Annotated in this window: 49 protein-coding genes (2 of these 49 running past the window's edge); 23 read left to right on the top strand and 26 right to left on the bottom strand. The window is 70.9% G+C overall.

All coding sequences use genetic code 11. The features are described 5' to 3' along the window. From ACIQTP_RS15190 to ACIQTP_RS15155, 8 genes are all read right to left on the bottom strand, one after another. Positions 1-1,273: the 5' portion of a sensor histidine kinase gene (locus ACIQTP_RS15190; RefSeq protein ID WP_403400007.1), read on the bottom strand. The gene continues 146 nt to the left of window position 1, outside the view; the window shows 1,273 of its 1,419 coding nt (coding positions 1-1,273); it begins with the start codon at positions 1,271-1,273; its stop codon lies off the left edge, out of view. After that, entirely contained in the window at positions 1,273-2,163 is an 891-nt protein-coding gene (locus tag ACIQTP_RS15185) for a DUF5936 domain-containing protein (protein ID WP_403400005.1), read from the bottom strand. Before ACIQTP_RS15185 ends, ACIQTP_RS15190 begins: the two co-directional genes overlap by 1 nt. A gap of 16 nt (positions 2,164-2,179) precedes the next feature. Continuing rightward, positions 2,180-3,121: a type II secretion system F family protein gene (locus ACIQTP_RS15180; RefSeq protein WP_403400003.1), complete on the bottom strand. Its 942-nt coding sequence runs from the start codon at positions 3,119-3,121 to the stop codon at positions 2,180-2,182. A gap of 28 nt (positions 3,122-3,149) precedes the next feature. Further along, positions 3,150-4,490, bottom strand: a complete 1,341-nt coding sequence (locus ACIQTP_RS15175) for a CpaF family protein (RefSeq protein ID WP_403400001.1) — start codon at positions 4,488-4,490, stop codon at positions 3,150-3,152. A 44-nt stretch (positions 4,491-4,534) separates the two neighbouring features. Next, positions 4,535-4,903, bottom strand: coding sequence for a TadE/TadG family type IV pilus assembly protein (locus tag ACIQTP_RS15170; RefSeq protein ID WP_403399999.1), 369 nt, complete (start codon positions 4,901-4,903; stop codon positions 4,535-4,537). After that, entirely contained in the window at positions 4,900-6,522 is a 1,623-nt protein-coding gene (locus ACIQTP_RS15165; protein ID WP_403400455.1) for a CpaE family protein, read from the bottom strand. The genes ACIQTP_RS15170 and ACIQTP_RS15165 overlap by 4 nt, the downstream gene beginning before the upstream one ends. 153 nt (positions 6,523-6,675) lie before the next feature. Further along, positions 6,676-7,389 (bottom strand): Flp pilus assembly protein CpaB, encoded by a 714-nt coding sequence (gene cpaB, locus ACIQTP_RS15160; RefSeq protein WP_403399996.1) that lies wholly within the window; start codon positions 7,387-7,389, stop codon positions 6,676-6,678. Between the two features lie 82 nt (positions 7,390-7,471). Further along, positions 7,472-8,347, bottom strand: coding sequence for a hypothetical protein (locus tag ACIQTP_RS15155; RefSeq protein WP_403399994.1), 876 nt, complete (start codon positions 8,345-8,347; stop codon positions 7,472-7,474). 377 nt (positions 8,348-8,724) lie between these two features. On the opposite strand from ACIQTP_RS15155, the gene ACIQTP_RS15150 reads away from it, so the two are divergent. Both ACIQTP_RS15150 and ACIQTP_RS15145 read left to right on the top strand, forming a co-directional pair. Beyond that, positions 8,725-10,425: a chitinase gene (locus tag ACIQTP_RS15150; RefSeq protein WP_403399992.1), complete on the top strand. Its 1,701-nt coding sequence runs from the start codon at positions 8,725-8,727 to the stop codon at positions 10,423-10,425. A gap of 422 nt (positions 10,426-10,847) precedes the next feature. Further along, on the top strand, positions 10,848-11,300 hold the full coding sequence (locus tag ACIQTP_RS15145; RefSeq protein WP_403399989.1) for a hypothetical protein: 453 nt from the start codon (positions 10,848-10,850) through the stop codon (positions 11,298-11,300). A 161-nt stretch (positions 11,301-11,461) separates the two neighbouring features. Here ACIQTP_RS15145 and ACIQTP_RS15140 read toward each other — a convergent pair whose 3' ends face one another. Next, positions 11,462-11,965, bottom strand: a complete 504-nt coding sequence (locus ACIQTP_RS15140) for an ATP-binding protein (RefSeq protein WP_403399987.1) — start codon at positions 11,963-11,965, stop codon at positions 11,462-11,464. Positions 11,966-12,169: 204 nt separating this feature from the next. Here ACIQTP_RS15140 and ACIQTP_RS15135 point away from each other — a divergent pair, with 204 nt between their 5' ends. Both ACIQTP_RS15135 and ACIQTP_RS15130 read left to right on the top strand, forming a co-directional pair. Continuing rightward, positions 12,170-13,021: a helix-turn-helix domain-containing protein gene (locus ACIQTP_RS15135; RefSeq protein ID WP_403399985.1), complete on the top strand. Its 852-nt coding sequence runs from the start codon at positions 12,170-12,172 to the stop codon at positions 13,019-13,021. An 11-nt stretch (positions 13,022-13,032) separates the two neighbouring features. Next, complete coding sequence (locus ACIQTP_RS15130) at positions 13,033-13,224, top strand: hypothetical protein (protein WP_403399983.1); 192 nt, start codon at positions 13,033-13,035, stop codon at positions 13,222-13,224. A gap of 12 nt (positions 13,225-13,236) precedes the next feature. On the opposite strand, the gene ACIQTP_RS15125 is transcribed toward ACIQTP_RS15130, so the two are convergent. Beyond that, complete coding sequence (locus tag ACIQTP_RS15125; protein ID WP_403399980.1) at positions 13,237-13,605, bottom strand: hypothetical protein; 369 nt, start codon at positions 13,603-13,605, stop codon at positions 13,237-13,239. Between the two features lie 149 nt (positions 13,606-13,754). On the opposite strand from ACIQTP_RS15125, the gene ACIQTP_RS15120 reads away from it, so the two are divergent. From ACIQTP_RS15120 to ACIQTP_RS15110, 3 genes are all read left to right on the top strand, one after another. Continuing rightward, entirely contained in the window at positions 13,755-14,270 is a 516-nt protein-coding gene (locus ACIQTP_RS15120; RefSeq protein WP_403399977.1) for a SigE family RNA polymerase sigma factor, read from the top strand. A gap of 102 nt (positions 14,271-14,372) precedes the next feature. Then, positions 14,373-15,662 (top strand): hypothetical protein, encoded by a 1,290-nt coding sequence (locus ACIQTP_RS15115; RefSeq protein ID WP_403399975.1) that lies wholly within the window; start codon positions 14,373-14,375, stop codon positions 15,660-15,662. Positions 15,663-15,859: 197 nt separating this feature from the next. Further along, positions 15,860-17,197, top strand: a complete 1,338-nt coding sequence (locus tag ACIQTP_RS15110; protein WP_403399973.1) for a M14 family metallopeptidase — start codon at positions 15,860-15,862, stop codon at positions 17,195-17,197. A gap of 66 nt (positions 17,198-17,263) precedes the next feature. Here ACIQTP_RS15110 and ACIQTP_RS15105 read toward each other — a convergent pair whose 3' ends face one another. The 5 genes from ACIQTP_RS15105 to ACIQTP_RS15085 form a co-directional block, all read right to left on the bottom strand. Beyond that, positions 17,264-17,836: a hypothetical protein gene (locus ACIQTP_RS15105; protein ID WP_403399971.1), complete on the bottom strand. Its 573-nt coding sequence runs from the start codon at positions 17,834-17,836 to the stop codon at positions 17,264-17,266. Positions 17,837-17,922: 86 nt separating this feature from the next. Further along, a complete protein-coding gene (locus tag ACIQTP_RS15100) occupies positions 17,923-19,410 on the bottom strand; it encodes a GntP family permease (protein WP_403400454.1) in 1,488 nt (495 codons plus the stop codon). A gap of 144 nt (positions 19,411-19,554) precedes the next feature. Further along, positions 19,555-19,965, bottom strand: a complete 411-nt coding sequence (locus ACIQTP_RS15095; protein ID WP_351694726.1) for a RidA family protein — start codon at positions 19,963-19,965, stop codon at positions 19,555-19,557. Next, on the bottom strand, positions 19,962-20,735 hold the full coding sequence (locus ACIQTP_RS15090) for an IclR family transcriptional regulator (RefSeq protein WP_351516552.1): 774 nt from the start codon (positions 20,733-20,735) through the stop codon (positions 19,962-19,964). Before ACIQTP_RS15090 ends, ACIQTP_RS15095 begins: the two co-directional genes overlap by 4 nt. After that, a complete protein-coding gene (locus ACIQTP_RS15085; RefSeq protein ID WP_403399970.1) occupies positions 20,732-21,799 on the bottom strand; it encodes a sugar kinase in 1,068 nt (355 codons plus the stop codon). The genes ACIQTP_RS15090 and ACIQTP_RS15085 overlap by 4 nt, the downstream gene beginning before the upstream one ends. Positions 21,800-21,952: 153 nt before the next feature. On the opposite strand from ACIQTP_RS15085, the gene ACIQTP_RS15080 reads away from it, so the two are divergent. Both ACIQTP_RS15080 and ACIQTP_RS15075 read left to right on the top strand, forming a co-directional pair. Continuing rightward, positions 21,953-23,221, top strand: a complete 1,269-nt coding sequence (locus tag ACIQTP_RS15080) for an amino acid deaminase (RefSeq protein WP_403399968.1) — start codon at positions 21,953-21,955, stop codon at positions 23,219-23,221. A 63-nt stretch (positions 23,222-23,284) separates the two neighbouring features. Then, positions 23,285-24,907, top strand: a complete 1,623-nt coding sequence (locus ACIQTP_RS15075) for an amidohydrolase family protein (RefSeq protein ID WP_403399966.1) — start codon at positions 23,285-23,287, stop codon at positions 24,905-24,907. 21 nt (positions 24,908-24,928) lie between these two features. Here the strand turns inward: ACIQTP_RS15075 and ACIQTP_RS15070 are convergent, their stop codons facing one another. Together ACIQTP_RS15070 and ACIQTP_RS15065 are read right to left on the bottom strand one after the other, a co-directional pair. Further along, positions 24,929-25,822 carry a serine protease gene (locus ACIQTP_RS15070; RefSeq protein WP_403399964.1) on the bottom strand — a complete coding sequence of 298 codons (894 nt, stop codon included), beginning with the start codon at positions 25,820-25,822 and terminating at the stop codon, positions 24,929-24,931. 224 nt (positions 25,823-26,046) lie between these two features. Further along, a complete protein-coding gene (locus ACIQTP_RS15065; RefSeq protein ID WP_403399962.1) occupies positions 26,047-26,769 on the bottom strand; it encodes a hypothetical protein in 723 nt (240 codons plus the stop codon). 127 nt (positions 26,770-26,896) lie between these two features. On the opposite strand from ACIQTP_RS15065, the gene ACIQTP_RS15060 reads away from it, so the two are divergent. Together ACIQTP_RS15060 and ACIQTP_RS15055 are read left to right on the top strand one after the other, a co-directional pair. Beyond that, complete coding sequence (locus tag ACIQTP_RS15060) at positions 26,897-28,108, top strand: pyridoxal phosphate-dependent aminotransferase (protein ID WP_402035245.1); 1,212 nt, start codon at positions 26,897-26,899, stop codon at positions 28,106-28,108. 104 nt (positions 28,109-28,212) lie between these two features. Further along, positions 28,213-28,632, top strand: coding sequence for a hypothetical protein (locus tag ACIQTP_RS15055; RefSeq protein WP_403399960.1), 420 nt, complete (start codon positions 28,213-28,215; stop codon positions 28,630-28,632). Between the two features lie 93 nt (positions 28,633-28,725). Here ACIQTP_RS15055 and ACIQTP_RS15050 read toward each other — a convergent pair whose 3' ends face one another. Continuing rightward, positions 28,726-29,547, bottom strand: a complete 822-nt coding sequence (locus ACIQTP_RS15050; protein WP_403400452.1) for a helix-turn-helix transcriptional regulator — start codon at positions 29,545-29,547, stop codon at positions 28,726-28,728. Positions 29,548-29,790: 243 nt separating this feature from the next. On the opposite strand from ACIQTP_RS15050, the gene ACIQTP_RS15045 reads away from it, so the two are divergent. Genes ACIQTP_RS15045 through ACIQTP_RS15030 form a run of 4 tightly spaced genes read left to right on the top strand, consistent with a single transcriptional unit; the run spans position 29,791 to position 34,199 of the window. Continuing rightward, positions 29,791-30,879: a hypothetical protein gene (locus ACIQTP_RS15045; protein WP_403399958.1), complete on the top strand. Its 1,089-nt coding sequence runs from the start codon at positions 29,791-29,793 to the stop codon at positions 30,877-30,879. Continuing rightward, positions 30,876-32,048 (top strand): toxic anion resistance protein, encoded by a 1,173-nt coding sequence (locus tag ACIQTP_RS15040; protein ID WP_403399956.1) that lies wholly within the window; start codon positions 30,876-30,878, stop codon positions 32,046-32,048. Before ACIQTP_RS15045 ends, ACIQTP_RS15040 begins: the two co-directional genes overlap by 4 nt. Continuing rightward, positions 32,045-33,601, top strand: coding sequence for a substrate-binding domain-containing protein (locus ACIQTP_RS15035; protein ID WP_403399954.1), 1,557 nt, complete (start codon positions 32,045-32,047; stop codon positions 33,599-33,601). Before ACIQTP_RS15040 ends, ACIQTP_RS15035 begins: the two co-directional genes overlap by 4 nt. Before the next feature lie 7 nt (positions 33,602-33,608). Beyond that, positions 33,609-34,199: a hypothetical protein gene (locus ACIQTP_RS15030; protein ID WP_403400450.1), complete on the top strand. Its 591-nt coding sequence runs from the start codon at positions 33,609-33,611 to the stop codon at positions 34,197-34,199. Positions 34,200-34,359: 160 nt separating this feature from the next. Here ACIQTP_RS15030 and ACIQTP_RS15025 read toward each other — a convergent pair whose 3' ends face one another. Then, positions 34,360-36,183, bottom strand: a complete 1,824-nt coding sequence (locus ACIQTP_RS15025) for a phosphoenolpyruvate carboxykinase (GTP) (RefSeq protein WP_403399952.1) — start codon at positions 36,181-36,183, stop codon at positions 34,360-34,362. 333 nt (positions 36,184-36,516) lie between these two features. On the opposite strand from ACIQTP_RS15025, the gene ACIQTP_RS15020 reads away from it, so the two are divergent. The 4 genes from ACIQTP_RS15020 (at position 36,517) to ACIQTP_RS15005 (ending at position 40,306) form a co-directional block, all read left to right on the top strand. Beyond that, on the top strand, positions 36,517-37,230 hold the full coding sequence (locus tag ACIQTP_RS15020; RefSeq protein WP_403399950.1) for a hemolysin III family protein: 714 nt from the start codon (positions 36,517-36,519) through the stop codon (positions 37,228-37,230). Positions 37,231-37,343: 113 nt separating this feature from the next. Next, positions 37,344-38,909, top strand: coding sequence for an MFS transporter (locus tag ACIQTP_RS15015; RefSeq protein WP_403399948.1), 1,566 nt, complete (start codon positions 37,344-37,346; stop codon positions 38,907-38,909). Further along, entirely contained in the window at positions 38,906-39,547 is a 642-nt protein-coding gene (locus ACIQTP_RS15010; RefSeq protein ID WP_403399946.1) for a TetR/AcrR family transcriptional regulator, read from the top strand. Before ACIQTP_RS15015 ends, ACIQTP_RS15010 begins: the two co-directional genes overlap by 4 nt. A gap of 33 nt (positions 39,548-39,580) precedes the next feature. Beyond that, positions 39,581-40,306: a Mut7-C RNAse domain-containing protein gene (locus ACIQTP_RS15005; protein WP_403399944.1), complete on the top strand. Its 726-nt coding sequence runs from the start codon at positions 39,581-39,583 to the stop codon at positions 40,304-40,306. Between the two features lie 38 nt (positions 40,307-40,344). Here the strand turns inward: ACIQTP_RS15005 and ACIQTP_RS15000 are convergent, their stop codons facing one another. The 5 genes from ACIQTP_RS15000 to ACIQTP_RS14980 form a co-directional block, all read right to left on the bottom strand. Then, complete coding sequence (locus tag ACIQTP_RS15000) at positions 40,345-42,747, bottom strand: galactose oxidase-like domain-containing protein (RefSeq protein WP_403400448.1); 2,403 nt, start codon at positions 42,745-42,747, stop codon at positions 40,345-40,347. 5 nt (positions 42,748-42,752) lie between these two features. Further along, positions 42,753-43,958 (bottom strand): glycosyltransferase, encoded by a 1,206-nt coding sequence (locus ACIQTP_RS14995; protein ID WP_403399942.1) that lies wholly within the window; start codon positions 43,956-43,958, stop codon positions 42,753-42,755. Continuing rightward, positions 43,955-45,625 (bottom strand): ArnT family glycosyltransferase, encoded by a 1,671-nt coding sequence (locus tag ACIQTP_RS14990; RefSeq protein WP_403399939.1) that lies wholly within the window; start codon positions 45,623-45,625, stop codon positions 43,955-43,957. Before ACIQTP_RS14990 ends, ACIQTP_RS14995 begins: the two co-directional genes overlap by 4 nt. Positions 45,626-45,779: 154 nt before the next feature. Beyond that, positions 45,780-47,033 carry a glycosyltransferase gene (locus ACIQTP_RS14985; RefSeq protein ID WP_403399938.1) on the bottom strand — a complete coding sequence of 418 codons (1,254 nt, stop codon included), beginning with the start codon at positions 47,031-47,033 and terminating at the stop codon, positions 45,780-45,782. A gap of 202 nt (positions 47,034-47,235) precedes the next feature. Next, on the bottom strand, positions 47,236-49,266 hold the full coding sequence (locus tag ACIQTP_RS14980) for a thioredoxin domain-containing protein (protein WP_403399935.1): 2,031 nt from the start codon (positions 49,264-49,266) through the stop codon (positions 47,236-47,238). A 386-nt stretch (positions 49,267-49,652) separates the two neighbouring features. Here ACIQTP_RS14980 and ACIQTP_RS14975 point away from each other — a divergent pair, with 386 nt between their 5' ends. The 3 genes from ACIQTP_RS14975 to ACIQTP_RS14965 all read left to right on the top strand — a co-directional run bounded on the left by ACIQTP_RS14975 (position 49,653) and on the right by ACIQTP_RS14965 (position 55,512). Then, on the top strand, positions 49,653-52,604 hold the full coding sequence (locus ACIQTP_RS14975) for an AAA family ATPase (RefSeq protein WP_403399932.1): 2,952 nt from the start codon (positions 49,653-49,655) through the stop codon (positions 52,602-52,604). Positions 52,605-52,696: 92 nt separating this feature from the next. Continuing rightward, positions 52,697-54,199, top strand: coding sequence for a tetratricopeptide repeat protein (locus tag ACIQTP_RS14970; RefSeq protein WP_403399930.1), 1,503 nt, complete (start codon positions 52,697-52,699; stop codon positions 54,197-54,199). Between the two features lie 5 nt (positions 54,200-54,204). Continuing rightward, a complete protein-coding gene (locus tag ACIQTP_RS14965; protein WP_403399928.1) occupies positions 54,205-55,512 on the top strand; it encodes a hypothetical protein in 1,308 nt (435 codons plus the stop codon). A 162-nt stretch (positions 55,513-55,674) separates the two neighbouring features. Here the strand turns inward: ACIQTP_RS14965 and ACIQTP_RS14960 are convergent, their stop codons facing one another. Together ACIQTP_RS14960 and mca are read right to left on the bottom strand one after the other, a co-directional pair. Beyond that, on the bottom strand, positions 55,675-55,944 hold the full coding sequence (locus ACIQTP_RS14960; RefSeq protein ID WP_402035210.1) for a hypothetical protein: 270 nt from the start codon (positions 55,942-55,944) through the stop codon (positions 55,675-55,677). Beyond that, entirely contained in the window at positions 55,937-56,797 is an 861-nt protein-coding gene (gene mca / locus ACIQTP_RS14955; protein ID WP_402036036.1) for a mycothiol conjugate amidase Mca, read from the bottom strand. Before mca ends, ACIQTP_RS14960 begins: the two co-directional genes overlap by 8 nt. Before the next feature lie 159 nt (positions 56,798-56,956). Here mca and ACIQTP_RS14950 point away from each other — a divergent pair, with 159 nt between their 5' ends. Next, positions 56,957-57,119: the start of a DUF4307 domain-containing protein gene (locus tag ACIQTP_RS14950; protein ID WP_403399926.1), read on the top strand. It continues 239 nt past the right edge of the window; only the first 163 of its 402 coding nucleotides appear in the window; its start codon is at positions 56,957-56,959; the stop codon falls past the right edge of the window.

The raw sequence follows: 57,119 nt of genomic DNA, 5'->3' as shown, positions 1-57,119 counted from the left end.
TGCCGAGCAGACCGAAGTGGCCGGATCTGGTCAGGTCGTCGAGGGCGACGGGAGGGGGCGGACCGACTCCGTCGTCCCGTACCCGTACGGCGCACTCGGCTTCCGACACGTCGAGTTCCACCGTCACCCGCGTCGCGTCCGCGTGGCGGTGCGCGTTCTCCAGCGCCTCGGACACGATCGCCAGGACGTGGTGGGCGGTGGCGTACGGGAGGATCGGCGGCTCGCCCCGGTGGTGGAGGGAAGTGCGGAGGTGGGTGCGGGACTCGAAGGCCCGCACCCGGGCGTCGAGTTCGGACAGGACGTCCGTGTTCGCACTCGCGAGGTCCGTGTGGCGGCGCAGGTCGGAGAGGAGGTCGCGGGACTCCGCGGCCGCCCGGCGGGCCGCGCCCGCGACGATCGTCGCCTGCCGCCCCAGCGTGCGCGGGTCCGCGTCCGCGGCGGCGGCCGAGCTGGCGAGGGCCTCGGCCGCCAGGGCCAGGCCGTGCAGCGTCTTCGCGACCGAGTCGTGCATCTCGCGGGCCAGGCGGGCCCGTTCGGACTCCACCGCCTCGGCGACGGCCAGCCGGGAGTTCGCCTCCGACAGCGCCTGACTCGCCGTACCGAAGCGGAACATGAGGTTTCGCAGGGTGACACCGATGATGCCGGCGCAGACGCAGAAGCCCGCGACAAGGAGGGTGCTGGCGCCGGACCCCGGGTGGTGCTGCCAGGCCCTGTACACCGTCACCAGCACGATCAGCTGGAGGCCGGTGAAGATGCCCGAGCCGCGCCAGCCGTACAGCAGGCCCGCCAGGAGTGGGGTGCAGACGGTCGCGTACGCGAGCGGGGACGCGGGGGACGCCGTCAGGAGCAGGACCGCGCCGAAGGTCAGGTCCACGGCCATGAGGCCGGGGTGCGCGAGGAGGCGGGGGCCGAACCGGTCCCAGTCCCTGAGCATGGCGTACGAGCCCATGACACCGAGGACGGCGGCGGCCAGGACCGTGTAGCGGGGCGGGCCGTCCACGGCGTTGGTCATCGCGAAGGGGGCGCCGATCGCGATCGCGGCGAGGCGGACGCCGAAGGCCTGGCGGCACAGCGCCTGGAGGGCGTTGAGCTGGAGGCGGATGCTTCCGGGGGCCGGGGCGTCGTCGGCCAGGTAGCCGTCCTCCGTGCTCGCGAGGTGCCGTCGCGCCCACAGCCGGGTCAGCCACGGCGGGGGCCGCGTCAGCCACAGCGGGAGAGTGGACAGCGTCGAGAGCGGCGACGGGCGCGGCATGGGTGTACGGCGGCTGGTCATCAGCGGCCCAGGATCGAACCGAAGTTCGTGCCCGACCCCAGGAACATGCCCGTGGCGATCAGGATCATCGTCGCCGGGAGCATGAAGACGAGGGTCACCATCGTCGCCTTGGGGATGGTCTTGGCGGCGCGGCGCCGGGCGTTCTGGGCGTCCGTGCGGCGCATGTCCGTGGCGAGCTGGATGAGGGTCTCGGCGATGGGGGAACCCAGCTCCTCGCCCTGCTGGAGCGCCGAGACGAACTGGGCGACCTGCTCGGAGGAGTTGCGCTTGCGCAGTTCGTCGAAGGCCTGGCGGCGGCTCACGCCCATGTCCATCTGGCGCAGCGTGATGCGCAGTTCGTCCGCCCAGGGGCCTTCGTACTTCTCCGCGACCCGGTCCAGCGCCTGGCGGAAACCGAGGCCCGCCGAGACCACGACGGCCAACACGTCCAGAAAATCCGGGAGGGTGCGGTCGATGACCTCCTTGCGTTCGCGGACGGCCTGCCAGATCAGGGCGTCGGCGGCGACGAGCCCGAAGGCCAGGGTGAGGACGGCGAAGAGAAGCTGGCCGTTGGAGAGGAAGACGAGGCCGAGTACGACGCCGAAGATGCCGTACACCGCGCGGCGGGCGGCGTAGCGGTTGAGGGTCAGGCCGCCGGGGTTGCCCGCCATGTCGATGCGGCGGCGTTTGGCCTCGACGCGGCGGGGGCCCATCAGGCGCAGGACCGTGGGCGCGAAGCGCATACCGAGGCGGTCGACGGCGGACTCGGCCGTGGAGACGCGGGTTCCGCCGATCTCCAGGGCGAGCGCGAGGTCGCTCGGGAGTTTGGCGTCGGCACGGATCATGCGGATGCCCAGCAGGGCGCCCGCGACGGCCCCGGCCGTCAGGAGGGCGAGCAGCAGCGCGAGCAACGTGACCCCTCCTCTCTCAGACTTCGATCTTGCCGAGGCGGCGGATGACGAAGAAGCCGACGGTGTAGAGGCCGAGCGAGATCAGGACGAGGGTCTGGCCGAGGCCGGAGCCGGTGACGCGGGCGAGGGCGCCCTCGTTCGAGGAGTTGATCAGGAGCAGCGAGCCCAGACCGAGCATCGGGACCGTGAAGGCGGTGGCGTTGACCTCGGAGAGCATGGTGCGCACCTCGCGGCGGGTCTCCTTGCGGTCCTCCAGGGTGTGGGTGAGGTTGCGCAGGGAGCTGACGACCGAGCCGCCCGCCTTGTTGGCGAGGACCAGGGTCGTGACGAGGACGATCAGCTCGCGGGACGGGAGGCGCTCGGAGAGTTCGCCGAGTGCGTCGTCGATGGTGCGGCCCAGCATCAACTGGTCGGCCACATGGGCGAGTTCCTCGCCAGCGGGCGCTTCGAGCTCCTCCGCCGCCATCGCCAGTGCCGTACGCAGGGCCAGTCCCGCGGCGGTCGCGTTGGCCAGCAGGCGTGCCACGTCGGGCAGTTGGCCGATGAAGGCCTCGATGCGTTTCTGGCGCTGCCAGTTGAGGAAGACGGCCGCGCTCCACACGCCCACGAGGGCGGCGATCGGACCGAAGAAGGGGGCCAGCACCGACGCGGCGATCAGCCACAGCGCGACGACGACGGCGGTGACGTACGTGGCGAACTCCCCCGCCGTCACGTCCAGGCCCGTCGCCGACAGGCGCAGGTGGATCGTCCGGCCGAGGCGGGTGCGGCGCAGTCGGCGGTCGATCGCGGCGAAACGGCGTACGCGGCCGGCCGCGGTGCGCAGCGGGCCACCGCCGGAGAGGCGGTCGACGAGGGCCTGGCGCTGGGCACGGCCCGAGGCGTACGTGTGGACGCCCGCGACGGCGAGGGTGCCGCACAGCACGGTGGCGCCGAGGGCGAGGAGTGCGGGGTCGTTCATGGCTGCCTCCCTTCGGGGGCGTAGTCGGTCATCCGATGGCCCGCCTCGTGTCGAGTACGTCGAGGACCTCGGCCACGCCGAACGCGGGCGGCAGCGGTTCGCCTGCGACGTACAGCCTCTCGGCGACCTGGCGCGGCACCGGAAGGTGCTCGAAACGGCCGTGTACGACACGGTCGGGTCCTGCGGGGCGGGGGACGAAGCGGGTGACGGGGACGACGCGGAACTGTTCGCGGCCGTGTGAGACGACCAGGGCTATCTCGGTGACCTTGCGGGAGCCATCGGCGTGGCGGGTGAGCTGGACGACGACGTCCACGGCCGAGTTGATCTGGTCCTTCAGCGCCTCGAAGGGGATCTGGACCTCGGACATCGAGCCGAGGGTCTGGAGCCTCATGAGGGCGTCCTCGGCGGAGTTCGCGTGGACGGTGGCCAGGGACCCGTCGTGGCCGGTCGACATCGCCTGGAGCATGTCGAGGGTCTCGCCGCCGCGGACCTCGCCGACGATGATGCGGTCGGGCCGCATACGGAGGGAGTTGCGGACGAGGTCGCGGATGGTGATGTGGCCCTTGCCCTCGACGTTCGGGGGGCGGGACTCCAGCCGGATGACGTGTTCCTGCTGGAGCTGGAGTTCGGCCGAGTCCTCGATGGTGATGATGCGCTCGCGGGCCGGGATCAGGCCGGAGAGGGCGTTGAGCAGGGTCGTCTTCCCGCTGCCGGTGCCGCCGCTGACGATGACGTTGAAACGGGCCCGCACGAAGGCCGCGAGCAGCATCAGCATCTGCTCGTCGAGCGTGCCGAGGTCGATGAGTTCGGGCAGGGTGTACGCGCGGGGGAAGCGGCGGATGGTGAGGGTGGGGCCGGTGAGGGCGAGCGGCGGGATGATGACGTTGACGCGCTCGCCGGTGGGCAGCCGGGCGTCGACCATGGGGTTGGACTCGTCGACGCGGCGGTTGACCGTGGAGACGATGCGCTCGATGGTCTGCATCAGCTGGTCGTGGGAGGCGAAGCGGAGCGGGAGCTGTTCGACCCGTCCCGCGCGCTCCACGAAGATGGACTCCGGCCCGTTGACCATGATCTCGGTGATCGACGCGTCGGCGAGCAGCGGTTCGAGGACGCCGAGGCCGAGGGCCTCGTCGACGACCCGCCGGATCAGCTGGGAGCGCTCGGCGGAGGACAGGACCGGGCCCTCACGGCTGATGATGTGGCCGAGCACGCGCTCCAGGCGTACCCGGCGTTCGGCCGCCGCCAGGCTCGACATCTCCGCGAGGTCGATCTCCTCGAGGAGCTTGGCTCGGTAGACGGCGACGAGGTGTCCGTCCTCGCGGGCGGGGCCCGACTCGTCGGGGGTGGAGAGTCGGCTGCGCAGGCTCATGGGTTCAGCTCCTCCCGGTCATTCGTCGGTGGTCCGTTTCCGGGTCAGTTGTCGGTGGGCATGGTGGCGTGGCGGGTCACGGTGTAGGGGCCGAAGAGGGGGATGACGCCGGGGACCGTGACCTGGACTGTGGCGGTGGTGACGTCGGTGTCTTGAGCGGGCGGTGGCACGTTCGGGTTGAGCCAGCCGCTCACGGCGGCATGTCCGGCCGCCGAGCCGTCGCCGCCCTGCGAGGCGACCCGTGCCGCCGCCCGCGCCCCCGTCCCCGCCTGGTTGATCCCGTATCCGATGAGGCCGAGCTGGATGGCGGCCATTCCGATGACGAGCAGGATGGGCAGGAAACCGGCGAACTCCAGCATGGAGACGCCCCGGTCCTCGCGGAGCCGGCGCCTCAGCCACCGTAAGGGCCTCATCCGTTGTTCCCCTCCAGCGCGGCGCCCGCGTTCCCCTTCACGCGCCACCCGGCGTCGAAGCCGGGGAAGAACAGGGGCACTTTGACGTCGACGGTGGCCTTCATGACCGAGCCCGCCGGGCCGCAGTCGATGGTGGCGCCCTGCCAGGAACCGGGCAGGTGTTTGCTTCCGGCGGCCGCGCACGCGCCCTGATAGTCCCCGTGGTTGACGGCGTACGCCGCCGTCGCCGCCCGCGCCGCCTCGTCCGCCGCGTTCCCGGCCAGCGAGTACGAGTAGCCGTACAGCACGCACTGCCACAGGATCGTCATCACGACGAGCAGGATGGGGAACATGCCGGCGAATTCGAGGGTGACCGCGCCCCGGTCGCCGCCCTTGCGCCGCAGGGCCAGTGCGCCCCGGTCCGAGGAGGCCTTGCGGCGCCTTCCGCCGCCCCCGCCGGTCTCCTGGGCGACCACGAGCCCGAGTTCCCCCGCCAGCGCCCACAGCGCCTGCTTGACCGTCGAGCGGGTGTCCAGGTCCTGGAGGCGCCCCGCGTCGACGACGGACTGGAGTTCCTTGAAGGCGGCGGGGACGGGGGTGCGGGCGACCTTGGTGCCGGTGACGCGTTCGACGAGGGAGGGCTGGATCTCCGTACCGCGGGCGAAACGGTTGACGACCGTGGTCGTCTCCTCCGCCTTGCGGATCTGGAGGCGGTCCCACATGCGGACCATGCGTTTGGCGGCGCGCACGGCGACCACGTCGGGGGTGACGAGGAGGAGGGCCCGGTCGGCCATCTCGACGGCCGCGGCGGTCGCGGAGTTCATCTGGGCGCCGCAGTCGACGACCACGATGTCGTGGCGGGAGCGCAGGGCGGACAGGACCTGGCGGGTCACCCGGTCGGTGACCTCCTCACCGCGTTCGCCCTCGGCCGGGGCCAGCAGCAGGCCCACTCCGCTGTCGTGGGTGTAGACGGCGTCCTGGAGGACGCGGGGGTTGATGTCGCTGATTCCGGCGAGGTCGGCGATCGACCGCCGGAACTGGACGTCCAGGTACGAGGCCACGTCCCCGGACTGGAGGTCGAGGTCCACCAGCGCGACGCTGCGCCCCGACGCCTGGGCGGCGAGGGCGAGTTCGACGGCGGTGACCGTCGCTCCGACGCCGCCCTTCGCCCCGGTGACCGTGACGACGGTGCCGCCGGGGCCCGCGTACAGGTCGGGCGTGCCGCTGCCGAGGTGGCGGCGCATGCCGAGCGACCACCCGGCGGCGGCCTGGACGCGTTCGGCGAGGGCGTCGTAGCCCAGCGGGAGGCCGATGATGCCGCGGGCGCCGGAGTCCATGGCGGCGGTGAGGACACCGGCGCTGGTGTCCGCGGTGATGAAGACGACGCCGATCGCGGGGAAGCGCATGACGACGTCTCGGATCAGGTCCAACGCCGGTACGGGACCTATGCGTTCGTGGACCAGGACCACTTCGGGCAGTTCGTCGAGGGACTCGGCGGCGAGCCGCGCCAGGGTGTCGAGGAGCGCCGTCGAGTCGGGGACGGGCGGGGCCGGCTCGGCGTCCGCGAGCTGGCTCAGCAAGGTGGCGAGCGCGCGGGCCGAGTCGACGTCACTGACGGCCGGGAGGATACGGATGGTCATCGGCGCTGCCCCGTAGTCGTCGGCCCCGTAGTCGTCGCACTCGTGGTCGTCGGCCTCGTAGTCGCCGCACTCGTAGTGATTGACCCCGTAGTCGTCTGCCTCGTGCGGGGCCATCGGCGCAGCCCCGTGGGGATGGACCTCATGCGCGGCCTCCTACTTGTCCTCGTCGAGGGTGTACGTACGGTCGCCGGGGGCGACGGTCGCGTCGGAGCCGCCCGCGACCAGGGCGAGGCGGACGTGTTCGGCGAACGACTCGGCGTACGCGACGCGTTGGGCGTCCGCGGTGTCGAGCGCGAAGGTGATGGGGACGGCCTGGGTGGCGCTGTTGCGCCGGTCGTTGCTGGACTGGCCTGGGTCGAGGGCGGTGAGTTTGCCGACGTCGATGACGCGGGCGTTCGCCACGATGACCTTGGACTGGTCCTTCTGTTTGTCGTTCTCGGCCTTGAAGGTGGCGTAGATGTTGACCCTGGAGCCCGGGTCGATCTTTCCGGCCACACCGGTCGCCGCGTCGATCATGATCGCGATCTCCTGCTGGCCCGCCGCCAGCGCCGGCCGGTCCACGATCATGTCGGTCTGGAGCAGGGAGCCCTTCTGGAGCTGGGTGACGGCGATCTTCCCGCGGATCTGACCGAGGTTCGTGACCGCCGTGCTCGACAGCCAGCGCTTGGGCATCGAGACCCTCTGGAACTGGTCGGCGGACAGCTCCTTGTAGGGCGCGATGTCGTCCTTCAGGCGGTACGCCGCCACCTCCGGGCCGACCTTGGAGTTCACGTCGCGGATCACCGAGAGCACTCCGGCGAAGGCGCCCAGGGCGCACAGGACCGAGAGGACCAGCAGGATGACGCCGCGGCGCTGGCGTGAGTTCATGACGCGGACAACCTCGATCGTGGGGCGGGGACGGCGGGGTCGAGCGGTCGTGCCTGGTGCTCTTCACGTGTACTGCGGATGCTCACGTTGCGCCTCGGGGCAGAGCGCGTACTGAGGATGCTGCCCGCACCGTGGCCGCCGGAAGCTCGGGAGGCGGGGGCAGCGGCGCGGCACAGAACCCGCAGCGGTCACCGATGAGTTCGAGGCCGCACCAGTGGCACTCCTCCCGGCGGACGGACGACACGAGCTGGTAGAGCACGGAGACGTCGTACAGACCGGCGGCGAACTCGGCGAGCTTGGTGGTGCCCCACCAGCGCGCCGACTCCTGCGGCAGCGGCACGGTCGCGACGCCCTGCACACGCCAGGCGGGCGCGAGGGTCGCGGTGACCCAGTCGGAGGGCGGCTGGCCCGCGGCGACGAGCAGCCGGGTGCCGAACTCGGGCCCGGTCAGCTCGTCCTGTCCGATCCGGGCCAGCTGCGGGCGTGGATGGGACAGGACGGCGAACTGGGCGCCCGGCACCCATGACTTGGCGTGCGACTTCAGCGTCACCGGGACCCGGTCGAGCTTGGCGACCGAGCCGAGCAGGGCGCCGGCGTAGATGTAGTGGGCGAGCAGCCGGGCGGCGGAGGCGAGCACGCCCGGGCTGAAGTCGCAGACCGACAACTGCCGCAACTGCTGGGCCAGCAACGCCACTCCGAGCGGTGGCAGGTCGATGCCGAGCAGGGCGATGCGGTCACTCTCCAGGACGGAGCGGACGGTGTGCAGCCGCCGGGTGACCGCGTCCTCGACCGAGGCCGGGTAGAGCGAGATGACGTACCCGTGCTGCTCGATGAGGGCGTGCATGCCCGTGAGGGAGCTTTCGAGACTGCCGAGGGGCTGGACCACGGCGGGTGGGGTCTGCCGGTCGTGCGGCGGGAGCACCAGATCGGGACTGGTGACGGCTATCGCGGTCGGCACGCTGCACACACCCCGTTCGCTGTGGCGGGGTGGTCGACCACCGCCTCAGATGGCCCCTGTGACGTCCTCTTGCATCAGCACCATATCCACGGCATGGCCGCCTCAACACCGAATCTTCCAGATCAACTCACGGAAGGTACGGCCTTGATCAACGGAGAGTGAGACGAATATGCCACAAGTCGCCCACCCCGTGGGCTCGTTGAGACGACCACCCGCCCCCGTCACCCACCAGAGGTCTTGACAACCCAATTGGTCTGGACCAACTTGTACGCCAGCAACGTCCGACGGTGGCCACCGTTCCGCACCCCCCTTCTCCCCCTCTCCTCCCTCCCCCTCTCCTCCCCTCACCGGAGGTCCCAGTGGACCGCGTCATACGTATGCCCCGACCGCCCCGACGGAGATGGGCGGGCGTCCTGGCCGCCGCCGTCACCGCCTCCGTCCTCTCCCTCACCGGTCTGGCCGGCCAGGCCCAGGCCGCGGACGTCAACAACGCCAAGAACGGCGGCTACGAGTCGGGCCTGAGCAACTGGACCTGTACGGCGGGCAGCGGTACGACCGTCTCCTCGCCGGTGCACGGTGGCTCGGCCGCGCTCAAGGGCACGCCCGCCGGGCAGGACAACGCCCAATGCACCCAGGCCGTCGCGGTCAAGCCCAACTCGACGTACACGCTGAGTGCGTGGCTGCAGGGCGGGTACGCCTATCTGGGCGTGACGGGCACCGGCACCACGGACGTCTCGACCTGGACCCCCGACTCCGCCTCCTGGAAACAGCTCTCGACCACCTTCACCACGGGCGCGTCAACGACCTCGGTGACGGTGTACACGCACGGGTGGTACGGCCAGGCCCCGTACTACGCCGACGACCTCTCGGTCTTCGGGCCCGACGGCGGCGGAGGCGGCGACCCGGCCCCCACGGTCCCGGCGGCACCCACCGGTCTGACGGTCTCCTCCACCACGTCCTCCTCCGTCTCCCTCTCCTGGAACACCGTGTCGGGCGCGACGGGCTACAACGTCTACCAGGCCGGTACGAAGGTCCAGTCGACGACGGGAACATCGGCGACCGTCTCGTCCCTCGCGGCCTCCACCTCGTACTCCTTCCAGGTCACGGCGACGAACGCGGCGGGTGAGTCGGCGAAGTCGACGGCGGTGACGGGCACGACGACCGCGTCCTCGGGCGGCGGGGGCGGTGGCTCCCTGCCCAAGCACGCCGTCACGGGCTACTGGCAGAACTTCAACAACGGCGCGACGGTCCAGAAGATCTCCGCCGTGCAGTCGCAGTACGACATCATCGCGGTGGCGTTCGCGGACGCGACGGGCACGCCGGGCGCGGTGACCTTCAACCTCGACTCGGCCGGGCTCGGCGGCTACACGGTCGACCAGTTCAAGGCGGACATCAAGGCCAAGCAGGCCGCGGGCAAGAAGGTCGTCATCTCCATCGGCGGCCAGAACGGCACGGTGTCGATCAGCGACTCCACGTCCGCGACGAACTTCGCGAACTCCGTCTACTCCCTCATGCAGACGTACGGCTTCGACGGCGTCGACATCGACCTGGAGAACGGCCTCAACGCGACGTACATGACGCAGGCCCTGCGGTCCCTCTCCTCGAAGGCGGGCTCGTCTCTCATCATCACGATGGCCCCGCAGACGATCGACATGCAGTCCACGTCGAACACGTACTTCCAGACCGCCCTGAACATCAAGGACATCCTGACGGTCGTCAACATGCAGTACTACAACAGCGGTTCGATGCTGGGCTGCGACGGCAAGGTCTACAGCCAGGGCTCGGTCGACTTCCTCACCGCCCTCGCCTGCATCCAGCTCCAGGGCGGCCTGGCCCCCTCCCAGGTGGGCCTGGGCCTCCCGGCCTCGACGAGCGGCGCGGGCAGCGGCTATGTGTCTCCGACGGTGGTGAACAACGCCTTGGACTGCCTGGCCAAGGGCACCAACTGCGGTTCCTTCAAGCCCTCCAAGACCTACCCGGACCTGCGCGGCGCCATGACCTGGTCGACGAACTGGGACGCGGCGGCGGGCAACGCGTGGTCGAACTCGGTGGGGGCGCACGTGCACGCGCTCGGCTGACGCATCTGTCACCACGCCCCCTGAACACGGCCCGCCCCACCCGGACCAGTCACCGCATCCCGGCTTGTTGCCAGGTGCGAACGGTCTCGGCGGTGGCGGGCCGCGTTGTTCCGGCGACCTGGCCTGGGTCGGCAGAGTCCTGGCCGGTGAGGGATTCCGCAGGGCCCCTTCGGCCGGCTGAAGGGCTGCTGAAGGCCTGCTGGACAAAAGCGTCACCATCAGATCGCGGGCCGCGGCCCGAACCTGCGAGGGTGTTCGCCATGGATTCTGAGCCGGGTGACGCTCCGGCGCGCCATGACGACCCAGGGGGCTGGTTGGCCCAGTACGCGGGACGAATGCTTGTGGTCTGCCCGCAGTGCGGCGGCCGTGCGCTCGTGGCGCCTCGGCCCGGTCTTCCCGCACCCAGGTATTTCAGCGAGCTTTTGTTCCAGCCACGCCGTCTGGCCTGCGGAGGGTGCGGTGCCGTCGTCGGCTGGGAACCCGAGGTGCGGGGCGCCGGTCTGGTCGGCGCGGTACTGGGCGGTAGTGAGGATCCGTTCTTCTGGCAGCCCCTTTGGCTGCAGACCCGCTGCGTCGGCCACGTCCTGTGGGCCTACAACGAGGAGCACATCGACGGACTTTCGGCCTACGTCGGTGCGCGGTTGCGCGAGCGGGGCGGGGCGCGGCCGACGATGGCGATGTTCGCGCGGCTGCCACCGTGGATGAAGAGGTCGGACAATCGCTCCGAGGTCCTGGCCGGCCTGGAGACGCTGCGAGCGCTGGCCAAGCGGTCAGCACCTGCCGACCGATCGGACGCCGCACATGAGCGCGGTGACCGTCCCCGCCTGCACGGGAGCATGTACTTCCGGGGCGGCCCGTATGAGGGCAGGCCTTGAATTCCCTGGTCACAGCCGCTCTTCGGCGGCCGCGACCAACTCGCAAGGAGGAAGAGGAGGAGGGGAGGATGTGGGGCTCGTTCTGTTGATGTCCCGCTTCTCTTCCTCTGATACCGATCGTCGCCCAAGGATGCGCTCACCCCGCACCCTCGGTCGAGTCGTCACGCGGGGCGGGGGGCGCTCGACTGTGAGCCGTACGCCGCCGCGCTCGCCCGCGGCAGCGTCGCCCACATCCGCGTCCCCCCGCCCGGCTCCCGCGACTCCCCGAAGCCCCAGTCGCCGTCGCAGGCCCGGCATACACAGGCCAGGACGCGCAGGGCCGCGCGGCGGCGGGCGTCGCAGGCGGCAGCCAGGCGGGGGTGGGTGTGGCGCGGGTGACGGTCGTAGACGATCACGCGGAAGGCGCCACCCCGGTAGCGGAGCGACAGGTAGAAGTCGGGGGATTCGGTGAACTGACACGCGGCCGCGGTCAGTTCACCGACCGCCTGCAGCGCCGCGTCCATGATGTCGCGCAGATCGTGCGCCGCGAGGAACGCGCGCGTGGCCGCTCGCGCGAGCGTCGGGCTGGCCAGCGCCGCCGGGAGGGTGAGGCTGTACGCGAGGGTTTCGGGGCTGGGCCGGGTGGGGTCGGCGGGGTAGGCGGTCGCGAGGGGGCATGGGGACATCGGTCCTCCTGGGGGGAGGGCAGCGGTGGCCTGTCGCGGGCAGGGGCCTGCGGTGCACTTCCAACTGCCGTCGGTGCCGGGTGCGTTACTCAACGTAGGGGGAATGGTGGTTACATTGCCACCTCAGTAGAGAAATTGACCCATACGTGGTCCATCGACGGTCAGTAGCGGCAGACTGCTGCCGAGCCGCGCGAGAGGGAGGCCATGCCACCGAGGACGACACCCACGGAGCGTCAGAAGCGTCTGGGCGCCGAGCTGCGCAAGATGCGGACGGCGGCGGGAATGACCGCAGACCATGCCGCCGGGCTGCTCGGACTCGACCGGGCGAAGATCTCCAACGTAGAGACGGGTATCCGTACCATCAGCCCAGAGCGGCTGCGCACCCTGGCCTGCAACTGCGACTGCTCGGACCCGGCGTACGTGGAGGCGCTGGTGGCCATGGCTCAGCCCAGCGGTCGTGGCTGGTGGGAGCGCTACCGGGGCTCCCTTCCCTCCAGCCTGCTGGACATCGCGGAGTTGGAGTCATACGCGGTCAGGATGCGCACGGCCCACACCATCCATGTTCCGGGGGTACTGCAGACCAGCGATCACGCTCTCGAACTCTTCAGGGCCGTGCTGCCACCGCTGCCCGAGCGCGAGGTCGCCCTGCGACTCGCCTACCGAGTGGAGCGGCAGCAAGTACTGGAAGGCGAGAACCCGCCCGAGTACGTCGGCCTGGTGCACGAGGCCGTGCTGCGCATGCAGTTCGGTGGCCGCAAGGTGGCCCGCGCCCAGCTGGAGCACCTGCTCAGTCTGTCGGAGCGGCCGCCGATCCATCTCCTGGTCATCCCCTTCGCCGCAGGGACGTTCCCCGGCGCCGGCAACACGGTCAACTACCTGGCAGCGTCCGTGCCGCAGCTCGACACCGTCCAGGTCGACAACTCCCACGGCCCGGAATTCCTCGGCGGGGCCGCGCAGTTGGCCAAGTACCGTGCGCACTTGGACTGGATGGAACGCATGGCCCTCTCCCCAGAGGCATCACGCGACTTCATCCGCGACATCGCCAACAGTCTGTGAGGAGACGCCCGATGGACAACATCACCTGGGAGGACGCGTTCTGCGGCGAAGGAGCCAGCTGCTTCCGCCTCGGCACCGACCCCGACGGCAACGCCTACATCGCCATAGCCGGCGCCGAAGACACCTACCTCACCGACACCCGCGAAGCGCTCCGCACCATGATCCTCGACATCAAGGCGGGCAGGGCCGACCATCTCCTCTGAGCCGGCGGACGGCTACCCCATCGGCCGGTAGTACCCCAGCACCCACGCCAGCTGTGCGAACCACCCACGCAACAACTCCCGCGGCTTCGCGTTCACCACGCACTCGTAGACCCTGCCGTCGAGGTGGACCACGGCGACCATCAGGGCCTTGCCGTTGGGGCTCGCCTTGTAGTGGACGCTGCGGATCTCGGGCCAGGGGAAGTCGACCGTGATGTCGTACATCTCGAAGGCCACACCCGACGCGTCGACAACGACCGAGTTGTGCTTGTCGACCGCCAGGAACTCCGGGCCGGGCGCCGAGGGCCGGGACGGCTGCGGGGCGTACTGCGGCGGGGGCGGGCCGAAGCCCGGCGGGGTGGAAGGGGGCGGCTGGTCTGTCACTCCGGCAACCTATCCCTGCGTACGCGCACCCCCTACGTGGAGGGCCCCTGTGGGCCGCATTTGAACCTTCTTTCCGTCGGCTGAAACATTTCCGGGGGGCCGGCGCATCAATGGAGTGAAGGCGGCGGTACCAAAGACACGGGGGCGGGATGAGGCAGGTCCGGGGGGACGAGTACGCCGAGTTCGCGGCGGCGCGAGCGGGGCATCTCTACCGTTCGGCCTGTCTGCTCACCGGCGGGGACACGCATCTCGCCGAGGATCTGGTGCAGGAGACCCTCGGTCGCCTGTACGTCCGCTGGTACCGGGTCTCCCGCGTCGGCAACCCCGCCGGGTACGCCCAGACCGTCCTCACCCGTACCTTCCTCGCCCACCGGCGGCGCCTCAGCAGCCGGGAACGCGCCACGGACGCCTTCCCCGACCTTCCCGACCCGCGCGCGGCCGACACCGACACGCCCCTGCGGCTGACCCTGGTCGAGGCACTCGGCCGGCTGTCCGCCAAGGACCGGGCCGTGGTCGTGCTGCGCTACTGGGAGGACCGCAGCATCGAGGAGACCGCCGAGGCCATGAACGTCAGCTCGGCCGCCGTACGCACCCGCTGCACCCGCGCGCTCGCCCGGCTGCGGCTGCTTCTCGGGGACGCCCTCGGCGAGCACGCCAGACCCTGACGCCGACCCGGCGCCGACGACCGTACCGAGACTTCCGACCCACAGCTCCGACCCACAGCTCCGACAGACAGCCCTTACGGAGAGCAGAGAGGGTGATTCGCCATGCCCGTTGACGACCGCGACCACGAACACGACCAGGACCAGGACCAGGACCACGGCTACGAGGACCGTTTCGAGGAACGGCTCGGCGAGGCCCTGCACCAGGCAGGTGGCGCCTACGAGACCGACCGGCGCGCCCTGGTGGCCGCCGGCGAGACGCGCGGCCACCGACTGCTGCTGAGGCGCAGAGCCGCCGTCGTGGGGGGCCTGGCCTCGGTCGCGCTCGTGGGCCTCGGCGGGGCACTCCTCGTACCGGGGGGCGACGACGGGCGGCAGTCCGTGGCCACCGGCGCGAAGTCCCCCACCGCTTCGGCCGCCCCCAAGACGTCGTACACCGGCGACGAACTGGTCGGCATCCTCGAGAAGCTGCTCCCGCGGGGCGAGTTCGGATCGGCGGAAGCACGCGGCACTCACGAACAGCTGCCGCCGTACGCACAGGTCGTCTACAACGACGGCAAGGGCAAGGCGGCCATCGCCGTCGGCTTCAACCGGGTCCTGCCGGGCAGCGAGCAGGCCCGCCAGACCGTCGGGTGTCCGGACAAGGTCTCGACACCGTACGACAGTTGCGTCGTGACCAGGCTGCCCGACGGCTCGGCGCTCAAGCTCTTCCAGGGTTACGAGTACCCGGACCGCCGCGCGGACACGAAGCTGTGGACGGCGGACCTCGTCACCCCCAAGGGCCAGCACGTAAGCGTGAGTGAATGGAACGCCGCGGCCGAGAAGGGCGCGCCGGTCAGCAGGGCCGAACCCCCGCTGTCCACGGCGCGGTTGAAGACACTCGCCACGGCCGGCGCGTGGCTGGGCGTCGTCGACGCGATCCCGGTGGACCCCAAGGCCCCGACGGCGGCGCCCGCACAGCCCTCGGGCATCGACGGCGGCGCGGTCGCTTCCACACTCGTCTCGCTGCTCCCCAAGGGCGTCAAGGTGGTCGCCAAGAGCGGCCCGGACAGCGGGTACGCCTATGTCGTCCTCGACGACGGCAAGGGCAGGAGCCTGGTCCAGATCAACGTGCAGCCGAACATGTCGGACGTCGAGCACCAGCTCTTCGGGGCGGACGCCGAGACGCTGGCCGACGGCACGAAGGTCGTCACGCACAAGGAACCGGGCGAGAAGGGCGGCGCCGGCGTCGTCATGTGGACCGCCGACACCATCAGGACCGACGGGTTCCGCGTGGTGGTCAGCGCCTTCAACTCCGGCAGCCAGGAGACGGCCGCGACGCGCACCGCCCCCGCGCTCACGACGAAGCAGCTCCGGGCGATCGCCCTCAGCGCGAAGTGGCGCGGCCTGGGCTGAGTTCCCTCACCTCTCTCACGACTCGGATCGGACCCCGTCGGGCAGACCTGCCGGCGGGGCCCGCCGCATGTCCGGTTTCCGCCACCGGCCCTTTATCGACTCTTGACCTGCCCATGCCAAACACTCACCATGAGCGCCACACCCGCACTCCGTACGTCGCACTGGTTCCACCCCCCACACTCCGCCAAGGAGACTTCATGCGACTTCACAGACGCGGCAGGCGCACCATCACCCTCGCGACCCTGCTCGCGCTCGCCCTCGCCGCCCCGATCACCGCCACCGCCACCCACGCCACGGCGACCGGAGCGAAGGCCCCCGCGCCCTCGTCCGACGACATCCGCCAGTACGAGATCCACCAGCGCACCACCCCGGTGACCCGCACCGCCATCCAGCGGACCGGTGTCACCGTGGACGAGGCCGACGAGGAGACCGTCGTCGTCTCGGGCCGCGCCGACCAGGTCGAAAAGCTGCGCCAACTCGGCTACGAGGTCTCCCTGTTGGGGTCCGCCCCGAACCGGTCCAACGGCGCCGGTGACGTCCGCCTCCTCGACTTCCCCTCGGCCGACGCGAAGTACCACAACTACGCCGAGATGAACACGGAGATCGACCAGCGGCTCGCGGCCTACCCGAACATCATGAGCAAGCAGGTGATCGGGAAGTCGTACCAGGGCCGGGACATCGTCGCCATCAAGGTCAGCGACAACGTGGCCACCGACGAAAACGAGCCCGAGGTCCTCCTCACCTTCCACCAGCACGCCCGCGAGCACCTGACCGTCGAGATGGCGCTGTATCTGCTGCGCGAGCTCGGGGCGGGGTACGGCAGCGACTCCCGGGTCACCAACATGGTGAACAACCGCGAGATCTGGATCGTCCCCGACCTCAATCCGGACGGCGGCGAGTACGACATCGCGACCGGCTCCTACCGCTCGTGGCGCAAGAACCGCCAGCCCAACTCCGGTTCCTCGTACGTCGGTACGGACCTCAACCGCAACTGGAACTACAAGTGGGGCTGCTGCGGCGGCTCGTCCGGCTCCACGTCCTCCGAGACCTACCGCGGCGCCTCCGCCGAGTCCGCGCCCGAGGTGAAGGTCGTCGCCGACTTCGTGCGCGGCCGGGTCGTCGGCGGGAAGCAGCAGATCAAGGCAGGCATCGACTTCCACACGTACAGCGAACTCGTGCTGTGGCCCTTCGGGTACACCACCGCCGACACCGCGACCGGCATGACCGCGGACGACGCCGCCGCGTTCAAGGCCGTCGGCCAGAAGATGGCGGCCAGCAACGGGTACACCCCGGAGCAGTCCAGCGACCTGTACATCACCGACGGGTCGATCGACGACTATCTCTGGGGCTCCCAGAAGATCTTCGACTACACCTTCGAGATGTATCCGACGTCCAGTTCCGGTGGTGGGTTCTACCCGCCCGACGAGGTCATCGAGCGGGAGACCTCGCGGAACCGGGACGCGGTGTTGCAGTTGCTGGAGAACGCGGACTGCATGTACCGGTCGATCGGGAAGGCGACGCAGTACTGCAGCTAGGAGTGGGACAGACCGGTGGGTGGGGAACTGCGGGCCGGATGTGGCTGGGCGCAGTTCCCCGCGCCCCTACGGGGCGCTCTCCTCACCGTCTTCGAAGTAGGCGTCCAGGACCGCGTCCAGCTGGTCCTCCCACTCCTTGAAGCGGGCCCGGGCCGTCGCCTCGATCTCGATCGGGTACCAGCGGCGGTCCGGGGTGTGCACCGTGATGGTGAACCGCTTCCCGAACCGGGGCGACTCCGTCTCGACGGCGCCGATCTCGTCCCAGCGGAACTCCGCCTCCTGGTCGTCCAGGCGCAGGTGTACGCCGCTGTGGTCGGCCTTGATCGAGGCGCGCCGGTCGGACGCCTCGAACACCGGCCCGTCCGGGTCGGGTTCGGGGGCGGCCTCCTCCTCGGAGGCGTCCTCGGCGGGCGCCTCGTCGGAGACCTCGTCCTCGGGGGCGGCGTCCTCGACGACCGCCTCCTCGGACCCGGCCTCCTCGGACCCGGCCGCCTTGGGGGCGGTCTCCTCGGACTCGGCCTCCTCGACGGCCGCGTCCTCCGGCCCCGCCTTCGCGGGTGACGTGAGCCCGGGGATGTACGCCGGGTTCACCGCGGCGGCGTCCAGGGGCTGGCTCTTCGAACCTATGCGCTGCTCCACAGCGGGCAGTATGGTCGAAGATCCTGTGTCGGACACAGCCAGCCCCCAAGTTGGCAACGCGACTGTTGTACGAAGACGCCCCGTACCTACACGAACAGGCTCACCACCGCCGCCACCGCGAAGCCCGCCACCGACAGCACCGACTCCAGGACCGTCCAGGTCTTGAGGGTGTCCCGTTCGGAGATGCCGAAGTACTTCGCGACCATCCAGAAGCCGCCGTCGTTGACGTGCGAGGCGAAGATGGAGCCCGCCGAGATCGCCATGATGACCAGGGCGACGAAGGCCTGGGAGTGGTCGCCCTCGGTCAGCAGCGGGGCCACGATGCCGGCCGTGGTGACGATGGCGACCGTGGCCGAGCCCTGGGCGACGCGCAGGACCAGGGAGATGAGGTAGGCGAGGACGATCACCGGCAGGCCGACGTCGTTGAAGGTGTCGGAGAGGGCTTGGGCGACCCCGCTGCCCTTGAGGACCGCGCCGAAGACCCCGCCCGCGCCGACCACGAGCAGAATGTTGCCGACCGGCTTCAGCGAGGCCGTGGACACCGTCTCCAGCGACTTGCGGGACCAGCCGCGGCGGATGCCGAGCAGGTAGTACGCCAGCAGCAGCGCGATCGTCAGCGCGACGAAGGGGTGCCCGAAGAACTCGATGACCGAGCGGCCCGTGGAGGGGTCGAAGGCGATCGAGGAGAAGGTCGCGAGCAGGATCAGCACCAGCGGCGTACCGATGATGGCCAGGACCGTGCCGAGCGGCACCGGCTTCTCCTGCGGCGCGACCCCGGCGGCCCGCTGCTCCTCGACCAGCGCGGCCCTCGCCTCGTCGGCGGCCTCGGCCATGTCCTGCGGTACGGGGACGAAGATCCGCCTGCCGATCCACGCGGACCAGGCCCAGGCTGCGAGGACGGCGGGAATGCCGCAGACGATGCCCATGAGGATGACCCAGCCGAGCTGCACGTGGAGCAGTCCCGCGGCGGCGACCGGGCCCGGGTGCGGCGGCAGGAACGCGTGGGTCATGGAGAGGCCCGCGAGCAGGGGCAGGCAGTAGAGCAGGATCGACTTGCCGCCGCGCTTGGCTGCCGCGTACACGATCGGCGCGAGGACGAAGATGCCGACGTCGAAGAAGACCGGGATGCCGAAGATGAGGCCGGTGAGGCCCATGGCGAGGGGCGCTCGCTCCTCGCCGAAGAGGTTCAGCAGCCGGGACGCCAACACCTCGGCCCCGCCGCTGACTTCGAGGATCGCGCCGAGCATCGTGCCGAGCCCGATGATGATCGCGATGTGGCCGAGGGTGCCGCCCATGCCGGACTCGATGAGGGAGACGGCGTCGGAGCGCTGGACCGTGCCGAAGAGTTCGGTGACGGAGAGACCGGCCGCGAGGCCGACGGCTATGGAGACCGCGAGCAGCGCCACGAAGGGCTGGAGTCTCGCCTTGATGATCAGGACGAGGAGCAGGGCGATGCCGAGCGCGGCGACGGTCAGCAGACCGGCGGTGCCGTGGATGAGGGCGATCAGGCCGCCGGTGTGGGGTGGGACCGGTGGTGCGGTGGTGGCGGCGAGCAGGGGCATGGGCGAGGACATGAGCGAGGACATGGGCGGGGGACCTCTGCAGTCGGGTAAGTGGGGCATGCGGCTTTCGGGCAGGGGGGATCACGGCACGGCGTCCCATGAGGGTGAACGCCGTGCCGTGATGACGTACGGGGTGCGGGAGTGGGAGGGGGTCGCTCAGCCCAGTACGGCGAGCGCGTCGATCTCGACGAGGAGGCCGGCCGGCAGGCCGACGTAGACCGTGGTGCGGGCGGCGGGGGGCGCGGTGAGGCCCTGCTCCTCGAAATAGGTGTTGTAGATCTGGTTCATCTCGGCGAAGTGGTCGACGTCCGTGAGGTAGACGCGGATCATCATCGCGTCGTCCCAGCTCGCGCCGCCCTCTTCGAGGATCGCCTGGACGTTGGCGAGGGTCTGGAGGGTCTGTTCACGCAGGGTGGGACCGGCGGGCGTGGGCGGCTTTCCCTCCTCGGCCGGGAGGAAGCCGACCTGTCCGGCGACCTGGAGGATGTTCCCTTTCTTCACGCCGTGCGAGAACTTCGCGGGCGGCGTGGTGTGGGTCTTGGGGGTGAGGGCGGTCTTCTCGGTCATGGACGTCGGGAACTCTCTTCCTTGGCTGGGGGCTTGCCGGAGTACTCGTGGCTGATGGCGTCGGCGGTCCGGCGCACCAGCGGGAGCAGGGTGAGGAGTTCGTCGGCGGTGACGACGACGTTCGGCGCGGAGACCGACATCGCGGCGACGACGCGTCCGTCGGCGCCGCGGATGGGGGCCGCGACGCAGTTGATGGACTCCTCGTGGCCACCGAGGTCGGTGGCCCAGCCCTGTTCGCGCACCGTGCCCAGCTCCTTGAGGAAGGCAGGCGCGTTGGGGGTCGAACGGGCCGTGTACATGGGGTAGTCGAGCTTGTCCGCGAGGGCGCGGCGCTCGGGCTCGGGGAGATCGGCGAGGAGGAGTTTGGCGACGGCGGCGACCGTGATGGCGACCGGCTTCCCGATCCGCGAGTACATGCGCACCGGGTAGCGGCTCTCCACCTTGTCGATGTAGAGGACCTCGTTCTCCTCGTACACCGCGAGGTGGACGGTGTGCCCACAGGTCTCGTTGAGCCGTACGAGATGGGGGTGGGCGATCTCGCGGACGTCGAGGTTCTCGACGGCTTCCTGGGCGAGGGCGAAGAGGCGGGCGCCGAGGCGGTAGCGCTGGTCGGACTGGCGGTAGACGAGGCCGTGCTCGTGCAGGGTGCGCAGGAGGCGGAGCGCGGTGGACTTGTGGACGCCGAGGCGGTCGGCGACCTGGCCGAGGTCGGCGGGGCCCTCGGCGAGCAGCGGCAGGATGCTCAGCGCTCGGTCGACGGTCTGGCTCATGGGGTAGGTACCTCCTCCTGGGCCCGCGTGACGGCTTCGGTCCAGCCGGGGCCGAGTCGAAGTGTCCCCCACGCGTCGTCGTCCAGAGCGGCCAGCCGGTCGGCGTGGTCGCGGGAGGGGGGCGCGGCGAGGTCGCCGTGGACGGTGAGGGCGGCGGCGGCCATGAGGTGGCCGTGCCGGAGCCGGTCCCGGGCGGGCAGTGCGCGCAGGGTGGCGGAGAGGAACCCGGCGGCGAAGGCGTCGCCCGCGCCGACGGCCGCGATCACGTCGACGTTCAGGGCGCGTACGAACGTCGCGGTGTCGGGGGCGTCCGGGCCGGCCCCCGAAGCCGCGCGGCCCGCCGCGGCCCTCTCGAACACGGTCGCCCCGTCCCCGCCCTGCTTGACGACGAGGACGTCCGGTTCCGGCAGCGCGTCTCGGATCGCCCGCGCCCCGGACAGCCCCCAGGCCGCGCGGGCCTCGTCGTCCCCGACGAACACGATGTCCGCGCCGCGCGCGAGGTCGAGCAGGACGCGCGGTCCGTCGTCGTCGCGCCACAACCCGGCGCGGTGGTTGACGTCGAAGGAGACGAGGGGGCGCCTCGCGCGAGGCGCGGTGAGTTCGCGCATCAGGCCGAGGCAGTCCTCGGACAGCGCGGCGGTGATGCCGGAGAGGTGGAGCACCCGTCCCGCGCGGACGGCGTCCAGGTCCATGGCGTCCGCCGCCATCGCCGAGGCGGCGGATCCGGCCCGGTAGTAGGCGACCTCGTGGGCGTCGCTCGCCCGGTCGCCCGCCGTGCGGAAGTAGATGCCCGTCGGGCGCGCGGGGTCCCGTCGTACGGCGGAGGTGTCGACGCCGTACGCGGCGATCGCCTCGACGAGGTGGTCGCCGAACCCGTCGGTGCCGACCCGGCCGACCCAGCGCGCGGTGTGCCCGGCCGCGGCGAGCACGCACGCCACGTTCGACTCGGCGCCGCCGATCCCCCGCTCGAACGACGGCACATCGGCGAGGCGCCCCGGCCGGGTGGGCACAAACGTGACCATGGACTCGCCGAGCGCCACGACGTCGACAACGGTGGGGGGCACGATGACGGGGGCTCCTCGCTCTCGCGGTCGACGGTGACGCAGCCGCACCGTTGACCCTGCGTTGGCTGGGATGTTAGACAGCAGTAAGCGACATACGCAATGACCGTTGCACATGATGCAACACGTCATGCAACACCCTTGAAGGGAAGGCTCATGACCGCCTCCGAAGCCGCCGCCCGCCTCGCGGCCGCCCGCGTCGACCACCGCTTCAAGGGCCTCCCCCCGGACGCCGAGGGTCTGACCGTCGGCGAGCTGGCCGCCCAGCGCCGCGATCTCTTCACCGGCGGCTTCACCACCCCCGTCCTCGCCCTGTCCGCCGAGCGCCTGACGCACAACCTCGAACTGATGGAGACGTACGCCGTCCGCCACGGCCTCGCCTTCGCCCCGCACGGCAAGACCTCGATGGCCCCCCAGCTGTTCTGGCGGCAGATCGAGCACGGCGCCTGGGGCATCACCCTCGCCGTGCCCCACCAGGTGCGTGTGGCGCGGGAGTTCGGGATCGAGCGGATCTTCCTCGCGAACGAACTCGTCGACGCGGCGGCGCTGCGCTGGATCGCGTCCGAGCTGGCGGCCGACCCGGACTTCCGCTTCGTCTGTTACGTCGACTCGGTGCGCGGGGTCGAGCTGATGGACGCGGCGCTGCACGGCTCCACCCGTCCGGTGGACGTGGTCGTCGAGCTCGCCGCCGGCGACGGGGCCCGCACCGGTGTGCGTACGGAGGCGGAGTGCGCGGCGGTCGCGGACGCGGTGGCCGCGACGCGGACCCTGCGGCTGGTCGGCGTGGCGGGTTACGAGGGCGAGGTCCCGGGGGCGGACCCCGAGCGCGTGCACGCCTGGCTGCGGCGGCTGACCGCGCTGGCGGTGGACTTCGACAAGGCGGGCCGGTTCGAAGGAGTGGCGGAGATCGTCGTCAGCGCGGGCGGCAGCGCCTGGTTCGACGCCGTCGCGGACGTCTTCTCCGAGCTCCCCGACCTCTCCCTGCCCATACTGAAGCTGCTGCGCTCGGGCGCGTACGTCTCGCACGACGACGGCCACTACCGGCGGCTGACCCCGTTCACCCGGGTCCCCGAGGAGGGCGCGCTGCACCCCGCGTTCCGCCTCTGGGCCCAGGTCGTCTCCCGGCCCTCCCCCGAGCAGGCCTTCGTCAACGCGGGAAAGCGGGACGCGGCGTACGACCTCGATCTGCCCGAGGCCCAGGTGGTGCGGCGGGACGGTGCCGAGCGGCCGGCGACGGGTCTGACGGTGACCGCGCTCTCCGACCAGCACGCGTGGCTGAGCACGGACCAGGAGGCGGATGTGGAGGTCGGGGACTGGGTGGGCCTCGGGCTCTCCCACCCCTGCACGTCCTTCGACAAGTGGCAGCTGATTCCGCTGGTGGAGGCGGACGGCACGGTCGTGGACTACGTCCGTACGTTCTTCTGAGACGTTCTTCTGAGACGTCTTGTGAGAGTCCGTTGTGACGAATGTTTCCTGGAGGCCCCTGTGATGGATCTCGTCATCCGCGACGCGGAGGTCGTCGACGGCACCGGGGGCCCCTCGTACCGGGCCGACGTGGGCATCGAGGGCGGCAGGATCACCACCGTGCTCAAGGAGGGGGCGGCGGCCGGCTGTCTGCGGCCGGTCGCCCGGCGGGTCCTGGACGCCGAGGGCCTGGCCCTCTCCCCCGGTTTCATCGACATGCACGCCCACAGCGACCTGGCCCTCCTGCGCGACCCGGACCACAGCGCGAAGGCGGCCCAGGGGGTGACGCTGGAAGTCATCGGCCAGGACGGGCTGTCGTACGCGCCGGTCGACGACCGCACCCTCGCGGAGGTCAGGTCCACGATCACCGGCTGGAACGGAGCGGGTGACGACATCGACTTCGGCTGGCGTTCGGTGGGCGAGTACCTGGACCGGCTCGACCACGGCTTCGATGGCGGGGGCATCGCGGTGAACGCCGCGTATCTGATCCCGCAGGGCACCGTCCGGATGCTCGCCGTCGGCTGGGACGACCGCCCCGCGACGGCGCGGGAGCTGGAGCGGATGCGGCGGCTGGTGGCCGACGGGATGCGGGAGGGCGCCGTCGGCATGTCCTCCGGCCTCACCTACACCCCCGGCATGTACGCCCAGGACGCCGAACTCACCGAGCTGTGCCGGGTGGTGGCGGAGTACGGCGGCTACTACTGCCCGCACCACCGCTCGTACGGGGCGGGCGCCCTGGCGGCGTACGAGGAGATGGTGGCCCTCACCCGCGAGGCGGGCTGCCCGCTCCACCTCGCCCACGCCACCATGAACTTCGGCGTCAACGAGGGCAGGGCCCCGGAGCTGCTGGCCCTGCTGGACGACGCCCTCGCCGCGGGCGCGGACATCAGCCTCGACACGTACCCCTACACCCCCGGCTGCACCACGCTCGTGGCGATGCTGCCGAGCTGGGCGAGCGAGGGCGGCCCGGAGGCGATCCTCACGCGCCTGAAGGACGAGGAGACGGCCGAGCGCATCCGGCACCACATGGAGGTGACCGGGGCCGACGGCTGCCACGGCGTGCCCATCGAGTGGGACACGATCGAGATCTCGGGAGTCACCGACCCGGCGCTCGCGTCGTACGTCGCCAGCACGGTCCGGCAGTCCGCCGACCGCCTCGGCGAGAGCCCCTGGACGACCGCCCGCCGCCTCCTCCTCGACGACCGGCTGGGCCCGACGATCCTCCAGCACGTCGGCCACGAGGAGAACGTCCGCGCGATCATGCGGCACCGTGTGCACACCGGCGGTTCGGACGGCATCCTTCGCGGCGACAAGCCGCACCCGCGCGCGTACGGCACGTTCCCGCGGTATCTGGGGAAGTACGTACGGGAGTTGGGCGTCCTCTCCCTGGAGGAGTGCGTCGCCCATCTCACCGGCCGCCCGGCCGCCCGGCTGCGGCTGCCCGACCGCGGCCTGGTCCGCGAGGGGTACCGCGCCGACCTGGTCCTCTTCGACCCGGCCACGGTCGCGGCCGGCTCGACGTTCGAGGACCCGCGCAGACTCCCCACGGGCATCCCGTACGTCCTGATCGACGGCCGGTTCGTGATCGAGGACGGACGGCGCACGGACGTCCTGGCGGGGCGGGCGGTCCGCCGGACTCCCCGGTGACCGCCCGCCGCCGCGCAGGGGTCACGGCTTGGGCAGGGTGCACCCGCTCGCGTTCAGGCTGAGCTTGTTGCCGGTCGTGAAGCACGCCGGGATCTGGTAGGTCTCCTCGGCGTAGTTGATGCCCGGGTGAATCGTGACGTTGCCGCTCGCGTCGACCTCGCAGGGGTTGTTCACCGTGCAGGTCTCGCCGTCCTCGTTACCGGTGTTGTTGACGGCGACGACCTTGCCGGTGGACTGGTCGATGACCGGCGAGCCCGAGGTGCCGCCGATGGTGTTGCAGGCGGAGGTGTAGCGGATGGAGTCCTTCCAGGTCCAGTCGCCCTCCTTGAGGCGGTACGCGAACCCGTCGATGCTGCAGTTGTAGAGCCGCTTCCAGTAACCGGAGGCGACCGTGATGGCGGTGCCGACGGTCGGGTGCGTGTCCTGCACGGTCAGCGCGCTGATGCCGTACGAGTTCCTGATCGTCGTGTAGGTGCTGGTGAGCTGGTAGATCGTGACGTCCGTGTCGGTCATCGTCGAGTACGCGACCTTGCTGGCCCGCAGGGTCGCCACCCGGGTGCCGGCGGAGTTGAGCAGGCCGAAGGTACGGCTGGACGCCTGGTCGACGATCACTTCACCGGGTTCCGGGAAGCCCGTCTCCAGGCAGTGGCCGTTGGAGAGCACGAGCGCCGGGTCGCTGTCCGCGGAGTTGGGGAAGCGGATGACGGAGCCGGAGCAGTTGCTGAGCGCGACGGTCCCGGCGAGGCTGACGGCCTGGAGGGTCGGCGCCGCCCCCTTCGTGTCCGCCTTGGCCGCGGACGTGGACGCTGACGTGGATGCGGACGCCGCCGCGGGTGCGGGTGCCGCGACCGCGGGTGCCACGCCCGCCCCGGTGATCACCAGGGCGAAGAGCGCGGCGACGAGAGGCTTTCTCATGTGGGGGTCCCCTCTTGCGACTTGGGCGACCGGAGATCTTCCGGCCACTGCCAGTTTTGTCATGCGCATTGTCAATCGAGGGGACGGGAGGGACAAGGAGCGGTTTCCGGCCATGGGCATGCCGGAGTGACGGGACGGGGCGTTTCGCATACGCGGGCGAGCGGGCGGGGTGAAACCCACCGCGGGGTCTGCCGTGGCCCGGACAGAACCCGTGGGACCGGCGGCTACTTCGGCCGCTTGGTCGCGCCTTGGCCGTGGCCGGGGTTGCCGTTGCCGGCACCGCGACCCGTGGTCGCGGTCGCAGTCGCGGTCGCAGTCGCGGTCGCGGTCGTCGTGGTCGCGGTGGGGCTGATGGCGGGGGTGGCGGAGGCCCCGGCCGACGGGGACCGCGACGCCGTCGCGGACGGCGTCGCCGAGGTGGACGCGGACGCGCCCGGAGAGGTCCGGTCGGCGCTAGCGCCGGAGGCGGCGGGCGAGTCGCCCGGCGTCGCCTCCGCTTCACCGGCGGTCGAGCCACCCGCGGACGCGGTCGACTCCGGGGACGTGGACGTGGACGTACCCCGGCCGTCACCGTCGCTCCGCCCCGAGGGCGAGGAGCCCCCGGACGACCTGGAGTCGAACAGTCCCACGACCACCGCTCCGAGGACGACCGCGCACACCGCGCCGCCGGCCACCGCCACCCGCCGCCGCGGGAGCCGCTCCCGGCGGCGGCGCCGCGAGCCGTCACGGCGGCCGGCCCCGGCACGCGCCACGGCTCCGTCGCCGCCCGTCCCCGCACCCGGCCCGCCGTCATCGGCCGTGCCCGCACCCGGCCCGTCGTACGCGTCCTGCCAGCCGTGTGCCGCCGCCGGGTCCGCGTACGCCTCGTACGCCACAGGCGCCTCGCCGTCGCCACTCGGGAGGTACACCCGCGGCTCGGCCTCGGTCTCACCGTTCTGCCAGGACATGGGCGCGGATTCTAAGGACCGCAAGGGCTTACGGCACAACAGGGGGAAGAAAGTGACCCAAAACGCCACGTCTCACGTGGTGGAAAACACCCCCCGCCGAGCGTTACGCGGCCGTAAGCTCACCGTCATGCAGGTGATCCAGTCGACCAAGCTCGCCAACGTCTGTTACGAGATCCGGGGCCCGGTGCTCGAGGAGGCGATGCGGCTGGAAGCGGCGGGGCATCGGATCCTCAAGCTGAACACCGGCAACCCGGCCGCGTTCGGATTCGAGTGCCCGCCCGAGATCCTCGAGGACATCCTCCGGAACGTGTCGACGGCGCACGGCTACGGCGACGCGAAGGGCCTGCTCGCCGCCCGCCGCGCCGTCGTGATGCACAACCAGACCCTCGGCATCGAGACCGACGTCGAGCACGTCTTCATCGGCAACGGCGTGTCCGAGCTGATCGTGATGGCGATGCAGGGGCTGCTGGACGATGGCGACGAGGTCCTCGTACCGGCGCCGGACTACCCGCTGTGGACCGCCGCCGTGTCCCTGTCCGGCGGCACCGCCGTGCACTACCACTGCGACGAGCAGTCGGACTGGATGCCCGACCTCGCGGACGTGGAGCGCAAGGTCACCGACCGCACCAAGGCGATCGTCATCATCAACCCGAACAACCCGACGGGCGCGGTGTACGACGAGGCGATGCTGCGCGGGCTCACCGACATCGCCCGCCGCCACAACCTCCTGGTCTGCTCGGACGAGATCTACGACAAGATCCTCTACGACGACGCCACGCACACCCCGACCGCCTCGGTCGCGCCCGACCTGCTCACCCTCACCTTCAACGGCATGTCGAAGGCGTACCGGGTGGCGGGCTACCGGGTCGGCTGGATGTCGATCTCCGGCCCCCGCGCGCACGCCGACTCCTACATCGAGGGCCTGACGATCCTCGCGAACATGCGCCTGTGCGCGAACATGCCAGGTCAGCACGGCGTGGTCGCGGCGCTCAGCGGGCGGCAGACCATCAACGACCTGGTGCTGCCCGGCGGCCGGCTGAAGGAGCAGCGGGACGTCGCCTACGAGCTGCTGACCCAGATCCCGGGCGTGAGCTGCGTGAAGCCCAAGGGCGCGCTGTATCTCTTCCCGCGGCTCGACCCGAAGGTCTTCAAGATCAAGGACGACCGCCGGATGGTCCTCGACCTGCTCCGCCGCGAGAAGATCATGGTCGTCCAGGGGACCGGCTTCAACTGGCCCGAGCCGGACCACTTCCGGGTGGTCACCCTGCCGAGCGTGGGCGATCTGACCGACGCGGTGACCCGGATCGGGAACTTCCTGGACGGTTACAGCCAGCCGTGACGCTCACCCTGCGTACGCGGGGCGACAAGATGTGCGACATGGCTCAACTTTAGACGAAATCCAAGCTAGGATGGCTTCCTGGAAGAGCACAGGAGGCCGTCCCCATGTACGAACCGATCCGCACCAAGTCGGTCCACACGACGGCCGGTACCCCCTCCGACTTTCCCCACCGGTCGCGCGAGGAGGAGCTGGACATCCAGCTCGCCGGACACCTCGCGGCGCTCCTCGCGGTGACCGACGAGATCCGCGCGATCGGGCCGTCCGCCGACCTGGACGCGGCGGCCGAGCGGCTCACCGAGCAGGTGGCGCGGCTGCGGGGCGGAGCGGCGCCGGTCCGCGCGTCGTCGGCCGCCGCCGAGCGCGAGCCGCGCGTCGTCGCGCTCCACCAGCGGGCCCACGCCCTCGCCGGCCGTGCCCTCGTCGTCGCCGCGTCCCGCGCGGACACCGCGGCCGCGATCCTGGCCGCCGAGCGCATGGACGCCCACGCCCCGGCCGCCGAACCCCGCGAACTCGCGGCTCGCTGAGAGCCCGCGTCCGAGCCCCCGGGCTCCCCTGTACGGCCCCGGTCCGCGCGCACCCGCAGCGACGTGCGGACCGGGTGCCACACACCCCACCGGTCAGCCGAGGGCGGTGGCCGTCGTCTGCAACCCCAGCGTCGCGAGCAGCGCCAGCTGCTGTGCCGCCTCCGTGCCCGGCGCCGCCGAGCAGACCGTGATCCGCAGGTCCCCGCCCGGCACCGCGAGCGTGTCGCAGTCCAGGACGATCAACCCCACCTCGGGATGGTGGACCGTCTTGGTGTCGGCCGTGTGGAACCCGACCGCGTGGGAGGCCCACAGCTCACGGAACGGCTCGCTTTCCCGCCGTAGATCCGCGATCAGCGAGCGCAGCCCCCGGTCGTCGGGATAGCGGACGGTGGCGGACCGCAGATCCGACACCAGGGCCGTGCGCAGCCGCCGCTCCTGCTCCGGGGTGTGCGTGGTCCGGCTGGGCAGACCCGTGAACTGCCGCCACACGTAGTTGCGTTCGCGCCCACGCCGGCCGGACGGGTCCCCCGCCAGCGCGGCCCACAGCGGGTTCCACGAGATGAGGTTGTACGCCGCGTCGTGCACCCCGATCGGGGAGTGGTCCAGCTGGTCCAGGAGGCGCCGCACGCTCGGCGGGATGTGCTGCGAGATGTGCCCGGCCGCGGGCGGGGCATGCCCGGCCACCCGGTAGAGGTGGTCGCGCTCGGGCTCCGACAGGCGCAGGGCGCGGGCGAGCGCGCCGACGACCTGGTCGGAAGGGGAGGTGGCCCGGCCCTGTTCGAGGCGGGTGACGTAGTCCACCGAGACTCCGGCGAGCTGCGCCAGCTCCTCCCTGCGCAGTCCGGGCGCCCGCCGTGCGCCGCCCCGCGGCAGCCCGGCCTCCTGGGGTGTGGTCCGGTCGCGCCAGTACCGCAGCGCGGTACCGAGCTCTCCGTGCTCACGAAGGTCCCGGTGATCACGGTGATCCCGATGGTCCTGAAGGTCTCGTTGGCTCACCCCTCCATGGTGCTCCCCCGCCGTCACCACAGCCTGGTACTGCCGGTCCCCCCGACGGACGGCTCGAAGCGACCGTTCCGGTTGCATACCGGGATCGGTCGGACACCCTCCGTTCATCCGGCGCGACCGGGAACGTTGGGTTCCGGGAGCACTCTCCTCGGTGTGAGACGCATCGCGGGAATCGTCCTGGCGGTCCTGCTGATCGGCGGCGTGGTAGCAGCCGTCGTCGGGGGCCGCGAAGGTCAGGACAAGGGCACGGCAACGAAGACCGTGCAAGGAGTGATCGGATCGGAGAAGGCGGAGTTCTTCGCCGATCCCGACGTGGTGAAGGCCCTGGCTGCCAAGGGCTTCACCGTGAAGACGGAGACCTCCGGGTCCTGGGCCATGGACGGCCTGGACCTCAAGGGGTACGACTTCGCCTTCCCCTCCAGCCAGGCCCCGGCCGACGAGCTGGCCGCCAAGTTCCACGTACGGCAGCCGCTGCCGCGCCCGTTCTACTCGCCCCTCGTGGTCGTCGCGCACCGCAGCGCCGCCGAGGTCCTGGCGGCGAACGGGCTCGCGACCGTCGGCAAGGGCGCCGGCACGCTCAAGATGGCCGCCTACCTCAAGGCCGCCGGGCAGGACCGGACCTGGCAACAGCTCAAGGGGGCCGCGGCGCACGGCGAGTTGACCGGCACGCTCTTCATCGCCAGCACCGATCCGAACACCTCCAACTCCGGCGCGCTCTACCTCGCCGCCGCCTCGTACGTCGCGGACGGCGGCCGGGTCGCGTCCGACAGCGCCGCCGTCGGACGCACCGCGCCCCTCATGCACAAGCTCGTCGGTGTCCAGGGTGCTCAGCAGTCCAGCACGGACGCGGCGTTCCGTGACTTCATCAGCGGGGCCGGGAACCCGCTCGTGCTCGTGTACGAGTCGCAGGTCGCCGCGCTGCTCAACCAGGGCCAGGACGTCGGTGACCTCACCGTCCTCTACCCGGACACCACGGCGAACAGCGACCACACCGTCGTACCGCTCACTCCCGAGGGCCGCGCGCTCGGTGAACTCCTCAGCAGTGACCCGACCCTGCGCAGGCTCGCCGTCAGGCACGGGTTCCGGCCGCAGGGCGCGACCGGGGAGTTCACGGCGGCCACCGCCGCCCACGCCACCTATCTCAACCAGAAGCTGACCGGCGTCCGGCAGGCGCCCGTGCCCGCCTACAAGGTGCTGCACGAGATGGCGCGCCGGGCCGGGAACCAGGGGGAAAGCAAGTGACGACCGAAGACACCTTCACCCTCACACCGCCCGAGGCCGTCGCGCCCGTGCCCCGTGAGAAGGCGGGCGGGCTGGTGCCCGTCGACCCGTCCGTGCGGGACGAGATGGCCCGCCGGGCCGCCGAGTACGTCGGTGGGCTCACCGCCCTCGACGCCCGCTCGCCCGAGTTCGCGGGCAAGGTCGGAGAGATCGCGGGCCTGGGCGCGAGCGAGATGCGGGGCGCCGCCGCGCAGTCCAACCGCATGCTGGAGCGCACCCTGCGCAGCCTGCCCGACAAGGGCGGGGACGCCCAGTCGCACGTGGCGGGCTCGCTGGTCGAACTCCGCCGTGTGGTCGAGGACCTGGACCCGCGGGACCTGCCCGCGAGCAAGGGGCGGAAGTTCCTGTCCAAGCTGCCCGGCGGCAACAAGCTGCGTGACCACGTCGCCAAGTACGCCTCCTCGCAGGCCACTCTGAACAAGATCGTGGGCTCGCTGCGCGGCGGCCAGGACGAACTGCGCCGCGACAACGCCGCGTTGCAGACGGAGCGCGTCCGGCTCTGGGAGACGATGGGCAAGCTCCAGGAGTACGTCGTCCTCACCCAGGCCCTGGACACCGCGGTCGAGGGGCACATCGCCGCCGCCGAGGCCGTGGACCCCGCGCAGGCCGACACCCTGCGCGCCGACGTGCTCTTCCCCGTCCGGCAGAAGCACCAGGACCTGCTGACCCAGCTCGCGGTGTGCGCGCAGGGCTATCTGGCCATGGACGTGGTCCGGCGCAACAACGACGAGCTCATCAAGGGCGTCGACCGCGCCGCCACCACCACGGTGTCCGCACTGCGCATCTCCGTGATGCTGGCCTCCGCCCTGGACAACCAGCGCAAGGTCGTCGACCAGGTCAACGCGCTGCGCGGCACGACCGAGGACCTGATCCGCGGCAACGCCGAGATGCTCGCCACCCAGAGCGGGGAGATCCAGCGCATCGCCGCCGACCCGGCCGTCGGCGCGGAGACCCTGCGCACCGCCTTCCAGCAGATCTACCGCACGCTCGACGCCATCGACACCTACAAGGTGCAGGCGACCGAGTCCATGGCCGCGACAGTCGACTCCCTCACCTCGGAACTCCGGCACGCGAGCGCCTACTTGGAGCGCAGCCGCTCGCGGGGCGCCCTGGAAGGAGGCTCCGCGTGAGACGTCGTACGGCCTGTGCCCTCGTGTCCCTGCTCGCCGTCACGGCCACCGCCGCGGTCACCGGCTGCACGGCGCAGGACCAGAAGCAGCACTCCGACAGCAACGCCCCCGAGCCCGGGACCCTGCGCGTCCTCGCCTCCAGCGAGCTCAGCGACATGGCGCCGATCCTCGAGCAGGTCCGCAAGGACACCGGTATCAAGGTCCGCCCCACCTACATGGGCACCCTCTCCGCCGTCGACCTGCTCGCGAAGGGGAAGGTGGACGGCGCCTACGACGCGCTGTGGCTGTCGTCCGACGACTATCTGCGGCTGCGCCCCGAGGCGGCGAAGGAGGTCGTCTCGGAGACGCCGATCATGTCGAGCCCGGTGGCGATCGGAGTGAAGCCCGCGACCGTGAGCGCGCTGGGCTGGAAGCCGCAGGACGTGACCTGGTCGCAGGTCGAGACGGCGGTCGCGGACGGGAAGCTGACGTACGGCATGACGGACCCGGCCCGCTCCAACTCCGGTTTCTCCACGCTGATCTCGGTGGCCTCGGGGTTGTCCGGGGCGCAGTCGGCGCTCACCGAGGCGGACGTGGCGAAGGCGACCGGGCGCCTGAAGGAGTTCTTCAAGGGGCAGAAGCTGACGTCGGGGTCCTCGGGCTGGCTGGCGACGGCGTACGAGCGGCGTGGCACCGTGGACGCCCTGCTCAACTACGAGTCGGTCCTCAAGGGCATGAAGGGGCTCACGGTCATCCGCCCGCGCGACGGCGTGGTGACCGCCGACTACCCGCTCTCCTCGCTCGCCTCCTCCAGCAGGGACACCCGCGAGAGTGTCCGCCGCCTCACCGAGGCGCTGCGCGCTCCGGCCGTGCAGCGGGAGATCACGCGGCAGACGCGGCGCCGCCCGGTCGTCGCCTCCGTCGCCCCGGCGGCCGGCCTCGACACCGGCCGCCGGCGTGAGCTCCCCTTCCCCGGCAGCCGGTCCGTCGCCGACCATCTCCTGGACTCCTACGAGAACAAGCTCCGCCGGCCCTCCCGGACCGTCTACGTCCTCGACACCTCCGGCTCGATGGGCGGCGGCCGGCTCGACCGGCTGAAGAAGGCGCTCACCGGGCTGACGGGCGGCTTCCGCGACCGCGAGGAGGTGACGCTGATGCCGTTCGGCTCGAAGGTCAAGAGCGTCCACACGCACGTGGTGCGGCCCGAGGACCCGGGGGCCGGTCTGGACGGCATCCGCAAGGACACCGAGGCTCTCAGCGCCTCCGGCGACACCGCGATCTACACGTCGCTGGAGAAGGCGTACGAGCATCTGGGCGCGGGCGGCGACACGTTCACGTCGATCGTGCTGATGACGGACGGCGAGAACACGAGCGGCGCCGATCCCGAGGACTTCGACGGCTTCTACGGCCGGCTGCCGGACGGGCAGAAGGAGATCCCGGTCTTCCCGATCCTGTTCGGCGACTCCGACCGGGGCGAGCTCCAGCACATCGCCGAGCTGACCGGCGGCCGGCTCTTCGACGCCCGCAAGGGTTCGCTCGACGGCGCCTTCGAGGAGATCCGTGGCTACCAATAGGAACCCCCTGAGGTATCTGGAGTCCCGCAAGAACCTCACCGGCAGCGCCTGCGGGCTCGCCGGTCTGGCCCTCACCTTCGCGGGGGTCGCGGGCCCGTACTGGCCCGTTGTCGTCGCGGGGCTGTACGGGGCGGGTGCCCTGATCGCCCCGCCGGAGCGCCCGCCGCTGCCGGACTTCCCCGACCCCTCGGCCCAACTGGAGGAGCTGCGGGGTGACTTCGGCCGCCTGCGGGAGTATCTGGGCGGTGTGGAACTGCCCCCGGCGGCAGCGGGCCGGCTCACCGAGCTGACCGAGCTTCTGACCGCGCTGCTCGATCCCGGCTGGGTGGCCGAGGTGCTCGCGCGGGACCCGGAGGGCGTGCACGCGCTGTCCCGTGCCGTACGGCAGGACATCCCCGAGGCCGTCGACACCTTCGTACGGACCCGGTGGTGGACCCGGCTGGCGCCCGGTGCCGAAACACCGGAACGCCACCTGGAGCGCCAGCTCACCCTGCTGCACGAGGAGGCGGACCGGCTCGCGGTGGCCCTGCGGGAGGTCGAGGCCCGGCGCCAGGAGTCGCACACGCGCTATCTGGAGGACCGCGGCCGTTCGCAGTGATCAACCACCCCGGCCCGCACCACCAGCTTCACGAGCAGAGGCCGGGGCCCGCACGGCGTTGTGCGGGCCCCGGCCTTGCGGGGTTGCTGTCACCGCGGCCGGTCGTAGCGACGTCGCAGGTCAGGGCAAGTCGGACCGGCCGCGGAGATCTGTGCCGGGGCTAGCCCAGGCGCTGCACCAGCGCGCGGTACTCGTCCCACAGTTCCTTCGGGGTGTGCTCGCCGAAGGTGTTGAGGTGCTCGGGCACGAGCGCCGCCTCCTCGCGCCACACGTCCTTGTCGACGGTGAGCAGGAAGTCGAGATCGGCCTCGGAGAGGTCGAGCCCCTTGGTGTCGAGTGCTCCCTTGGCCGGCAGGACGCCGATGGGAGTCTCGACGCCCTCGGCCCTGCCGTCGAGGCGGTCCACGATCCACTTCAGGACGCGGCTGTTCTCACCGAAGCCCGGCCACACGAACTTGCCCGCGTCGTTCTTGCGGAACCAGTTCACGTAGTAGATCTTCGGAAGCTTCGCCTGGTCCTTGTCCTTGGCGACGTCGATCCAGTGCCCCATGTAGTCGCCCATGTTGTAGCCGCAGAACGGCAGCATGGCGAAGGGGTCGCGGCGCAGCTCGCCGACCTTGCCCTCGGCGGCGGCGGTCTTCTCGGAGGCCACGTTGGCGCCGAGGAAGACGCCGTGGTTCCAGTCGAAGGACTCGGTCACCAGCGGTACGGCGGTGGCGCGGCGTCCGCCGAAGAGGATCGCCGAGATCGGCACGCCCTTGGGGTCCTCCCACTCGGGCGCGATGATCGGGCACTGCGAGGCGGGGACGGTGAAGCGGGCGTTGGGGTGGGCGGCGGGCGTACCGGACTCCGGCGTCCAGTCGTTGCCCTTCCAGTCGGTCAGGTGGGCCGGAGTCTCCTCCGTCATGCCCTCCCACCAGATGTCGTTGTCGTCGGTGAGCGCGACGTTGGTGAAGACGGAGTTGCCCCACAGCGTCTTCATCGCGTTGGCGTTGGTGTGCTCGCCGGTGCCGGGCGCGACGCCGAAGAATCCGGCCTCGGGGTTGATCGCGTACAGCCGGCCGTCCTCGCCGAACCGCATCCACGCGATGTCGTCGCCGATCGTCTCGACGGTCCAGCCGGAGACAGTGGGCTCCAGCATGGCGAGGTTGGTCTTGCCGCAGGCGCTCGGGAAGGCGGCGGCGACGTACTTGGACTCACCCTGCGGCGGGGTCAGCTTCAGGATGAGCATGTGCTCGGCGAGCCAGCCCTCGTCACGCGCCATGACGGACGCGATGCGCAGGGCGTAGCACTTCTTGCCGAGCAGCGCGTTGCCGCCGTAGCCGGAGCCGTACGACCAGATCTCGCGGGACTCGGGGAAGTGCGAGATGTACTTGGTGGAGTTGCACGGCCACGGCACGTCCGCCTCGCCCTCGGCCAGCGGCGCTCCGAGCGTGTGCACAGCACGCACGAAGAAGCCGTCGGTGCCGAGCTCGTCGAGGACGGGCTGTCCCATGCGGGTCATGGTGCGCATGGACACGGCGACGTAGGCGGAGTCGGTGATCTCGACGCCGATCGCGGAGAGGTCGGAGCCGAGCGGGCCCATGCAGAACGGGACGACGTACATCGTCCGGCCCTTCATCGAGCCGCGGAAGACGCCCTTCTCCCCCGCGAATATCTCCCGCATCTCGGCGGGCGCCTTCCAGTGGTTGGTCGGGCCCGCGTCCTCCTCCTTCTCGGAGCAGATGAACGTTCGGTCCTCGACCCGCGCGACATCGGTCGGGTCGGAAGCGGCGTAGTAGGAATGCGGGCGCTTGATCGGATCAAGCTTCTTGAAGGTGCCCTTGTGAACGAGCTCCTCGCACAGGCGCTCGTACTCGGCCTCGGATCCGTCACACCAGACCACGTTGTCCGGCTGGGTCAGTTCTGCGATCTCGTTGACCCACGAGATCAGTGCCTTGTGCTGGGTGGGGACGGTGGAGGGAGCCGCGATGTCGCGCGCCACGATTGCTCCTAGATGAGGGGTTTTTTGTTGAGGCCCCGTGGGGGCTGCGACCCGGATGCTTCGGGGGTGTAGGACCCATGGCGCTCATCCGGTGCCGACCGCACTCATTTGATCATCCGACGGGTTCGCCCATATGTCCAGAGGGCCTCACACGTGAGCGGAGTGACCATCGCCACGTGTATCCGCGATTCTTTGCGTACACGTTGGGTTCGGCTGGAGGTTCTTTTGCGTCGGCGCCGCCTTGGGCCACGCTCGTGAGAACATGGCCACTCTTGGCTGTTCAGTGCGCCGTACTGACGCGTAACTTACGGTTCCGTAGGTAGGATTCCGCCTATGACTGCGCCCGTCCCCGACGCGCCCACGGACTCGCCGGCCGCAGGCCGCAGTCCCGAAGCGCTCTCTTCGTCGCATCCGGTCAAGCCCAAGCTCCGCGGCTGGCTGCACCTCGGCATGTTCCCCGCCGTCCTGATCTCCGGCCTGGTGCTCACCGCCCTGGCCAGTTCCACGCGGGCCCGCATCGCCTGCGGGATCTTCGTCCTGACGGCCTGCCTCCTGTTCGGAGTGAGCGCGCTCTACCACCGCGGCAACTGGAGCCCGCGGATGGACGGCGTGCTGCGCAGACTCGACCACGCCAACATCTTCCTGATCATCGCGGGCACCTACACACCGCTGACGATGCTGCTGCTCCCGGGCGCCAAGGGGCAGTGGCTCCTGTGGAGCATCTGGGCCGCCGCGGCGGCGGGCATCATCTTCCGGGTGTTCTGGGTCGGCGCCCCGCGCTGGCTCTACACCCCCTGCTACATAGCGATGGGCTGGGCGGCCGTCTTCTTCCTCCCGGACTTCATGCGCACGGGCGGCATCGCCGTGCTGGTCCTGGTGATCGTCGGCGGACTGCTCTACAGCGCGGGCGGCGTGATCTACGGGATCAAGCGCCCCAACCCCTCACCCAGCTGGTTCGGCTTCCACGAGGTCTTCCACTCCCTGACCCTCGCGGCGTTCGTCGTGCACTACGTGGGCATCTCGCTGGTGGCCTACCAGCACGGATAACGCACCTCCCCTTCTCCTTCATGGCCACGGCTTCCGAGCCGTGGCCATTTTGCGTATGCCTGACAGTAGATCCTTATTGACAGACACAACCTTTTGAGAGCTACTCTCATTTCATGGCTACTGTCACTCAGAACGCTGCACGGCGCGACCCGCGCCGCTGGTGGGCCCTCGGGGCCCTGGTCGCCAGCATGCTCACGCTCGGCTTCGACACGACGATCCTCAACGTGGCCCTGCCGACGATGGCGGGCGAACTCGGCGCCACCACCGGCCAGCAGCAGTGGATGGCGGACGCGTACGTGATCGTCTTCGCCGCGCTGATGCTCCCGGCGGGACTGCTCGGCGACCGGTTCGGGCGGCGGCGGATGCTGGTCGTCGGACTCGGGATCTTCCTCGCGGGTTCCGTGATGGGCTCCCTGGCCGGCGACGTGAACTGGGTCATCGCGGCCCGCACGGTGATGGGCCTCGGCGCCGCGCTGGTCATGCCACTCGCCCTGTCCGTGCTGCCCTCGCTCTTCGGACCCGGCGAGCGCACCAAGGCCGTCGGCATCATCTCCGCCGCCTCGTCGCTCGGCCTGCCGCTCGGCCCGATCATCGGCGGCTGGCTGCTCGACCACTTCTGGTGGGGCTCGGTCTTCCTGGTCAACGTCCCGATGGCCGCCCTCGGCATCGCCGCCTGCGTCTTCCTGCTGCCCGAGACCCGCGACCCCGCCTCCCCCAAGGTCGACACACTCTCCACGGCGTTCACGGCGGCCGGCCTCGGGGCCCTCATCTACGCGATCATCGAGGCACCCAGCCGCGGCTGGGGCGACCCGCTGATCGTGGGCATGCTCGCCGGGGCCGCCCTTCTGATCGCCGCCCTGGTGCTGCGCGAGCGGCGCGTGGAACGCCCCATGCTCGACATGTCGCTGCTCACCCACCGCGGGTTCCTGTTCAACACGATCGCGGCGACCCTGGTGATGTTCGTCCTGTCCGGCCTGCTGTTCGTGCTGCCGCCGTATCTCCAGGCGGTGCTCGGCCACGACGCCCTCGGTACCGGCGTCAGGCTGCTGCCCATGATGGGCGGTCTGATCATCGCGGCCCGGGCCGCACAGCCGGTCGTCGCCCGGTTCGGCTCCCGCGCGGTGGTCAGCGCGGGACTGGTGGTACTGGCCTTCGCCGCGCTGCTCGGCAGCCGTACGACCGTCGACTCGGGCTACGGCTTCACCGCGCTGTGGCTGTCGATCACCGGCTTCGGCTTCGGTTTCTCGGTCGTCCCCGCGATGGACGGCGCCCTGGGCGCCCTGCCCCGCGACCGGGCCGGCAGCGGCTCAGGGCTCCTCATGACGACGCGCCAGGTCGGCAGCGCGATCGGCATCGCCCTCCTCGGCAGCCTGCTGGCCAGCACCTTCCGGGACCGCCTCGACGTCACCGGGCTGCCCGCGAAGGCGGCCGACACCGCCGGGGAGTCCGTGGTCGCGGCGCACATCGTCGCCCAGAAAGCGGGCTCGGCCGACCTGGTGGCCTCCGCGAACAGCGCGTACGTCCACGGCATGGGCCTGGTCCTGCTGGTGTGCGGCATCGCGGCCCTGGTCACCGCCCTGCTGGCCGCGGCGTTCCTGCCGAACACCCCGGTCGCGCACGCCCCGAAGGCGGACGAGGACCCGGCCATGGCCACCGTTGTGGCGGATGCCGGACAATGAGCACCATGACGGCCGCACCCTCCCCCTTCAGCCCCGCCGACCGCCCTCAGCTGGGACTCCGCGAGCGGAAGAAGATCAAGACCCGCGAGGCGATCCGCACCGCGACGTACGCGCTGGTCGAGGAACAGGGGTACGACGCGACGACGATCGAGCAGATCGCCGAGCGCGCCGAGGTGTCGCCGTCGACGATCTTCCGCTACTTCCCCACCAAGGAGGACATCGTCCTCACGGACGAGTTCGACCCGCTCATCATGGAGGAACTGCGTGCCCGGCCCACCGACGAGCCGTGGATGGACACCCTCCGCTATGTGATGCAGAAGGCCATCCGGCTCGGCATCAAGGACGACCCCGAGGTGTCCCGGCTGCGCACCCAACTGATGGTCCAGGTCCCGGCGGTGCGCTCACGGATGATGGAGAGCATGTCGGTCACCGGCAACATGCTCTGCCAGGCGATCGGCGAACGCACCGGACGGGACCCCGACAGCCTGGAGGTGCGGGTCTACGCGATGGCGATCATCGGCGGCCTGATGGAGACCTCCCTGTACTGGGCGGAGAACGGCCACCGGGACGAGTTCTCGGATCTGGTGGACCGCACGATGGACGTCCTGGAACACGGCCTCCCCACCGAAAACCCCTGAGGCCAGGGCTCTGCGGCGTGACATCCTGACCGGGTGAACGGACCGGAGATCCATGTCGCCTTCGCCCCCGAGCTGGGGATGTTCGTACCGCACGGGCGGCGTTCGGGAGCCACGGCGGTCGCCACCGACGGCTCCTCCACCCTCGGGCATGTCGTCGAGTCGCTCGGCGTCCCGCTGACCGAGGTCGGCGCCCTCGTCGTGGACGGCCACGAAGTACCCGTCTCGCACATCCCGGCGGCCGGCGAGAGCGTCGGCGTACGGGCGGTCGAGCGCCCACAGCGGGTTCCCGGCGCCCCGCTCCGCTTCCTCCTCGACGTCCACCTCGGCACCCTCGCGCGCAGGCTGCGCCTCCTCGGAGTCGACGCGGCGTACGAGTCGACGGACATCGGCGACCCGGCCCTCGCCGCGCGCTCCGCCGCCGAACGGCGCGTGATGCTCAGCCGCGACCGGGGGCTGCTGCGCCGCCGCGAGCTGTGGGCGGGCGCGTTCATCTACAGCACCCGGCCCGATGACCAACTCCGCGACGTGCTGGGCCGGTTCACACCCGAGCTGAGGCCCTGGACGCGCTGCACCGCCTGCAACGGCCTGCTCAAGGAGGCCACGAAGGAGCAGGTCGTGGACCAGCTGGAAGGCGGCACCGAGCGGTCCTACGACGTGTTCGCGCAGTGCCAGGAGTGTGGGCGCGCCTACTGGAAGGGCGCGCACCACGACAGCCTGGAGACCATCGTGGAGCGCGCCCTCGCCGAGTTCGGGAACTGAGCGCCCAACGGCGTTTCAGATCCTCGGCTCCGCAGCTCCTAACGGCGTTTCAGATCCTTGGCCCCGCAGGCCACTCCGTCCTTGTTCGGGTCGAGGCCCAGCGGGTCGTCCTTGCCGTTGACCTTCAGGCGGCCGTAGTCGTTCGTCTTCAGCCAGGCGCAGCGCGAGGCCGTCGTCTTCTTGACGCCGTCCGGGAAGACGGTCGGCACGCAGACGTTGATCGTGCCGTAGTGCCGGTCGCAGCCGGAGATCGTCGTGCTGACCTTCTGCGAGGTCCGCTTCTTGCCGCCCTTGGTGACCGTGCCCTCGAGGGAGTCGGCGAAGGAGTGGACGTGCGCCGAGGCGGTGTCCGTGGCCAGGGCCGAGGGGCCCTGGAGGTGCACCCACTTGGCGACCGAGGGGACGCCGTTCGCGTCGACCGCGAAGAGCATGTACCAACCGGGCGGGGCCATGTCGGGGTTGCTCGTCACGTTCAGGTCGACGTTGTTGCCGTCCACGGACAGGGGCAGGTCCACGAAACGCTGGTTCGGGTCGGAGGAGTGCGTCACCGCGGCCGGGCGGATCAGCTCGGCCTTCACGACGGGCCGGTCGACCGTGATGCGCTGCGTGTCCCCGTACACCCACTCGTTGTCGATCACCGAGGTGATCGTCGGACGGGTGCCCTTGAGGAGGTAGGGCGGCGTGTAGATGGACACGTTGTGGTTCCAGGTGCCGTTGCCCGGGTTGTCGCCGGTGGCCATCACCCGGCCGTCGGGCAGCAGGAACGCGGAGGAGTGGTAGCCGCGCGCCTCGGGGTCGGCGGCCACCGGGGCGAAGGTGGCGGTCGCCGGGTCGAACATCGACGCCTCGAAGACCGGGTTGGCGCGGTTGTGCAGGCCGCCGCCCGTCTCCAGCACCTTGCCGTCCGGCAGGAGGACGGCGGAGACGTACATCTTGCCCTGGTTGCCGGTCTCGGCGACCTTGCCGTTGCCGAGGTCGACCGTGCCCTGCGGGATCCGCGGGCCGACGGTGTACGCCGGGTTCGCGGCCTTCAGGTCGATGATGTCGGTGAGCCGGTTCGCCTCCGGGTTGGAGTCGATGTTGCCGCCGCCGATCGTCAGCACCTTCTGGTCCTGGGCCGGGGGCAGCAGCACGCTCGCGGACTGGTCGCGCTCGTCCTTGCTCTGGAGCCCGGGGATCGCCGTGACGGTGTTCGCGTCGTAGTCGTAGATCGCCGAGCCCGTGCCGGGCGTGCCGTTGCCGAAGACATGGCTGCCCGAGTAGAAGAGCCGCCCGTCCTGCATCAGGATCATCGATGGGTACAGACCCCAGTACGACCAGGTCTGGTTGACCTGCGTGAACGGCAGCCACCGCTGCTGCGCCGCCGACCAGCGCTCGGCCGTCACCGACCCGGTGGAGTCCTCGCGCAGTCCGCCGAACGAGATGACGTCACCGTTGCCGAGCTCGGTGGCCGACGGATACCAGTGACCGTCGTTCAGGTCGTTCGTCTTGCTGTACGTCTCGGTGACCGGGTCGAAGATGTACGAGTCCTTGTACCCCTCGTAGCCGTGCCCGCCCGCGACCGGGAACGCCTTGTTGCCGCTCATCACCAGCACCCGCCCGTCGGCGAGCTGGACGTGACCCGAGCAGAACATGTCCTTCGGCGTGGGGATCACCTTGTACGTGCCGTTCACCGGGTCGTAGACCGCGCTGGTGAACGTGCCCGCGTCGAAGTTCTCCTCGCTGTTGCCTGACCCGGCGATCAGCAGCACCTTGCCGTTGTTGAGGACGACGGAGTGCATGGAGCGCACCGGGTTCTGCGTGGGCAGCACGTCCCAGCGGCCGTTCGCGCACTGGTCGGCGGTGCCGGTGCAGGTGGCGGGCGGGATCGGGTCGGAGACCTGTTCCATCGTGTAGTCGTCGGTGGTCGCCGAGCCGGTGCCGTACACCGAGACGCCCCAGGTGATGCGGTCGGTACCGGCCGGGACGGCGGGTGTGCGGACGCTCGCCTGCGTCCAGCTCGCCGCCATGTCCAGCGTCTTGAGGTCGGTCCAGTACTGCCAGCCCGCCGTGGTGTCGTGCCGGAAGAGGGTGATCGAGGTGTCGGGGGTGGTCGACTTGTACCAGAGGCCGAGGTCGTACTGCTTGCCCGCGGTGACCACCGGCGCGCAGGTCGCGGACTCCGTGATCAGGGCCTTGCGGTCGCCGTCGACGCGCCGGGTCAGCGTGACCTTCATGGCCTTGGAACCGGAGTGGGAGTCGGCGACGGTGGCGAAGGTGAAGTCGTTGTCGCCCCAGCCGGACTTCTCCCAGCAGTACGGCATGCCGTCCGTGCCGGCGGTCTCGAAGCCCGGGTTGGTGACGAGGTTGGCGGCGGAGGCGGGCTGGGGCGAGACGAGCAGCAGCCCGGCGGCCAGGCCCGCCACGGCGAGCAGTGCGGTTCTCCGTCTGGGTCGTGCCAGATATTTCACGCGGCTCTCCTTGTCGTGCGGCTCCCGCCCGCGGCCTCGCTGCTGCGGCGCGGCAGATAGACCAGCGCCTCGGTGCCCACGAAGCGCAGGACGAAGGTCATCACCAGGGCCAGCGCGGTGGCGGACAGGGCGCCCATCCCGAAGTGGCCGACGAACAGGGCGATCAGCGGGATGCGCAGCACCAGGTCGGCGTTGGCGAGCAGCACGAACCGGCCCACCCGGTCCCACCAGGTGCGGTGCCTGCGGCGCTCGCGGAACAGCAGATGCTCGATGAGCAGGAAGTTCCAGGCGACGCCGAGCTGGTTGGCGAGGATCTCGGCCGGTACGTAGTGCATGCCGGCGGCCGTGAGCGCGTACAGGCCGACCAGGTTCGGCAGGAAGCCGGTGGCGCCGATCAGGCCGAAGACCACCATCCGGGCGACCGGCGAGGCGGTGCGCAGCCCGACGAGGTGGCGCAGGAACCGGAAGCCCTCCTGCGCGGTCGACTTGGACTCGCCCGCGAACCGGTCCTGGAAGACGAAGGGCACCTCGGTGACCTGGCGGGGGCGGCTGCGGACGGCGAGTTCGAGGAGGATCTTGTAGCCGAGCGGCTGGAGGATCTCGGCGGTGACCGCGCTGCGGCGGATCGCGAAGAAGCCGCTCATCGGATCGCTGATGCCGCGCAGCCGGCGCGGGAAGAGCGTCTTGGTCAGCCAGGTCGCGCCGCGGGAGACGGCGATGCGGTAGCCGCCCGCGAGGCCCTCGCGGCTGCCGCCCTTGATGTACCGGCTGGCGACGACGAGGCCGGCGGCGGACCGCTCCCCCGAGGCCACCAACTCCGGTATCAGGGACGGCGGATGCTGGAGATCGCCGTCCATGACGACGATCCAGTCGGAGCTCGCCGCCTTCAGGCCCTCGACGACCGCACCACCGAGCCCGCCCACGGCTTCCTCGCGGTGCAGCACGGTCACCGGGAACGGGCAGTCCTGCGCCTCCTGGGAGATCACCTCGGGGGTGTCGTCCGTGGAGTCGTCCACGAAGACGACCTCGCAGGGCAGCCGGGAGGGCACCGACTCGGTGATCCGGCGCAGGAGTTCGCGGATGTTCGCGGACTCGTTGAAGGTCGGTACGACGATGGTGACGGCGCCGGGTTCAGGGACCTCGGACGCCCGTACGGCCGGATCGCCGAGCTCCCCGGGGACGGTGCTCTCGAAACTGCTCATCGACTGCCCCCGGACGTCGTCGTGGTCATGGTGTTTCCCGTGCTTTCGTCGATCTGCCGGATCTCGATCCGGTCGGCGCCCTTGCCGAAGGTGGCGACCGGAGTCGAGTGCTCGATGGCCGCCTTGACGTTGGGCAGGTCGACCGCGTCACGCCGCACCGTCGGGGAGGCGACGACGTAGTCGATGTCCTTCCAGCCGCGCGGCATCGTCCTGGTCACCGCGGGGTCGAGGTCCGCCTTGTAGAACCAGATGACGCCGAGCCCGGGGCGGTAGCCGTCATGGACCAGGTCGAGCCAGAGGGCATCATCGACGAGGACCCTGGTGTCGGCCGGGTTGCGCACCTCGGTCTTCAGCCAGGTGGCCGCCGCCCGGTAGGGGGCGTTGGCGTCGGCGGTCACGGCGGTGTGGTCGCCGTCGTACCAGCGCGGCAGCACGTAGAGCGCGGCGACCGCCACGAGCGCGGCCGCCGTCACCCGCCGTCCCCAGGTGACGTACGGCTTCTCCTCGTCGCTCCGCCACCTGCGCAGCACCAGATGGGCGAGGCTGGCGGCGCCTCCGGCGAGGACCAGCGCGAGGAACGGCAGCGCCTGGATGATGTACATCGCGGGCAGATAGCCGCTCGGTCGCAGCGCCACCAGCGCGAGGATCGCCACCGTGAGGGCGGGTCCGGCGAGGGCTCGGGCGGTGACGGACCAGCGCCAGGTGGCCAGGAGCAGCAGTGCTCCGGCGAGGCCGCCGATGATCAGCACCCGGTCGTAGTAGAGCCAGGAGTGCAGCACGCCGTACGAGCCGGTGCCGGGGTCGAGGAGGAAGCCGGAGCCGGGTCGGCTCATCTGGTACGTGATGCCGTCCCAGAGCGAGACATGGCCCGCGCCCGGGAACAGCTCGCCCTTCAGCAGGGCGAACAGGGGGTACGCGAGGCCGATCAGGATGCAGGCGGTGATGGCTCCGGTGAGCGCGAACTTACGGGTGTCGCGGTGGCCGTGGCGCCACATGGTGACCAGGAGCGCGGGCAGGACGACGAGCATCGTCTCCTTGGTGAGCACGGCGGCCGCGGCCGCGATGCCCGCCCCGAAGTGGTGCCAGAGGTGCCGGCTCGGGGACGCGGCGAGGCAGAACGCGAGCAGCGTCCACATCACCGCGATGTTGTCGAGGAAGATCTCGCGCTGGAGCACGACCGACAGCGGGGAGAGCCCGAAGAGCACCATCGCGAGGCCCGCGGCCCAGCGCGGCAGCGAGAGACGGCGCGCGAGGACGTACAGCAGGACCGCGCTGGCGGCACTGACCGCGAGCATCGCGACGCGCATCGGGCCGACCGTCATCAGCGAGGGGCTGATGTGGGCGGGGATCCAGGTCAGGGCGGCCATCTGGATCCAGCCCAGCGGCGGGTGGTCGTACCAGTACGTGTAGTGCGCGAGGCCCTTGCCCTGCTGCACGGCCCACGCCTGGGCGAGATAGGTGCCCTCGTCGTCGCTGAGGGTCGGGTAGTCGGTGATGTTCCAGCCCTGTACGACGATGATCGCCAGCAGCAGGGCGCCGCACAGCAGGAGGTCGGCGCGCGAGGTGCGCGGCCGCTGGAGCGGCGGGAGGTCGTGGACGATGTCGGGCGCGGCGGGTCGCGTCGCGGGGACCGTGGACGTGGTCACCGCGGGAAGTGTCGAGGTCACGCGGGAAGGTCCTCTCGGGACTTTCGGGACGTTCGGGATGTTCGGGCCCAAGGACAGCGGCACCAGGGCCTGCGGCACCGGGGCATGCGGAACCAAGGCATACGGAACCGGGGCCTTCCCGCCGGCAGGGACGCCCGGCAGGCGGCCGCAGGCCCTAGTGGGTCACTTCGGCCTCGGTGAGGTGCGCACCGACGTGTCTGGTCAGCTCCCAGTCGTTGCGGCCCCTTTGCTCACGCCAGACGGCACGGACGGCCGCACCGGCGAGGAGCACCTGATAGAAGGGGCCACCGACCACGAGCTTCAGATAGTGGACGAACCGGACGCGCAGCCCGTACTGCTTGCCGAAGTCGTGCAGTCCGACGAGCTCGAAGACGAAGGTGACCAGGGCGGTCACGGCCGGCAGGAAGGTGATGAAGGCGATCCCGACGGGCACGTCGAGGAAGAGTGCGATGGCCACGTTGAGCGGGATGACCACCCCGGAGACGGCCTGCAGATACGGCGTCATCAGCGTGTAGCGGGCGAGCAACCGCTGTCCGAAGCCCGGCAGTTGCTTCCAGTCCTTCTTTCGGTAGACCTGTAGGAAGCCCTGGTTCCACCGAGTGCGCTGCTTCATCAGCGACACCAGGCTGCCCGGGGTCTCCTCCCGGGTCACCATGTCGGAGTCGTAGGCGACGACGACCTTCTTGCCGACGCTGGAGAGCCGTACCCCCAGGTCGCAGTCCTCGGCGAGGCACTCGGGGTCCCAGCCGTCCGCTTCCCGCAGTACGTCCGTCCGTACGAAGACGGTGTTGCCGCCGAGCGGGATGAAACCTTTTTGCGCATGCAGGTGCAGGCGCGAGCGGAACCAGAAGAAGTACTCCAGGCAGTTGCGCAGGCTGTACCAGTTGGAGTGGAAGTTGATCAGCTGGACCCCGCCCTGGACGACGTCCGCACCCGTCGTGCGGAACGCGTGGTCGACATGGGCGAGCAGCTCCGGATGGACCTGGTCCTCGGCGTCGAAGACCCCGACGACATCGCCGCGGCAGTGCGGCAGCGCCGTGTTCATGGCCTTCGGCTTGTTCTTCTTCTCGTGGTGGTCGACGACGACCCGCACCCGCTCGTCGCGGGCCGCGGCCCGCCGGGCGACCTCGGCGGTCTCCGGATCGTCGTGCCCGACGATGACGACGATCTCGAAGTCGGTGTGGCTCGATTCCAGCAGTCGCTGGATGGTGTGGTCGAGCACGGCCTGTTCGTGACGGGCCGGCAGCAGCAGCGAGAACGCCAGCCGGTCATCGCCGTCCGGTCTGCTGAACCGGGTGGACGCCAGCACCTCGGGCGTGCGCCACGCGTGCATCTGCCACCAGAGAGTGAACGCCGCCATCCAGAACAGGGCCAGTGAAACGGCAGCAATAAAGACAGACGTGAGCAACAGATCCCCCCAGATCCCAAAACCCCCAGTCGCGACGGTGTGTCACATCCGCCGCGTCACGGTGCCGAGACTATGGGTGATCTGTGAAGCGCACAGACTGTTCTGGTGAAGAGCGTGTTTCATCACAGTCGGATCATTTGCTGAACAATTCGAACACTGGTCGCGTTTCAACCGGTTGGCGAGCAGGCCGATGATCTATATTTCAGCCGCTCAGAGCCGTGCGGAGCCGGTCGGGATCGGTCGTCGGAGCGTCACAGGTGAAGTTACGGCAGACGTACGCGGCGGGCTCGCCCTGCACGAGGGGACGGTCGGCAAGGAGCGGCAGCTCGTCACTCTCCGGAGTGCCCACGGCGACCACGGCGCCCGGCGCGGTGGCGAGCAGCGCCGTCCGGTGCAGGGCTTTTGTCAGGGGATGCCCCTCCGGCCCCACGACCGCGACCTCACGCGGCCCGTCGAGCAGCGCCTCCGCCACCGCGAGTCCCCAGCCGATGAAACGGGGAGCGCGCGGGCCGAGCGCCTTCACGACACCCAACGCCCTTTCGGCGGCGGCCCGATGGGGCTCGGCGCCGGTCTGGGCGGCATAGCTCAGCAGGGCACCGGCCGCCGCACTCCAGCCGGAGGGCGTGGCGTTGTCGGTGGGGTCCTGGGGCCGGCGGATGAGCCGCTCGGCGTCGGCCGCGGTGTCGTAAAGCGCGCCGGACTCGGGATCGGTGAACTGCACGATCACCTGATCCAGCAGGAACCCGGCGAATTCCAGCCACACCCCTTCCCCGGTGACGGAGGCCAGGGCGAGGAACCCCTCGGCGACGTCCGCGTAGTCCTCCAGCACCCCCGCGTTGGCCCCGGCCTGCCCGTCCTTGCTGGTACGGGAGAGTCGCGCCCGGTCGTCCATGTGCACTCGTACGAGGAGATCCGCGGCGGCGATCGCGGCCTCCACGAGGTCGGGGCGGTCGAAGTAGGCGCCGGTCTCCGCGAGGGCGGCGACGGCGAGCCCGTTCCAGGCGGCGACGATCTTGTCGTCGCGCCCGGGAGCGGGCCGCTCGGCCCGCGCGGCGAGCAGCCGGCGCCGGATGCCGGCCACCTTCTGCGCGTCGAACAGCTCGTCCTGCTGGGGCAGTTGCAGCACGGAGGAGCCCTCCTCGAAGGTCCCCTCCTCCGTCACCCCGAAGTACCGGGCGGCGAGTTCGCCGTCCTCCGCGCCGAGAACCTCGCGGAGCTGCCGCGGGGTCCACACGTAGTACGCGCCCTCGACGTGCTTCCCCGTGCCGTCGTCGCTGTCGGCGTCGAGAGCGGAGGCGAACCCGCCCTCGTTCGTGCGGAGTTCGCTCACCATGAAGTCGGCGGTCTCCAGGGCGACACGACGGGCGAGTTCGGAGCCGGTGGAACGCCAGAGATGCGCATAAACCCGGCACAAAAGTGCATTATCGTACAGCATCTTCTCGAAATGGGGCACAACCCACTCGCGATCCACGGAGTACCGCGCGAACCCCCCACCCAACTGGTCGTAGATCCCGCCCCGCGCCATCCGCTCACAGGTGTCCTGCGCCATCTGGAGAGCGCCCTCGGAACCGGTCCGCGCGTGATGCCGCAGCAGGAACTCGATCACCATGGACGGCGGGAACTTGGGCGCGCCCCCGAAGCCGCCGCGCGAGGCGTCGTACTCCCGGGTGAGCCCGAGCAGCGCCCCGGCCAGGTCCTCCTCGCCGGGCACCCCGCCGCTCCCGAAGCTCATCTCCCGCTCGGCGAGATCCCGCACGATCTTCCCCGCGACCTCGACGACCTCTCCCCGACGGTCGGTCCAGGCCCCGCGCACCCCCTCCAGCACCTGCCGGAACGACGGCATCCCGTGCCGGGGCGCGGGCGGAAAGTACGTCCCGAAATAGAAGGGCTCCGCATCCTGCGTGAGAAACACGGTCATGGGCCACCCGCCCTGCCCCGTGGCCGCCTGCACGGCCTCCATGTAGACGGCGTCGACGTCTGGCCGCTCCTCGCGGTCGACCTTGACGTTGACGAAGTGCTCGTTGAGGTAGGCGGCGGTCGCCTCGTCCTCGAAGGACTCGTGCGCCATGACATGGCACCAGTGACAGCTGCTGTACCCGACGCTGAGCAGCACGGGCACACCCCGCTTGCGCGCCTCCTCGAAGGCCTCTGCCGACCAGGGCCACCAGTCGACGGGGTTGTCGGCATGCTGAAGCAGGTAGGGAGACGTCTCATGGGCCAGTCGGTTCGGCATGGGTCCATCCTGCCGCAGTCCCCGGCCCCTGACGCGCCGGGCGCAGCCGCCCATTGATCGCGTCGCACCCTCGCGCTCACGCTCCTCACCAAGGACACTTGAAACGCAAGGGAGTTGCCGCCGGAGGGGGACGTGACATGCGGGAAGGCCATCGGGCGGAGGCCGAGCGGCTGTTGACCCGGGCCGTGGAGGAAGAGGTACGGCGCTCGGGCGGGCGGAGCGACGGGGCCGTGTTGCTGTCACGGGCCCGGGCCGCGCTCGACACCATGGCGGAGGCCGCCGCCGAGGAGTACGGGGCGTACACCCGGGCGCTGGACGAGGCGGACGCCGGCCGGCTGACGTTCGGACAGCGGTACGCCCGGGAGGGCGCCAGAACCGCCCTGCTGATGGCGGTGGTTGCCGCCGTCGCGGCCTGCGCGGCGGACCTGGCGCTCGGCACGGGCGCCGCAACGGCCGTCGGCGCGGGGGCGACCGCCGCCGTGGTGGGCGCGGCGGCCACCGTGCTCAAGGTGACCGCCGCGCACGTACCGGCCGCGAGCCGCCGGGCGGGAGCCCTGGGCCAGCCGGGCGGCCCCGAGCAGTTGCGGCTCCAGTGGCTGACGGCGCTGGAGGTACGGGGCATCCGGCCGTTCCTCGATCAGCAGCGGGTGCTCATCGCCTCCGCGGGGGCCAAGCAGGGCGCTCCCCAGCTGCGGCGCACCGACAAGAGCGCCGCCGCGCGCAGACGCAACGTACTGGAGCGGTCCTTCGGGCAGCTTCCCGAGCCGGCCGGCCCGTTCACGGGGCGCCGGACCGAGCTGGCCCGGGTGGCGCAGTGGGTGCACGCGGCCCGCGCCGGCACCGAGACGAAGCCGACGGTGGTCGTCCTGCACGGCGCCCCGGGCTCCGGGCGCAGCACCCTCGCGATCCGGGCCGCGCACAGCCTGAAGGACCAGTTCCGCGGCGCGTGCGTGGTGGACCTGCGCGGCGACAGCACCGAGGAGCCGCCCCTCACCACCCGCGACGCCATGCTCCACCTCCTCAACCGGCTCGGCGCACCCCGCGAGCAGCTCCTCTTTCGTGAGCGTTCCTCGCAGGACCAGCAGGTCAGACGCCTCAGCGAGCTGTACCACCAGCATCTGACGGGCCTGCCGGTCACGATCGTGCTCGACGACGCGAGCGACGCCGAGCAGGTCCGCACCCTGGTCCCCGAGCGCTCGGAGAGCCTGGTCCTGGTCACCGCCCGCAAACCCCTCGACCTGCCCGCCGACCTCGCCGCCTGGGTGCACCAGCTCCCGGTCGACGCCCTGGACGCGGCGGGCGCCGAGGAACTGCTGAACGCGGCGGCCCAGGAGAAGCCGGACCCGTACGACGCCGAAGCCTCCGACCAGGTACGGGCGCTGTGCGGCGGCCTCCCCCTCGCCCTGCGCATCGCGGGCTCCTCCCTCGGCCCGCGCACTCCGCGCCAACTCGCCTCCGACCTCGGCGCGTACGGCCCCGTGGAGCCGGTCGAGCGGGTGCTGTGGCTGCGCTACACCGACCAGACCGACACGGCGAGGCGCCTGCTGCGCAGGCTGGCGCTGGCCGGCCGCGCCTCGCTCGGCGCCGCCGCCGCGGCCTCCCTGCTGGCGACGGACGAGCAGGAGGCCACCCGCCATCTGACCGCGCTCGCACAGGCGGGCCTGATCGACCACGTACGCGGCAGCCGCTACCGGCTGCACGACCTCGTCCGGGCCTTCGCCCAGGCACGGCTGCTCGACGAGGAGGAGCCGGCCGAGCGGACGGCGGCCCAAGAGCGCCTGATCGTGAACTACGCGGAGCTGGCCGACTCGGTGATCCGCCTGGTCGACGGCAAGACGTCGACGCGAGCCGACCAGTTCGGTCCGCACGGCTTCACCTCCCTCGACGCGGCCCTGCGCTGGCTGGACGACGAGTCGAGCTTCATCACGGCGGCCCTGCGCCACGCGGAAGGCGTGAACCAAGCGGCCGTACTGAACCTCCTCGGCGCTCTGTGCGACTACTGCCTGCTGCGCGGCGACCTCTACCGCCTGGGCGAGATCAGCGAGTTGACGCAGGCGGTCGACCAGGGCCTGCTGGTGCGCTCGGTGCAGTGGCGCACCGGCATCGCGGCCCGCCAGCTCGGCGAGCTGGACAAGGCCCACACCACCCTGTCGTCCGTGGTGAACCTCTACTTCGAGGCGCACCACGACGCGGGCGCGGCCCGGGCCCTGGGCTCCCTCGGCATCACCCTCCACCACCAGGGCAACCTCACCGAGGCGGCCGCCAGGCTCCAGGAGGCCATGGACCTGCAGGCCTCCCCCGAGCTGGCGACGGACCGCGCGTGGACGATGCACGCGCTGGCCGCCGTGGAGCGCGACCGGGGCCATCTCGCCCTCGCCCTGAACCTGCTCACCGAGGCCCTGGTCCTGCACCGCGCGGGCGAGTCCGTGCACGGCGAGGCGTGGGCCCACTTCCAGCTCGGCCAGCTGGGCCTGCGGATGGGCGACGTACCGCGCGCGGAACGGGAGTTGCGTGACGCACTCGACCTGTACGGCCGTACGCGCGACGCCCGCGGCGAGGCCTGGGCCCTGACCCAGCTGGCCCGCGCCCGCCTCGTCGACGGCGACCTGTCCACCGCGGTCGACGGCCTGCGCCAGGCGGCCTCCCGGCACCGGGAGAACGAGGACGCGCGCGGCGAGGCATGGACGATCTACTACCTGGGCCAGTCCCTGGAGGAAACCGGCAACCTGGATCAGGCGGTCCGTGAACTGGAGCGCTCCCGCACGATGTTCTCGCGGATGCGGGACGTGTACGGGCTCGCCTGCGCCCGCCACCACTCGGCGCGCGTCACCCGCGACCAACGGGCCGCCCAGACCGGCTCCCTGCGCAACTCGGGCTTCGCCCGCCAGCTCCTGGTCGACGCGCGCGCCGACTTCCAGCGCATCGGCGTGGCCCACGGCGAGGCGTGGACCTGCCTGGAGCTGGCGGTGGTCGACGCAGGAAACGCCCGTACGCCGGGGGCCCTCGCCCTGTGCGACGAGGCGGCCGGCCTGTTCGCCTCGTACGGCGACCGGCGTGGCGAGGACTGGGCCAGGTTCCTGAGGTGCACCCTTCTGCCGTACGGCTCCCCTGGCGGCCTCGAAGTGGGCAGCGCCGTCGCCCAGGAGGAACTGGCGCAGCTCTCCCGCACCGGCCACCCGCTCCGCGACGGAAAGCTCGACGACTACGTGGAGGCCTACCAACTCTTGCTGGAACGGGGGGTCGACCTGGACGCGGGATGGCAGGCTTGGCGCCTGGGAATGGTGCCGAACCGTCACGCCCGGGAGGTCATGGGGGTGGCGGTGACCGCGGCGCGCTAGCGCGGTGGGGATGTTCGGGTGCGAGGGGGACTTCGGTGTCGTTCGTCGGGCGCACATGCGAGACGGACCCCCGGGAGGGCGCCGCTCCGCCGTTGGCGCACACTCCCGAGGACCACACGGTCCTCCTCGAACGGGCCGTCACCGCCTACCGCGGTGGCCGCCTCGGCGAGGCCGAGCAGCACCTCTGCGCCCTCTCCGCCCTCCCCTCCGACCGGTGCGCCGACGGCTGGGCGCTGCTCACCCGGGCCGCCGTCCGCTGCGACCGGGGTGATCCGCGCGCGGCCGGACGGCTGCTGAGGCGGGCCGTGGAGGCCCACCAGGTGGCGGGCGACCGGCGCGGCGAGGCGTGGGCGGTCTTCCTGTACGGGCGGATGTGCCGGTTGCGCGGCCGGGCCGAGGACGCGCGGAGGCTGCTGTACGCCGCGCGGGAGACGTTCCGGGCGGTCGGTGAGGCGCGGGGGGTGGCGTGGGCGGGCGGCGAACTCGCGCGGCTGGCCGCTCAGTCGGGCGGCCCGGACCCGGACGCCCTCGCCGAGGCGCGTCGGCTGCACGAGCGCGCGGGCGACCGGCGCGGCGGCGCCTGGGCGCACCTGTGGTGGACCGTGGCACGGACGGACGAGCCCGGCTTTCCCTGGCAGGAGGAGTTCCCGGACGTCCTGCGCCGCTTCCATGAGGTCTCCGACCTGCTCGGGACGGCATGGACACTGCACCACCACGCGCTGACCCTGGCCCGTACGGACGGGACGGGCGGCGTGGACGGGACGGGCGGGACGGACAGGACGGGCGGGACGGACGGCGTGGACGGGAGGGGCGGGACAGGCGGGACGGACGGCCGCCGGCGCGAGGCGGACCGGCTGTTCGAGGGGGCCTTGGCGCTCTTCGAAGAGGCGGACTGCCCGCACGGACGGGCCTGGACCATGCTCGAGTACGCGCTCCGCTCCCCCGCCCACCGCTTCCTGAGCGACGAGTGGGCGGCCGAGATCCGCCATGTGTTCCATGGGATCGGCGACGAGGCGGGCGAGGCCTGGGTGGACCTCGCCGAAGCCGGACCGTCCCCGGCCGGCGAGCCGCCGTACGAACTGGCCTCCCGCTACCCCGCCGCCCTGCTGGACACGCTCGAATGGACCGAGGCCGGCGATCCGCTGATCCCGCGCGCCGCCCGCGACACCCAGCCCGAACCGCGCCCCGGCTTCCCGCGCCCCGGTGACCGCGACCGCCCGGACGACTCCAGGGCCCATGTCCGGCTGACCCTTCTCGACGACGTACCCGTCCCGGACGTGCCCGCCCGCATCGCCCTCCAGGTCGTACCCGGGCCGGGGCACCCCTGGTCCACCGCACCGCTCCCCGCGCTCACGGCCCGCGCGACCTCCCTCGGCCACGCGGAGATCGACCCCCCGCACGGCGTCCCCGCCGACGGGGCGGAGTTCCGCTTCACCCCGCACCGCCCCGGCTCGCACCGGCTGCGTTTCACCGTCGAGGACTCCGCCACCGGGACCGTTCTCCAGCAGGTCGAGGCCGAGATCGACGTGGTCCCGTCCGATCCGGGGCCGCACCGGCCCACCGCGCCCCGCCCCGCGTCCGCGCGGAGGGCCTGAGCCCGATGGCCCGCGAACTTCTCAGCCAGGTCGTCCAGGACCCCAGCCACGGCTTCACCCGCCGCCCGGCCCCCACCGTCCGCCACCCGGACCTGGTCCTCGCCCTCGACGCCCACGCCGACGACCACATCCGGGCCCGGATGTACGGCCCGGCCGCGCCCCCGTCCGCGACCGAGCACGCGCTGAGGCTGAATGTGAAGCCGGCCGCCGTCACCGCCGCCGCGGCGCAGCTGCGGGCGCTGTGGAAACGGGAGCTGGTCGACTACCAGCCCGTCGACGAGCGCGGGATCCCGGTCGGGGGCCGCCCCCACTTCCCGTACGCCACCTGCCCGGATCTCACCGCCGAGCCACGGCAGGAACTGCGCGGGATCCTCGACGAGCTCGCCCGTCAGGGCTCCCACCTGCTGTACGGGGAGCTGCTCGGCGACGGCGGCCGGGGCACCCGGCGCTTCGGCGAGATCCTGACCGGCGCGCTGAGCCGCGAGGAGCCGTTGCGCATCCGCGTGGACTCCGGCCTGTTCCTGCCCTGGCCGATGCTCGCGCTGCCCGAGGACACCGCGAACGGCCCCGGTGGGCCCGGCGGCGACGCCTTCCGCCGCTTCCTCGGCTACCGGCACCAGATCGAGCAGACCGGCGGCCACCACCCGCGCTTCCCGGTCGCCGCCGACGACGAGCACGCCCGGCTGCCGCCCCCGCTTCCGGTGGTGAGCCTGAATCACGACCAGGGCATCGACCCGGAGGGCGTCACCCGGGCGGCGGAGGTCGAGAGCGCCCTCGCCACCGGCACCGTCCGCGTCGAACGCACCCTGTGCGACGAAATGCTGCGCGCCCTGCGCTCCGGCGAGCTCGACGAGCAGCTGATGTACTTCTGGTGCCACGGGCACTTCAGACCCGTCGCCGACGACCGTGCCCCGCTGTTCGTCCTGCGGCTGAGCGACGGCAAGGACATCGACGTCCGTACGGTCCTCGCCGAACGCGGCCCCGCCGGGCCCCTGCTCCCGCGGCGCCCCTTGGTGTTCCTCAACGCCGGTTACGCCGGGCTGCCCGCCGACGCCGGGCCGGCGCGCCTGGGCGGCGCGCTCATCGAGGCGGGCGCGGGCGGGGTGCTGGGGCCGCTGATCGAGATGCCGCAGCTGTTCGCCGCCGAGTACGCCCACGCGTACGTCACCCGCTATCTCGGCGGCCGGGAGACCGCGGGCGAGATCGTCCACGGGCTCGCCCGGCACTTCGCCGACGCGTGGAGCAACCCGCTCGGCTTCGCGTACGCCCTGCAGTGCGGCATGGACGGCAGGCTGGAGCGGGCGACGGCATGACCGCGCCGACGGCCGCCCCCTGCGTATGGGTGACCCCTGCGTACGGGAGGGGTCACCCGTACGAGGGGACGCCGTCGTACATACGAGGGACCCCGTCGTACAGAAGGGCGGTGCCGCGGGTGCGCACTCCGACCGCCCGAGGCCGGAGTCCGCACACCGGCCTCAGCCCTTCGCGGGCGAGGCCTTCCCGCCGGGACCGGAGCCGCTCCCCTTGCCGGAGGCCGCGGCGCCCTTCCCGGGCTTCTCCGGGTCCTCCTCGAAGGTGACCTTCCCCATGTGCCGGTTCATGGACTTCATCAGGCCCCACACCGCCAGGGCCAACGCCGCGAAGACGATGAAGCCGAGGACGCCGGGGGTGACCTTGTTCTCGTCGACCTCCTTGGCGAGGGGGACGAGGTGCGTCAGTGCCAGGCTTGCGCTCATGTCAGGCATTGTCGCGGATGCCCGCGAAGAGGTCGTCCTCGGGGAGGGAGGTGTCGACCAGGGAGGTGGCGAGCTCGTACTCCTCGGTCGGCCAGACCTCCTTCTGGATCTCCATGGGGACCTTGAACCAGCCGCCGTCGGGGTCGATCTGCGTGGCGTGCGCGATCAGCGCCTTGTCACGGATCTCGAAGAACTCCGCGCACGGAACGTGCGTGGTCAGCGTGCGCTCGGTGCGCTCGAACTCGCTCCACCGCTTCAGCCAGTCCCCGTACGGCGACTCCAGACCGCGCTCAAGGAGGGCGTTGTGCAATGCCTCGGTCCTCGGGCGGTTGAAGCCCTGGTTGTAGTAGAGCTTCTGCGGCTGGAACGCCGGGCCGTACTCGGACTCCGGGTACTTCTCGGTGTCCGTCGCCCCCTCGAACGCCACCATCGAGATCTTGTGGGTCATGATGTGGTCGGGGTGCGGATAACCACCGTTCTCGTCGTACGTGGTGATCACCTGCGGACGGAACGAGCGGATCTGCCTGACCAGCTCGCCGGCCGCCTTGTCCACGTCCTCGAGCGCGAAGCAGCCCTCGGGAAGCGGCGGCAGCGGGTCCCCCTCCGGAAGGCCGGAGTCCACGAATCCGAGCCACTCCTGCTTGATGCCGAGGATCTCGCGGGCCTCGTCCATCTCCTTCTTGCGTACCTCGTGGATGTTCTCCTCGATGTACTGGTCGCCCTGGAGCTTCGGGTTGAGGATGGAGCCGCGCTCCCCGCCCGTGCAGGTCACGACCAGCACGTCCACCCCCTCGGACACGTACTTCGCCATGGTGGCCGCGCCCTTGCTCGACTCGTCGTCGGGGTGGGCGTGCACGGCCATCAGTCGCAGCTGGTCAGTCAAGACTCGATCCTCAGTAAGTCGGCCGGTGAGGCCAGTCGGCAAGTCGTCGCCCGGCGTGTTTCTGCGTCATGGGCGGCTTCTATAGTGACGGAATCGGGGGACGAATAATTCCGGGACCCCGTCCCCGAGAGGACGATCATGAGCACGGCGAGCACACAGCTGCCCGAGGGCCGGTACGGCCGCTCCGAGGACGAGCGCGCGGACCGGAAACTCAAGGTCATCGGCAGTGTGCTGGGCGTGGCCCTGCTCGCCCTGATGGGCTGGTTCGCGTACTACTACGTCTTCTCGAACAAGATCAGCG

The organism is Streptomyces sp. NPDC090798 (assembly GCF_044768965.1).
Lineage (GTDB): Bacteria > Actinomycetota > Actinomycetes > Streptomycetales > Streptomycetaceae > Streptomyces.
This window is presented reverse-complemented; position numbering and strand designations above follow the sequence as displayed.

Excerpts from the sequence above, each read along its gene's own strand:
- ACIQTP_RS15180 (WP_403400003.1), bottom strand. The coding sequence starts at position 3,121 with ATGAACGACCCCGCACTCCTCGCCCTCGGCGCCACCGTGCTGTGCGGC.
- ACIQTP_RS15175 (WP_403400001.1), bottom strand. The coding sequence starts at position 4,490 with ATGAGCCTGCGCAGCCGACTCTCCACCCCCGACGAGTCGGGCCCCGCC.
- ACIQTP_RS15170 (WP_403399999.1), bottom strand. The coding sequence starts at position 4,903 with ATGAGGCCCTTACGGTGGCTGAGGCGCCGGCTCCGCGAGGACCGGGGC.
- ACIQTP_RS15165 (WP_403400455.1), bottom strand. The coding sequence starts at position 6,522 with ATGACCATCCGTATCCTCCCGGCCGTCAGTGACGTCGACTCGGCCCGC.
- cpaB (WP_403399996.1), bottom strand. The coding sequence starts at position 7,389 with ATGAACTCACGCCAGCGCCGCGGCGTCATCCTGCTGGTCCTCTCGGTC.
- ACIQTP_RS15150 (WP_403399992.1), top strand. The coding sequence starts at position 8,725 with ATGCCCCGACCGCCCCGACGGAGATGGGCGGGCGTCCTGGCCGCCGCC.
- ACIQTP_RS15140 (WP_403399987.1), bottom strand. The coding sequence starts at position 11,965 with ATGTCCCCATGCCCCCTCGCGACCGCCTACCCCGCCGACCCCACCCGG.
- ACIQTP_RS15135 (WP_403399985.1), top strand. The coding sequence starts at position 12,170 with ATGCCACCGAGGACGACACCCACGGAGCGTCAGAAGCGTCTGGGCGCC.
- ACIQTP_RS15130 (WP_403399983.1), top strand. The coding sequence starts at position 13,033 with ATGGACAACATCACCTGGGAGGACGCGTTCTGCGGCGAAGGAGCCAGC.
- ACIQTP_RS15120 (WP_403399977.1), top strand. The coding sequence starts at position 13,755 with ATGAGGCAGGTCCGGGGGGACGAGTACGCCGAGTTCGCGGCGGCGCGA.
- ACIQTP_RS15115 (WP_403399975.1), top strand. The coding sequence starts at position 14,373 with ATGCCCGTTGACGACCGCGACCACGAACACGACCAGGACCAGGACCAG.
- ACIQTP_RS15110 (WP_403399973.1), top strand. The coding sequence starts at position 15,860 with ATGCGACTTCACAGACGCGGCAGGCGCACCATCACCCTCGCGACCCTG.
- ACIQTP_RS15100 (WP_403400454.1), bottom strand. The coding sequence starts at position 19,410 with ATGTCCTCGCCCATGCCCCTGCTCGCCGCCACCACCGCACCACCGGTC.
- ACIQTP_RS15095 (WP_351694726.1), bottom strand. The coding sequence starts at position 19,965 with ATGACCGAGAAGACCGCCCTCACCCCCAAGACCCACACCACGCCGCCC.
- ACIQTP_RS15090 (WP_351516552.1), bottom strand. The coding sequence starts at position 20,735 with ATGAGCCAGACCGTCGACCGAGCGCTGAGCATCCTGCCGCTGCTCGCC.
- ACIQTP_RS15080 (WP_403399968.1), top strand. The coding sequence starts at position 21,953 with ATGACCGCCTCCGAAGCCGCCGCCCGCCTCGCGGCCGCCCGCGTCGAC.
- ACIQTP_RS15075 (WP_403399966.1), top strand. The coding sequence starts at position 23,285 with ATGGATCTCGTCATCCGCGACGCGGAGGTCGTCGACGGCACCGGGGGC.
- ACIQTP_RS15070 (WP_403399964.1), bottom strand. The coding sequence starts at position 25,822 with ATGAGAAAGCCTCTCGTCGCCGCGCTCTTCGCCCTGGTGATCACCGGG.
- ACIQTP_RS15065 (WP_403399962.1), bottom strand. The coding sequence starts at position 26,769 with ATGTCCTGGCAGAACGGTGAGACCGAGGCCGAGCCGCGGGTGTACCTC.
- ACIQTP_RS15060 (WP_402035245.1), top strand. The coding sequence starts at position 26,897 with ATGCAGGTGATCCAGTCGACCAAGCTCGCCAACGTCTGTTACGAGATC.
- ACIQTP_RS15055 (WP_403399960.1), top strand. The coding sequence starts at position 28,213 with ATGTACGAACCGATCCGCACCAAGTCGGTCCACACGACGGCCGGTACC.
- ACIQTP_RS15020 (WP_403399950.1), top strand. The coding sequence starts at position 36,517 with ATGACTGCGCCCGTCCCCGACGCGCCCACGGACTCGCCGGCCGCAGGC.
- ACIQTP_RS15015 (WP_403399948.1), top strand. The coding sequence starts at position 37,344 with ATGGCTACTGTCACTCAGAACGCTGCACGGCGCGACCCGCGCCGCTGG.
- ACIQTP_RS15010 (WP_403399946.1), top strand. The coding sequence starts at position 38,906 with ATGAGCACCATGACGGCCGCACCCTCCCCCTTCAGCCCCGCCGACCGC.
- ACIQTP_RS14995 (WP_403399942.1), bottom strand. The coding sequence starts at position 43,958 with ATGAGCAGTTTCGAGAGCACCGTCCCCGGGGAGCTCGGCGATCCGGCC.
- ACIQTP_RS14980 (WP_403399935.1), bottom strand. The coding sequence starts at position 49,266 with ATGCCGAACCGACTGGCCCATGAGACGTCTCCCTACCTGCTTCAGCAT.
- ACIQTP_RS14975 (WP_403399932.1), top strand. The coding sequence starts at position 49,653 with ATGGCGGTGGTTGCCGCCGTCGCGGCCTGCGCGGCGGACCTGGCGCTC.
- ACIQTP_RS14965 (WP_403399928.1), top strand. The coding sequence starts at position 54,205 with ATGGCCCGCGAACTTCTCAGCCAGGTCGTCCAGGACCCCAGCCACGGC.
- ACIQTP_RS14960 (WP_402035210.1), bottom strand. The coding sequence starts at position 55,944 with ATGCCTGACATGAGCGCAAGCCTGGCACTGACGCACCTCGTCCCCCTC.
- mca (WP_402036036.1), bottom strand. The coding sequence starts at position 56,797 with ATGGCCGTGCACGCCCACCCCGACGACGAGTCGAGCAAGGGCGCGGCC.